We start from the raw sequence: 56,536 nt of genomic DNA, 5'->3' as shown, positions 1-56,536 counted from the left end.
AGCAGCATCTTCGACGTATCCGGCGGCACCTTCTCGATCATATGACCGAGATGTTCGGTCAGGCGCGCAGGAACCGCCATTCCGCGATATTGCCGCCCGCGCGTGATGAGATCCCACCAGGCGCCATCGCGCTGCAACTGAACCCCGTAGGTTTCGCCATCGGCGGTGGCGCTGGAGAGCCGCATGCCCGGCTGCCAGTCCCACGTCCCGGCGATCCATTGGCCATCGACGGTCCCGCCGCCATCGCCCAGCGTCACTGCGTATTGCTCGCCATCAAGCTTGACCGTCCAGTCCGAACCCGGCGCGGGCGCTCCGTTGAGGCGCTCGCTGATGCGGCCAGCCCGAGCACGTTCGGTGAACTCAGCGCCGGCAACAAAGGCCGCGACAGCGCGGCGCATGTCTCCCAATGCCTCGGCACCTTCGAATCCGTCGGGATATTCCTCGGCGATAAAGCCGGTGGTGAGTTCGCCTGCGCGGAAGCGCGGATGCTGCATCAGGGCGGAGAGGAAGTCGACATTGTGGCCGAGCCCTTCGAGCACCACGCGGTCGAGCGCGGCGACCTGCAGGTCCGCCGCCTCGTCGCGCGTGGGGGCCCATGTTACCAGCTTGGCGATCATCGGATCGTAGAAGATCGACACCTCGCCGCCTTCCTGCACACCGCTGTCGACGCGCACGCCATCGACGCCGCGCAGGTCGCCTGCCCAGGCGGGGACCGGTGTGGAGTAGCGCACCAGCCGCCCGGTGCTGGGCAGGAAGCCGCGATAGGGGTCTTCGGCGTAAATGCGGTTTTCGATGGCCCAGCCGTCGATTTTCACATCGTCCTGCGTCATCTCCAGCTTCTCGCCGGCGGCAACGCGGATCATCTGCTCGACGAGGTCGATCCCGGTGATTGCCTCGGTCACGGGGTGCTCCACCTGCAGGCGGGTGTTCATTTCGAGGAAGTAGAAGCTCTCCCCTGTAGGATCTGCGCCGCTCACAATCAGTTCAATCGTGCCTGCCGAGTGGTATCCGACGGCTTTCGCAAGGGCGATCGATTGCTCGCCCATCTTCTTGCGCATTTCCGGAGTCACGAATGGGCTGGGTGCTTCCTCGACCACCTTCTGGTGGCGGCGCTGGATGCTGCATTCGCGCTCATTGAGATAGAGCACAGTGCCGTGCTTGTCGCCGAGCACCTGGATTTCGATATGGCGCGGGTCCTCGATGAATTTCTCGATGAACACGCGGTCGTCGCCGAAGGAGTTGAGGCCTTCGCGCTTGGTCGCCTCGAACCCTTCGCGCACGTCCTTTTCGGAGTAGGCCAGCCGCATGCCCTTGCCACCGCCGCCCGCGCTGGCCTTCATCATCACGGGATAGCCGATGTCATTGCTGATCTCGACCGCGTGCTCGGTATCGCGGATTTCACCGACGAAGCCGGGTACGACGTTGACGCCCGCTTCCTTGGCCAGCTTCTTGGATTCGATCTTGTCACCCATCGCCGCAATGGCGTTCACCGGCGGACCGATGAAGGCGATACCTTCCTTCTCCAGCGCCTCAACGAAGCTGGCACGCTCGGACAGGAAGCCATAACCGGGATGCACCGCCTCGGCGCCAGTTTGCTTGCACGCGGCAATGATCTTGTCGGCGAGCAGATAGCTCTCATTGGCGGGCGGCGGGCCGATATGCACCGCCTCGTCCGCCATCTGCACAAAAGGCGCGCGCGCATCGGCATCGGAATAAACAGCAACAGTCGCAATACCCATGCGCTGCGCCGTCTTGATCACACGACACGCAATCTCGCCACGGTTCGCGATAAGGATTTTCGAGAACATCAGACGAGTTCCTTCAGCAGCGCATCGAGCGTGGTGCCAAGTTCGCTGGGGCTTGGGGAAACGCGGATGCCCGCATCTTCCATAGCCGCGATCTTGCTTTCGGCATCGCCCTTGCCGCCCGAGACGATAGCGCCCGCGTGGCCCATGCGGCGGCCGGGAGGCGCCGTGCGTCCGGCGATGAAGCCGACCATCGGCTTGCAACGACCCTTGGCCGCTTCCTGCTTGATGAACTCGGCCGCTTCTTCTTCGGCGCTGCCGCCGATTTCACCGATCATGATGATCGACATGGTCTCGTCATCCGACAGGAACAGGTCCAGCACGTCGATGAAGTTGGTGCCGTTTACCGGGTCGCCGCCGATGCCCACGGCCGTGGTCTGGCCAAGGCCGACAGCGGTGGTCTGGTGCACGGCTTCATAAGTGAGCGTGCCCGAGCGCGAAACCACGCCGACGCTGCCCTTCTGGAAGATCTTGCCCGGCATGATGCCGATCTTGCACTCGTCCGGCGTCAGCACGCCGGGGCAGTTGGGGCCGATCAGGCGGGACTTCGAACCGGTCAGCGCACGCTTGGCGCGGACCATGTCCATCACCGGAATGCCTTCGGTGATGGTGATGATCAGCTCGATCTCGGCCTCGATGGCTTCGCAGATCGCGTCAGCGGCGAAGGGCGGCGGCACGTAGATGCACGATGCGGTGGCGCCAGTGGCCTCCTTGGCTTCGCGCACAGTGTTGAACTGCGGCAAGCCGATATGCTCACTGCCGCCTTTGCCCGGCGTGACGCCCGCAACCATCTGCGTGCTGTAGTCCAGCGCCTGCTGGGTGTGGAACGTGCCGGTGTTGCCCGTCATCCCCTGGGTGATGACCTTGGTGTCTTTGTTTACGAGGATGCTCACGCTGCTTCCTTTACCTGTGCCACGATTTTCTTGGCGGCATCTCCGAGGTCGTCTGCCGGGATGATCGACAGGCCGGAATTGGCGAGGATATCCTTGCCCTGCTGCACATTGGTGCCTTCCAGGCGCACCACCAGCGGCACGTCCAGTTCGACTTCCTTGGCCGCGATCACGATGCCTTCAGCAATGGTGTCGCAGCGCATGATGCCGCCGAAGATGTTGACGAGGATGCCCTTCACTGCCGGGTCCGACAGGATGATCTTGAAGGCCGCCGTCACCTTCTCGGTGGTGGCGCCGCCGCCAACGTCAAGGAAGTTGGCCGGGAACGAGCCGTTCAGCTTGATGATGTCCATGGTGGTCATGGCCAGCCCCGCGCCGTTCACCATGCAGCCGATGTCGCCGTCGAGCTTGATATAGGCGAGGTCGTACTTGGAGGCTTCGACCTCCATCGGGTCCTCCTCGGTTTCGTCGCGCATGGCCTCGACATCGGGGTGGCGGTAAAGCGCATTGCTGTCGAAGCTCATCTTGGTGTCGAGCACCAGCAGTTCACCGCCAGCGGTTTCCACCAGCGGGTTGATCTCCAGCATGTCGCAATCGAGCGCAGTGAAGGCCTCGTACAGCTTCTTCGACAGCTTCTGCGCGGCCTTGGCGAGATCGCCCGAAAGCTTGAGCGCGAAAGCCACGCTGCGGCCATGGTGCGGCATGAAGCCGGTGGCCGGATCTATGGTGATGGTGGTGATCTTCTCGGGCGTCGAGTGCGCCACTTCCTCGATATCCATCCCGCCTTCGGTGGAGACGATCATGGCGATCCGGCTGCTGGCGCGATCGACCACCATCGAGAGGTAGTATTCCTTGGCGATGTCCACGCCGTCGGTCACGTAGAGGCGGTTCACCTGCTTGCCGGCTTCGCCGGTCTGCACGGTGACGAGCGTATTGCCGAGCATGTCCCGTGCATCGGCCTGAACGTCCTCGATCGACTTGGCGAGGCGAACGCCGCCCTTGGCATCAGCGGGCAGCTCGGCGAACTTGCCCTTGCCGCGGCCACCAGCGTGGATCTGCGCCTTCACCACGTATAGCGGTCCGGGCAGCTTCTTTGCTGCTTCCACGGCCTCTTCCACGGTCAATGCCGGATAGCCGGTCGGCACGCCGATGCCGTACTTTGCAAGCAATTCCTTGGCCTGGTATTCGTGGATGTTCATGGGGCTTCACTTTCCATTGTCATTTCCTCACCCGCAGGCGGCATGTTGTGACCAAGCAGGCGCAGCAAATCCGCTGCCGCTTCGACCACATTGGTGCCGGGGCCGTAGATGCCCTGCACACCTGCCTTCTTGAGGAAGTCGTAGTCCTTTGGCGGGATCACGCCGCCGGCGACCACCTTGATGTCTGCCCGGCCAGCGTCCTTCAGGTGGCCGATCAGTTCGGGGATCAGCGTCTTGTGGCCTGCTGCCAGTGATGATGCGCCGACGGCGTCGACATCGTGCTCCAGCGCCAGCTTCGCGGTTTCCTCGGGCGTCTGGAACAGCGGGCCGCTGATCACTTCGAAGCCCATGTCGGCAAAGGCGCTGGCGATCACGTTCGCGCCGCGATCGTGCCCGTCCTGGCCCATCTTGGCGACGAGGATACGCGGGGCGTGGTCCAACCGCCGCGCCACGGCCTGCACGCCTTCGACCACGGCGGCGTAGCGCGCATCGTCCTCGTAGGCGGCGGAATAGATTCCGCGCACCGGCTTGGGTACTGTATCGTAGCGCCCGAAGGCGTCTTCCATCGCCTGCGAGATTTCGCCCAGCGTCGCGTCGGCGCGCGCGGCCTCGACAGCCAGTGCCAAGAGGTTTGTCTCGCTGTCGGCGGCAAGCTTTTCCAGTTGCGAGGGCGGCAGCGGCACGCCCTTCTCGTCGCGGCCATCGCGCAGCAACGCCTCGTTCTCGGAACGGTCCACCTGCGCCCCGCGCCGCAGGTTGGCGAGCACTACCTTTACCTGCTCCTCGTCGCGGTTGCGGCGCACTTTCTCAATCCGCGCGATCTGGCTGGCGCGTACCGCGTGGTTGTCGATATCGAGCGTGTCGATCGGGTCTTCTTCGGCCTTGCGGTACTTGTTGACGCCGACGATCACCGTTTCGCCACGGTCGATCTTCGCCTGCTTGGCCGCTGCCGCCGCCTCGATCGCCGCCTTGGGCTTGCCGGTGGCGACGTAGGCAGTCATCCCGCCTGCCGCATCGACCTCGGCAATCAGCGCGCGCGCCTTTTCGGTAATCTCGGCGGTCAGCGCCTCGATGTAGTAGGAGCCACCCAGCGGGTCGGCGACATTGGTGACGCCGGACTCTTCCTGCAGGATCAGCTGGGTGTTGCGCGCGACGCGGGCCGAGAAGTCGGTCGGCAGCGCGATGGCTTCGTCCAGCGCGTTGGTGTGCAGCGACTGGGTGCCGCCGAGCACGGCCGACAATGCCTCCAGCGTGGTGCGGATGACGTTGTTGTAGGGGTCTTGCTCCTGCAAGCTCACGCCGCTCGTCTGGCAGTGGGTGCGCAGCATCTTCGACTTGGGGTTCTTCGCTCCCAGCCCTTCCATCACCTCGTGCCACAGCGTGCGCGCGGCGCGCATCTTGGCGATCTCCATGAAGAAGTTCATGCCGATGCCCCAGAAGAAGCTGAGGCGCGGCGCAAAGGCATCGATGTCGAGCCCGGTCGCCATCGCGCGCTTGGCGTATTCCTTGCCGTCGGCAATGGTGAAGGCCAGTTCCTGCACCGCAGTCGCCCCGGCCTCGTGCATATGGTAGCCGCTAATGGAAATGCTGTTGAACTTCGGCATGTGGGCCGAGGTAAAGGCGATAATGTCCGACACGATCCGCATCGATGGTTCGGGCGGATAGATGTAGGTGTTGCGGACCATGAACTCTTTCAGGATGTCGTTCTGGATGGTTCCGCTGAGCTTCTCCTGGCTCACCCCCTGCCGCTCTGCCGCAACGATATAGAACGCCATCACCGGGATCACCGCGCCGTTCATCGTCATCGAAACGCTCATGGTGTCGAGCGGGATCTGGTCGAACAGGATTTCCATGTCGCGCACGGTGTCGATCGCGACTCCTGCCTTGCCGACATCGCCGACAACGCGCGGATGATCCGAATCGTATCCGCGATGGGTGGCAAGGTCGAAAGCGACCGACAGGCCCTTCTGCCCCATGGCCAGGTTGCGGCGGTAGAAGGCGTTGCTCTCCTCCGCCGTGGAGAAGCCCGCATACTGGCGGATCGTCCACGGGCGACCAGTGTACATGGAGGCATAGGGGCCGCGCGTGAACGGCTCGAACCCCGGCAAGCCGGCATCGTCAGGCGCATCTTCGGCGGTGTAGAGCGGCTGCACGGCGATACCTTCGGGCGTGTGCCAAGTCAGGTCGCGGTCTTTCACTTCCTTGGCGGCCTTATCCTGCCAGTCTGATTTCGTCGGGCCAGAGCTATTGCGGTCGGTCATAACGTGTCCAGTGTGCGGCGCGGGTCAGTTCGACCAGTGCGCCCCTTCCTTGGGGGTTTCCATGATTTCAGTGAGCTGGCCCATCATGTCCTTGGGGTGAAGGAAAAAGATCGGCGTACCATGCGCTCCGATGCGCGTGGGGCCCAGGATGCGCTTGCCCTGCTCCTCGAACCACTTGCGCGCGTCCTCGATATCCTCGACCTCGAAGCAAATATGGTGCTGCCCGCCAAGCGGGTTCTTGGCGAGGAAACCGGCGATGGGAGAGGCGTCGGACAAAGGCTCGATAAGCTCGATCTGCGTGCCGTCATACCCGCTCTCGGTCGGCGTATCGACGAAACAGACTTTCACCCCCTGCTCCTCCAGGTCGAAAGGGGCGTGAATCTTGGAAGCGCCCATGGTCTCCGTGAAATGCGCAATCGATTCTGCGATGGAGGGCGTGGCGACACCGATATGGTTGAGACGACCGAGCTTCACGGTCACGCCTCGCAATTCTCGATGACCATGGCGATGCCCTGACCGCCGCCGATGCACATCGTAATGAGGCCGTATTTTCCGCCGGTGCGGCGCAGTTCGTACATGCACTTGATGGTCAGGATCGCGCCGGTCGCGCCAATCGGATGGCCTAGCGAAATGCCCGATCCGTTCGGATTGGTCTTTGCGGGATCGAACCCCAGCGTCTTGGCGACACCGCATGCCTGCGCGGCAAAGGCCTCGTTGCTTTCGATCACGTCCATCTGGTCAAGCGAGAGACCGGCGCGCTTCAGCGCCACCGGCACGGCTTCCACCGGCCCCAGCCCCATGACAGTGGGTTCTACACCGGCGTGGCCCCAGGCCAGGATCTTGGCCATCGGTTGCAGACCTTCTTCCTCAACGGCCTTTCCACTGGCCAGCACGACTGCCGCTGCGCCATCGTTCAAGCCGCTGGCATTGCCTGCCGTCACGGTGCCATCCTTCTGGAACACTGGCCGCAAGCCAGCCATGGCTTCCAGCGTAGCGTCCGCCCGAACGTGCTCGTCCGTGTCGAACACCTTGGTGCCCTTGCGCGTGGTGAATTCAACAGGAACGATCTGTTCCTTGAAATAGCCGTTGGCAATCGCATTGGCCGCGCGCTTGTGGCTGGAGACTGCCAGTTCATCCTGCTCTTCGCGGGTGATGGAACATTGCTTGGCGATGTTCTCTGCCGTAACGCCCATGTGGATGTTGTCGAACGGATCGTGCAGCGCGCCCAGCATGCTGTCCTGCAGTTCGATGGAGCCCATCTTGGTGCCAAAGCGCGCGCCGCTGGTCATATGCGGAGCGTTGGACATGCTTTCCGCACCCATGCCGATGGCGAAATCACATTCACCCAGCGTCACCGCCTGCGCGACCGAGACGATTGCCTGCAGGCCCGATCCGCACAGACGATTGACCCCCATGCCCACGCTGGAAACGGGCAAGCCGGAATTGATCGAGATGACCCGCGCAAGATAGGAATCGCTTGGCTGCGTCGGCACCACGCTGCCCACGGCCACTTGCTGGAATTTCTCGGCTGCCACGCCTGAGCGCGCAATGGCTTCCTTGGCCACATGTGTGCCCATGTCAGCAGGGCGCATAGATGCTAGCGAACCGCCGAAGGATCCGATGGCGGTGCGTGCGCCGGCGATGATATATACGTCTTCCATGAGATTACCTGTTTCTTCCTAAAGCGGCAGATTATCGTGTTTCTTCCACGGGTTCTCGAGGCTCTTGGTTGCAAGCTTGCGCAAGCCCAGCGCAATCCGCCGCCGCGTCGAGTGCGGGTAGATCACCTCGTCGATGTAGCCGCGCTGGGCGGCCACGAAGGGGTTGGCGAAGCGGTCTTCGTATTCCTTCGTCTTCTCGGCGATCTTGTCCGGATCGTCGCGATCCTGGCGGAAGATAATCTCCACCGCGCCCTTGGCGCCCATCACCGCGATCTCGGCAGTCGGCCAGGCGTAGTTCAAGTCTCCGCGCAGATGCTTGCTGGCCATCACGTCGTAGGCGCCGCCGTAGGCCTTGCGGGTGATTACGGTGATCTTGGGCACGGTCGCCTCGGCATAGGCGAACAGCAGCTTCGCACCGTGCTTGATGATGCCGTTGTGTTCCTGCGCGGTGCCAGGAAGGAAGCCGGGCACGTCCACGAACGTCACGATCGGGATGGAGAACGCATCGCAGAAGCGCACGAAGCGCGCTGCCTTGCGGCTGGCGTCGATATCCAGCACGCCTGCCAGCACCATCGGCTGGTTGGCAACAAAGCCCACGGGCTTGCCCTCGATCCGGCCAAAGCCGGTGATAATGTTCGCGCCGTGCTTGGGCTGGATCTCGAAGAAGTTGCCGTCATCGACAACCTTCCGGATCAGCTCGTGCATGTCGTAGGGCATGTTGGAACTAGCCGGGATCAGCGTATCGAGGCTGTCTTCCCGCCGGTCCCACGGGTCGTCGGTAGGCAGTTCGGGCAATTCAGCGCGGTTGTTGGCAGGCACGAAACCGATCATCTCGCGCGCGGCCAGCAGCGCTTCGATGTCGTTTTCCAGCGCGAGGTCGGCGACGGAAGTCTTGGTCGTATGCGTGACTGCGCCGCCCAGCTCTTCCTGCGTCACCTCTTCATTGGTGACGGTCTTCACCACTTCGGGACCGGTCACGAACATGTAAGAGCTGTCCTTCACCATGAAGATGAAGTCGGTCATGGCGGGAGAATAGACCGCCCCGCCAGCGCAGGGGCCCATGATGAGGCTGAGCTGCGGCACGACGCCGCTGGCCAACACGTTACGCTGGAATACCTCGGCATAGCCGCCCAGTGATGCCACACCTTCCTGGATGCGCGCACCGCCGCTGTCGTTCAGTCCGATCACCGGCGCGCCGACGCGCATGGCCATGTCCATCACCTTGCAGATCTTCTCCGCATGGCGCTTGGACAACGAGCCGCCGAAGACGGTGAAGTCCTGACTGAATACGTAAACGAGCCGCCCGTTGATCGTGCCACTGCCGGTGACCACGCCATCGCCCGGTATCTTCTGCTCCGCCATGCCGAAATCGACACAGTCGTGCTCGACATAGGTATCGAGTTCTTCGAACGAGCCTTCGTCCAGCAGCACGTCCAACCGCTCTCGAGCGGTAAGCTTGCCCTTCGCATGCTGCGCATCGATACGCTTCTGCCCGCCGCCCATACGGGCAGCTTCGCGGCGGCGTTCCATCTCGGCAATATTGGCGGACATTGGTAAAACCCTACTTCAATGAGGTGATGATCGCCGAGAAATCGCGAGCACCGTTTCCGGCGGCATCGAAAGCCTCGTAGAGCTCGCGCGCGCGCTGACCCATCTGCGGGTCGACCCCGGCGGTCTGTGCAGCTTCCATTGCCAGCTTCAGGTCTTTCAGCATCAACCCCGTGGCAAAGCCGCCCTGGTAGCCGTTGTCGGCAGGCGTCGTCGGACCAACACCGGGAACGGGGCAATAGCTCGTCATGGACCAGCACTGCCCGGAGCTGACGCTGGAAATGTCGTAGAAGGTCTGCGGATCGAGCCCCAGCTTCTGCGCCATGGCAAAAGCCTCGCAGGTGCCGATCATGTGGATACCCAGCAGCATGTTGTTGCAGATCTTTGCCGCCTGGCCGTTGCCAGCCTGTCCGGCGTGGATCACTGCCTTGCCCAAGGCACTCAGCACCGGTTCTGCCCGTTTGAAGGCCTCTTCGGAGCCGCCAACCATGAAGGTGAGCGTGCCAGCTTCGGCAGCAGCGATGCCGCCCGAAACCGGAGCATCGACCATGGCATAGCCCGCCGCTTCGGCATCTGCAGCCACTTCGCGCGCAGTCGCCACGTCGATAGTGGAGCAATCGAGGAATACCGCGCCTGCCGGTGCCTTGCCGATCACGTCATTGGCGTAGACCGCCTTAACGATGGCACCGTTGGGCAGCATGGAGACGACCGCGTCCACATCCTGACAAGCTTCAGCTGCTGAAGCGAAGGTCGCGCAGCCATTGTCCCTCGCTGCGTTCAAGGCGTCGTCCGAAAGGTCGAAGGCACGGACCTCGTGCCCGGCCTTCACCAGGTTGGCGGCCATTCCGCCACCCATATTGCCAAGGCCAATAAAGGCGATTTTCACAAGCATTCTCCCAGCTCAGAGCGAGGTGCGGCTTATTGGGCCGTCGGCACCGCTCGTTACCCACCATTGGATAGGGTCAGAAGTGCAGACGGGGCCTCAACGCCCCTTCCAGCGACCTTCTCTCTTTTCGATGAATGCGGCCATTCCTTCGGCCTTGTCTTCGCTCGCTGCGAGGATCTGGAATATGCGGCGCTCGTGCGCCAGGCCCAGCTCCAGCGTCGTTTCAAAGGCGGCATTGACCATTTCCTTGTTGGCAATAGCGGCCATCGGCGGCTTCGAAGCGATGGCCGCGGCGGTCTTCAGTGCGTCCTCAAGCAGATCATCATGCGGTACTACGCGCGCGACAAGTCCAGCGCTTTCGGCTTCGGCAGCATCCATCATGCGACCGGTCAGACACATTTCCATGGCCTTTGACTTGCCGACGGCGCGAGTCAGTCGCTGCGATCCGCCCATGCCGGGAGCTACGCCCAGATTAATCTCGGGTTGGCCGAACTTCGCCTTGTCGCTGGCGAGGATGAAATCCGCCATCATGGCGAGTTCGCACCCGCCGCCCAGCGCGAAGCCATTCACCGCTGCGACCCACGGCTTCCGGACCTTTTTCACAAGCTCACTCGTCCAGGCGGCGAAGAAATCCTCGAGATAGAAATCCGCCGCGGCCTTTTCGCTCATCTCCTTGATGTCGGCGCCGGCGGCAAAAGCCTTCTCTCCCGAACCAGTGATGACGGCGCATAGCTGTTCGGGATCGGCCTCGAAGGCAGCGAAAGCCTCGATCAGCTCACGCAGTACCTCGCTGTTGAGGGCGTTCAAGGCCTTGGGGCGATTGAGAGTGACAAGGGTAACACCCTTGTTTCCCTGGGCGTTGGCTTCAACGATCAGCGTGGCATAGCTCATAGCGGCGTCCATTCCTCGTTCTGTGGTAGCGGCGCGAAAATCGCGTCGAGCAGGTCGTCGGTCACGTCTTCCGGCCGGGCAGGCTGCCATGAAGGATCGCCTGTCTTGTCGACGATTACGGCACGCACGCCTTCGGCGAAATCAGGCCGGACCAGCACGCGAGACGCGATCCGGTATTCCATGCCCATGTTCTGGGCAAAGGTCTTGCACTCGGCGCCCTCAGCCAGTTGGCGCAGTGCGACCTTGCAGGTCTGGGGGCTCTTGCTGGCAAGCACCGCGAGCTCCTTCGTCGCCCACTCGCCGCCGTCAGCTTCAAGGTTGCCAAGAATGTCCTCGAACCGGTCCGGTGCAAAGGTTTGTGCAATACGGTTCGCATGAGCTGCGATCTTTGCGTCGGGCGGCGTCTCCGACAGCTCTGCAAGAATCCCAGCGATGCGATCAGGATGTTCGCTGATCCGCGCCTTGGCTTCGGCCAGCTTGCCAGAGGGGAGATAATGGGTAGCCAGCCCAGCCCAAAGGCACTCGGCCCCGTCGAGCCGCGCTCCTGTCAACGCCAGGTACTGGCCAAGTCGGCCACCAAGCCGCGGCAAATACCATCCCCCGCCGACATCAGGAAACAGGCCAATCCCTGTTTCGGGCATGGCAAAGCGGGTGTTCTCGGTCGCCACCCTGTAACGCGCTGGCTGCGAAATCCCGACCCCGCCGCCCATCGTGATGCCATCCATGAAGGCCACGATCGGCTTGGCATATTCGAACATCTGGTGGTTGAGTTGGTATTCGTCGTGAAAGAACCTGCGGCCAGACACACCACCGTCCGTAAGGGCGGATTCTCGTAGCAGGTTGATATCTCCGCCTGCACAAAAACCGCGTCCTTCGGCGTGGTCCAGCAGCACGGCGGCAATGCCATCGTCCGTTGCCCATTCGCTGAGCGCGGCACTCATCTCGTGACAAATGTCCAAGGTCAGCGCGTGGAGGGCCTTCGGACGGTTGAGCGAAATGTGGCCAATCTTGCCGTGGGTATGGATGTGGACTTCCGAGGTCATTGGCGCAGCAAATCCTTTCCGACGATCATGCGCATTACCTGGTTGGTGCCTTCGAGAATCGAGTGCACCCGCAAGTCGCGCCAGAAACGCTCGATCGGGTAGTCGCGCAGGTAGCCGTAACCGCCAAACAGCTGGAGCGCGTTATTGACCACATTCGAACCGCTGTCGGTCGCGAGGCGCTTGGCCATGGCCGAGAAACGCGTCTTGTCGGGCGCGTTGTCGGTCACCTTCACAGCGGCGAGATACAGCAGCGCACGCGCCGCTTCCAATTCGGTGGCCATGTCGGCCAGCATGAACTGGGTGTTCTGGAAATCGGCAATGGGCTGGCCGAACTGCTGGCGATCCTTGGAATAGGCAATCGCCTCGTCCAGGCAACGTTGCGCCCCGCCAAGAGAACATGCGCCGATATTCAGCCGTCCGCCATCCAGCCCGGCCATGGCGAAGCGGAAGCCCTCGCCTTCCGCGCCGACGCGGTTTTCCACGGGCACGCGTGCGTCTTCAAAGATGACCTGCGCGGTGGGACTGGCATTCCAGCCCAGCTTCTTCTCTGGCGCGCCGAAGCTGAGGCCAGGTGTATCCTTGTCCACTACCAGGCAGGTGACACCGCGGGACTTGTGCTCGTCCGTGCGGACCATCACTACATAGACATCGTTCACGCCGCCGCCGGAGATGAACTGCTTGGTGCCGTTCACTACGTAAAAATCACCATCGCGCTTCGCGCTGGTCTTCAGCGCCGCGGCATCGGAGCCAGATCCCGGCTCTGTCAGGCAATAACTGGCCAGCTTTTCCATGCCGATCAGGTCGGCAAGGTACTTCTCCTTGACCGTTTCGCCGCCAAAGCAATCGATCATCCATGCGGACATGTTGTGGATGGAGATAAACGCGCTCGTCGTGGGACAGCCGTAGGCCATGGCTTCCATGATCAGTGCCGATTCAAGGCGGCCAAGGCCGATGCCGCCACCTTCTTCCGAAACATAGATACCGCCAAAGCCAAGCTCAGCCGTGCTCTTGATCACGTCTACCGGGAAATGGTGTTTCTCGTCCCATTCCGCGGCGTAGGGCGTGATGTTATCGGCCGTGAAACGCTGCGCCATCTCCTGGATGGCAAGCTGTTCTTCGTTGAGCTGGAATTGACCTGTCATCTTGTCATGCCTCCAGTGCAGTCTCGATCGCTGCGATCAGCGCAGGATCTTCTGGCTCGGTGGTGGGAGAGAAGCGCGCAAGCACCCGTCCGTCTCGCCCGACTAGGAATTTCTCGAAGTTCCACAGCACTTCCGGGTCCTCGTTTGGAACCAGGCCGTGGCTGCGCAACCTGTCCTTGAAGCTGTCGACCTCGCCGCTCTTGGCAGGGGCCGCGGCGACGAGGGCGGCGTAGAGCGGCTGCTTGTCTTCCCCCACCACCGGCGCCTTGCGAAAAAGCGCAAAACTGGTCTGGAAATTCACAGCGCAGAACTGGGCGATGTCGGCATCGGAACCCGGTTCCTGCGCGCCGAAATCGTTGGCCGGAAACCCCAGCACTTCAAGACCGCGCTCTGCATAGGCCGATTGCAGCTTTTCAAGCCCTTCGTATTGCGGCGTCAAACCGCACTGTGATGCAGTGTTGACGATCAACAGCACCTTGCCCCGGTGAGCCGCCAGGCTGTCGGGCGAACCATCGTTGCGGATCAGCGCAATATCGGGGAGCGGCTGCGTGGTGGTCATGATCAGAGCGCCACTCGGTAAGCCGCAGTGGTTTTTGCGGCCACTTCCTCGGCCGTAACGCCCGGCACCAGCTCGACCAGCTTGAACGGGCTGTCGTGGTCGTCCCGCTTGAACACGGCGAGATCGGTGATGATCATGTCGACGACATTGGTGCCGGTCAGCGGCAGCGTGCATTCGGGAATGAACTTGGGATCGCCGTGCTTGCTGGTGTGCTCCATCACCACGATGATCTTCTTCACCCCGGCGACAAGGTCCATCGCCCCGCCCATGCCCTTCACCATCTTGCCGGGGATCATCCAGTTGGCGATGTCGCCGTTCTCGGCCACTTCCATTGCACCCAGCACGGTCAGATCGATGTGCCCGCCGCGAATCATCGAAAAGCTGGTGGCGCTGTCGAAATAGGCCGAGTGCGGCAGCTCGCTGATGGTCTGCTTGCCGGCATTGATGAGGTCGGCATCCTCTTCCCCCTCGTAGGGGAAGGGGCCGATGCCGAGCATCCCGTTCTCGCTTTGCAGAGTGACCTGCATGCCCTCGGGAATGTGGTTGGCCACCAGTGTCGGGATGCCGATGCCGAGATTGACGTAGTAGCCGTCTTCCAGCTCGTTCGCCGCGCGGGCGGCCATTTCATCGCGGGTCCAGGACATTATGCGTTCTCCCTTGCACGCGTGGTGACGAATTCGATCTTCTTGTCGTAGGGCGCGCCAACCACCATGCGGTTGATGAAGACGCCGGGCAGGTGAATGCAGTCGGGATCAAGCGATCCGGCCGGCACGATTTCTTCCACCTCGACCACGCACACCTTGCCGCAAGTGGCGGCAGGCTGGTTGAAATTGCGCGCGGTCTTGCGGAACATGAGGTTGCCCGTCTCATCGGCCTTCCAGGCCTTGATGATGGAAAGGTCGGCGAAGATCCCCTTTTCAAGGATGTAGTCTTCCGGACCGTCACCTGTGTCGAACTGCTTCATTTCCTTGCCTTCGGCAACTTGCGTGCCGACGCCCGTCTTGGTGTAGAAACCGGGAACGCCCGCACCGCCTGCGCGCATGCGCTCTGCCAGGGTGCCCTGGGGACAGAATTCCGCCTCCAGTTCGCCGGACAGATACTGCCGCTCGAACTCCTTGTTCTCGCCAACGTAGCTGGAGATCATCTTCTTCACCTGCTTCGAACGCAGCAGCATGCCGATGCCTTCGTTATCGATCCCGGCATTGTTGCTGGCGAAGGTGAGGTTCTTCACGCCCGAATCCTGGATCGCCTTCAGCAGCCGCTCCGGAATACCGCACAGGCCAAACCCCCCAGCCGCTATCAGCATCTCGTCGTGCAACAGACCATCGAGCGCGGCTTCGGCGGAGGGGAAAAGCTTTTTCATGGCTCCTCAGCCCATCGTTGGGATGAGGAAGGCGTTGCTGCCATCGCCGCCGCCATCGGGCCAGCGTTGGGTTACCTTCTTGGACTTGGTCCAGAACCGCAGGCCTTCCATGCCGTACTGATCAATATCGCCAAAGCCCGAGCGCTTCCAGCCGCCGAAGGAGTGATAGGATACCGGCACCGGGATCGGCACGTTGATACCCACCATGCCCACGTTCACGCGGTGCGCAAATTCACGCGCGGCGTGGCCGTTGCGGGTGAAGATGGCAACGCCGTTGCCGTACTGGTGCTCGCTGGGCAGGCGCAGCGCCTCTTCAAAGTCGTTCGCCCGCACGATCTGAAGGACGGGGCCAAAGATCTCTTCCTTGTAACTTTCCATGTCGGTGGTGACACGGTCCAGCAGCGTGGGGCCCACGAAGAAGCCCTTCTCGTGGCCTTGCAGGCTGAACCCCCGCCCGTCGATCACGACTTCGGCGCCTTCCTTTTCGGCGGTGTCGATCCAGCTTTCGATACGGGCCTTGTGTTCCGGCGTTACCACCGGGCCATAATGCGCTTCGGGATCGTTGGAGACACCCACGCGCAGGGCATTGATCGCAGGGATCAGCTTCGCCTTCAGGCGCTCTGCCGTGTCTTCGCCCACGGGCACAACCACCGGCAGTGCCATGCAACGCTCGCCAGCAGAACCGAAGGCGGCCCCGGCCAGATCGTTGACCACCTGGTCAAGGTCCGCGTCGGGCATCACCACGCCGTGGTTCTTTGCTCCGCCAAAGGCCTGCACGCGCTTGTGATTGGCAGCGCCGCGCTCGTAGATGTACTGCGCGATGTCGCTGGAGCCGACAAAGCTCACCGCGGCGATATCGGGATGATCGAGGATGGCATCGACCATTTCCTTATCCCCATGCACCACTTGCAACAGCCCTTCGGGCGCTCCGGCTTCAAGGAACAGCTCCGCCAGGCGCACGGGCACGCTGGGGTCGCGCTCGCTGGGTTTGAGAATGAAGGCATTGCCCGCCGCGATCGCCATGCCGAACATCCACATCGGGATCATCGCGGGGAAGTTGAACGGGGTAATCCCCGCGCCGATGCCGAGCGGCTGCCGCATCGAATAGACATCGATGCCCGGCCCTGCACCGTTGGTATATTCGCCCTTCAGGGCTTGAGGAATACCACAGGCGAACTCGATCACCTCAAGGCCGCGCTGCACGTCGCCCTTGGCATCGTCCACCACCTTGCCGTGCTCGCTGGCCAGCAGTTCGGCCAGTTCCTGCATGTTGTCTTCGATCAGCTGCTTGAATTTGAACATCACCCGCGCGCGGCGCTGGGGATTGGTGGCGGCCCAGGCCGGTTGCACCTGCTTGGCGGTTTCGACGGCCTTTTGCAGCAATGCGGCATCGCCAAGGGCAACCTCAGCCTGCACTTCGCCGGTCGAGGGGTTCCACACCTGATGTTTGCGGCCGGTGCCGGCCGAACCGGCGCCGCCTACGATGAAATGGTCAATCTGTCGCATGAGAAACGCATCCTCCAATTATTGGAGCCTGCGATGGAGCACTGAAAAGTTACAGACAAGGTTCAATTCTGCATCTAATAACTGCAAATATGCAGGATCTAAACTGGAATGATGTGCGCGTCTTTCTCGCGGTAGCGGATGCCGGGCAGATTGGCCGGGCAGCGCAGAGCCTGAAGCTTGATCCAACGACCCTGGGTCGACGATTGAAGCGACTGGAACAGAGGCTGGAGGTCACGCTCTTCGAACGTACCCGCGAAGGCCAGGTCCTGACAGAAGCGGGCGAAGCACTGTTGTCCAAAGCCGAAGGCATGGCAGAGCTTGCCCGTATGATCGACGAGGTCGCGGTATCGCATTCCGGCCTCAGCGGCACCTTGCGACTAAGCGTGTCCGAAGGATTTGGAAGCCAGTTCCTTACGCCTTACCTCAACGAATTCTCCGCGAGCCACCCCGCACTGACCATTGAACTGGTGGCTAACAGTGGTTTCCTCAGCCCGTCCCGGCGCGAAGCCGACATTGCCGTTATGCTCTCTCGCCCCAAGGCCGGCCCTGTCCTCTCCCGCAAGCTGTCAGATTACTGCCTCAAATTGTACGCAAGCAAGACCTACATTGATCAGCATGGGATGCCCGAAACGCCCGCGGAACTCGCCACGGGACACACGCTGGTGAGCTATGTCCCCGATCTGCTCTATGCGCCAGAGTTGAATTATCTGGACGACTTTCATGCCGGCCTTGAGGCGCAAATTCGATCTTCCTCAATCAATGCACAGCATCGCCTTGTTGTGGGCGGTGCCGGGGTCGGTGTCCTCCCTTGCTTCATTGCGGAAGGATCGAGCAATCTCGAGGTAGTATGCCCACAAAGGGCAATACAGCGCAGCTTCTGGATCGTAACCCACCGGGACACGCAAAATCTCGCCAGGGTCAAAGCTGGCAAGGAATGGCTGCTGCGGTGCGTATCGCTTGGCAGGGAGCGACTTCTGCCGCCGAACTAGCCTTTTCTGGGGTCTCTTCCTTTTGCTGGACCGGGAGCCGCCTCTCCCTATCCATTGAAAGGTGGCCAACCCACAAGCCGGCCTATCACTGCAATTGTGGAACGAGGAGGATTCTTCCTTCTTGGAAGACGCGGGGAATATTTGTGATCGACGCAAAGTCATTGAGGAACGCGCTGGGAAATTTCGCCACCGGAGTTACCATCGTCACGACATGTCATGACGGGCGAAAAATCGGGCTGACGGCAAACAGCTTCAACTCGGTGTCGCTTGACCCTCCGCTGGTGTTGTGGAGCCTGGCCAAGAAATCATCGAACATCGATGCCTTCATGAATGTCGATGCCTTTGCGGTACACATCCTTGGTGCCGACCAGGAAGCCCTTTCCAACCAATTCGCCACGCCCGGCATCGACAAGTTCGAAGGCGTGGATATCAAGACCGGCGATGCCGACGTGCCACTCTTGCGAGACTGCGCCGCGCGCTTCGAATGTCGCACCGCCTACCGTTATGACGGCGGGGACCATATCATCTTCGTGGGCGAAGTCCTCGATCTGGAGCAATCGGAAAAGGAACCGTTGCTGTTCCACCGCGGCAGATACGCCCGCAAGACGATGCCAAAGACAGGCGATGGCACGGAGAACGCTCGCGATCTCAATTATCTGGTTGCCCGTGCCTATTTCATGCTGACAGACGGCGTGCGCACGCAGGCTGCGGAGCATGGCCTGTCGCAAGTCGATCACTATGCGCTCTCGGTCTTGCTGAAAGGCGGGCCGGCCACAATGTCAGAAGTCAATGCGATGCTCGGCACATCAGGCTGGCAATGGACCGACGCAGACCTTCAACGGCAAGCAGAGGTCGGACTCGTCCAGGTGGCCGACGATGGCAACGTTTCACTCACCAAATCGGGGCGCGAGACGATGATCGGCCTGTTCGCGCAGGCAAAGGCGGTGGAGGCAGACGCGCAGAAGGCATTTTCGCCAGACGAACTGGACCAACTCCGCTCCCTGCTTTCGCAGTTACTCGAAACGCTGGGCCGGCAGGATACCAAGGGCACGGCGCAGCATCTGGAAGTGATGAATGCGCTGCAGGCGGACCAGCCTGCTCAAGACGCCAGCGATAGCTAGGCGGCGGAACCACCGCCTGGCCGCGCAGGGCTGGCGGCAAGCGTGATGCGCTTGCGGTCTGGTTCCGGTTGGGGGAGTGGTTCGGCCTCGCGCAAGCTGGAAAGCGTTTCGCGCGTCAGATGCTGATAATCTCCGTCACCATCGTTGCGCCAGGTCACCTCCTCGGCTGACAAGGCGCGCACGATCCGCACAGGAGTGCCGGTCAGCAGGCTTCGCTCGGGGACTTCCATCCCATGTGGCACCAGCGACAGCGCACCCACCAGACATTCCCGGCCAAGCACCGCCGCATCCAGCACCACCGAATTGATACCTACCAAGCAATTCTCACCGATCTCGCAGCCATGGATAACCGCGCCATGAGCGATCGTGGCACCGCGCCGGATTACGGTGTCGCGCTCCGTGGAAACGTGGATGGTGGCACAGTCCTGCACGCTGCAGTCGCTTTCAACAATGATCCTGCCGAAATCAGCCCGCAGGCTGGCGCCCGGGCCGATGTAGCAACCGGAACTGACGATAACGTCGCCAATCAGCGAAGCTTGCGGGTGAATGAAGCTGCCGGGATCGACCACTGGCCTGATACCTTGGAATTCGTAACAGGGCATAACCGGCGTTCCCTCTACAGCCGTGGCGGCGAGGCCAGACGAACCTTCAGCCCATCTCGATAGGGCGTTCACCCACGATCGACAAACCATAGCCTTCAAGCGCCACCAGCGAGCGGCTGTTGTTGGTCAGCAGCACCATGTCCCTGACGCCAAGTTCGGAAAGGATCTGGGCGCCGTTGCCATAGTCGCGCTGCTCCGGGCTTTCCCCCGATGCCGGGCGTTCGGCCTTCTCGGCCCCGGCAATGCGCATGGCGCGGCTGACGAAATCGGGCACCGGGCGGTTGATCAGCACCAGCACACCGCTGCCTTCCCTCGCGATGGTTTCCATGGACCGCTGCACCAGCGATTCACGCTCCCCGATCTCGGCAAACACATCGGGGAAGATCGACAGCAGCTGCATGCGCACCAGCGTCGGTTTGGCGGGATCGACCTCCCCCTTCACCAGCGCCAGCGTTTCTTCCCTGGTTGCCTTGTTGTAAAAGCAGATGGCACGCCAATCGTCGCCCCAGCGGCTGGAAAACTGCCGTTCGGATCGCCGTTCGATCAGGTGGTCGTGCTCGCGGCGATAGGCGATCAGGTCGCGTATCGTGCCGACCTTCAGATCATGCTTGCGGGCAAAGCTGATCAGGTCGTCCATCCGGCTCATCGTGCCGTCTTCGTTCATGATTTCGCAGATCACCGCAGAGGCGTTCAGACCGGCGAGCCGGGAAATGTCGACCGAAGCCTCCGTATGTCCGGCGCGTACCAGCACGCCCCCATCGCGAGCGACCAGCGGGAAGACGTGCCCGGGGGTAACAATATCGTCCGCGCCTTTGCCGCCATCAATCGCCACCGCAATTGTGCGGGCGCGATCGGCAGCCGAAATGCCGGTGGTAACGCCATCGCGCGCTTCGATGGAAATGGTGAAAGCCGTTTCGTGCCGCGTCCGGTTCTGGCTGCTCATCAGGTCGATGCCCAGTTGCTCGACCCGCTGCCTGGCCAGTGCGAGGCAGATCAAACCGCGACCGTGCGTTGCCATGAAGTTGATAGCTGCGGGAGTGGCCATCTGCGCGGGAATGATGAGATCGCCCTCATTCTCGCGATCTTCATCGTCCACGAGGATGAACATCCGCCCGTTCCGGGCTTCCTCCACAATTTCACCGACGCTAGAAATCATCGTGCCGCCTCCCGCTGCAGCGCCTTATTGGCCTGACCGCAGGGCGAGGAAACGGTTGGTTCCGCTCGCCCACACCCAAACTCTTTTCAGTTCATTTTCCGTTCGTCGAGGCCAAGCCCGCGACCGATGATTTCCAGCATGATTTCGCTGGTGCCGGCAAAGATTCGGCTGATGCGCGCATCGGTGAACATGCGGCTGATCCGGTATTCTTCCATGTAGCCGGCACCACCGTGCAACTGCACGCATTCATCCATGACGCGGCCTTCCAGCTCGCTGGTCAGCAACTTTGCAGCCGAAGCATCCTCTGCCGTCAGCGTCTTGTCGTTCAGCAGCAACACGCACTGATCGACATAGGTCTGCGCCATATCCAGTTCGGCGCGCATCTGCGCCATCTTGAACCGGGTGTTCTGGAACGCGCCGATGGGCTTTCCGAAAGCGCGGCGTTCCTTCACGTATTCCAGCGTGAGGTCGAAGGCCGTCTGGGCCGTGGCCATGAAACCGATGGCGGCAATCAGTCGCTCCTGCGCCAGCATCTGGGCCAGGTATTTGAAGCCCTGACCGGCTTCACCAATCAGGTTTTTCTGCGGCACCTTCACATCGTTGAAGAACAGTTCCGCCGTGTCTTGCGACTTGAGGCCCATCTTCTCCAGCTTGCGGCCGCGTTCGAAGCCTTCCATCCCGCGTTCCACAAGGAACAGGCTGATTCCGTGCGGGCGATCCGGATCGGTGCGCGCGGCAACCACGATCAGGTCGCCCAGGATACCATTGGAGATGTAGGTCTTGGCGCCGTTCAGCACCCAGTGATCGCCGTTTTCCACCGCGCGGGTTTTCATGCCCGCCAGATCGCTCCCGGTCGAAGGCTCGGTCATAGCCACGGCAAGGATGGTCTCGCCCGAGACAATGCCCGGCATGAACCGGTCCTTCTGCTCCTGGTTGCAGAGCTTGTGGATATAGGGCGCGACCAGATCGTTGTGCAGGTTGATGTAGAAGCCGATATCGCCGTAGCGCATGTTTTCTTCGACGATGATCTGGTCGAAGCGCAGATCATCGATACCCGCACCGCCGTATTTCTCGTCAGCGAACACGCACAGCAAGCCTTGTTCGCCCGCCTTCAGATAGACCTCGCGGTCAACCATCCCGGCTTCGCGCCAGCGTTCCGCATGAGGGCCAACCTCAGCCTGCATGAACTTGCGAACGCTGTCGCGAAACTGTTCGTGTTCGGGTTCAAAAATCGTGCGCTGCATAGCCACCTAGCCTGCCTTGATCGGGGGATAGAACGATGTGCCGGCAGCCGCGCGTTCCTGCAACCATGACGAAGGGGCAAAGCGCGCGCCATAGCATGCGGCCAACCTGCTCGCTTCGCTCACGAATTCCGCGATGCCCACTGTATCGATGTAGCTCAAGGTGCCACCGGTCCAGACGGGGAAACCCCAGCCCAGGATGGCACCAAGGTCGGCATCCTGCGCTGTTTCCAGAACCCCTTCTTCCAGACACTGGGCGGTTTCATTCGCCTGCGCAAAGAGGAAACGCTTCTTCAGCTCTTCCTGATCGGGTTGCTCTTCCGAGGGCGGGAATTCTTCCGTCAGGCCGGTCCACAGCCGTTTGCTGCCGTCTTCTGCGTAGTCGTAGAAGCCGCCGCCTGCCTTGCGGCTACCGCGGCCAAGCTCCAGCATGCGGTCCAGCACCTTGCCGCCGCGCTCGATGGTATAAAGGTTGCCTTCCTTGCCTTCGGAATCCTTTAGGATCTTCACCGGCAGATCGATGGTCACCTCGTCCAGCAGGGGCAGCGGACCGATAGGGAAGCCGGCGGCCTTGGCCGCGTTCTCGATGCGTGCCGGTTCCACGCCATCTTCCAGCATGGCCGCGCCTTCGAAGATGAACATGCGGAACACGCGGCTGGTGTAGAAGCCCTGGGCATCGTTCACCACAATCGGCGTCTTGCGGATCTGGGCGATGAAATCGAGCGACTTGGCCAGCGTCTCGTCAGAGGTTTGCGCGCCCATGATAACTTCCACCAGCCCCATGCGGTCCACCGGTGAGAAGAAATGCAGACCGATATATTGCTCGGGCCGTTTGGATGCCTTGGCCAGTTCCGAAATCGGCAGGGTGGAGGTGTTGGTGGCGAAAGTGGCGCTTTCGGGCAGCACCGCTTCGGCCTTTTCCGTGGTTTCGGCCTTGATGCCCATGTCCTCGAACACGGCTTCCACAACCAGGTCGCAACCGTCCAGCAGCGCGAAATCGTCGGTCGGGGTGATGCGGGCAAGCGTAACATCGGCCTTGTCCTGCGTCATCTTGCCGCGCTGCACCGTCTTGCCGAACACCTTTTCGCTGTAGCCCTTGCCTTTTTCGGCCGTGGCCGTGTCGCGGTCTATCAGCACCACGTCGATACCGGCCTTGGCAGCAACCAGCGCAATGCCTGCACCCATCATGCCTGCGCCCAGCACGCCCAGCTTCTTCACTTCGGACTTGGCGACACCGGCAGGACGGCGCGCGCCCTTTTCCGCAGCCTGCTTTGAAATGAATGTGGTGCGGATGATATTGCGCGCCACCGGATCGGTCAGCAGCTTGGCGAAGTACTTGCTCTCCACCGAAAGCGCCTTGTCCATCGGCAGTTGCAGGCCTTCGAACACGCAGGAAAGGATCGCCGCCGGGGCAGGATAATTGTATCCGTGCTTACCCGCCACCTTGGCCACGTGGATCGAATAATCCATCGCGATTTCTGGCACGATCATGCCGCGCATTTCGGGAATGGCATAGCCTTTCACGTCCCAGATACGCTCCGCCGCCGGATTGGTCGCCAGCCATTGGCGCGCCCGTTCCACCAGCTGATCGACTGCGGCGATCTCGTCTACAATGCCAAGTTCCAGCGCATCCTTCGGCGCAACGGAGCGGCCGGACAACAGCAGGTCGAGGCCTTTCTTGCGCCCGATCAGACGCGGCAGGCGCTGCGTTCCGCCGGATCCCGGCAGCAGGCCAAGATTGACTTCCGGCAAGCCCACGACTGCGCGCGGATCGTCTGCCAGAACGCGGTAATGGCAAGCCAGCGCCAGCTCGAAACCGCCGCCCAGCGCCAGCCCGTTCATTGCGCAAGCCACCGGCTTGCCCATGGTTTCCAGCGCACGGTGCATGGCCGTGGCCTTCTGGCTGAAACCATAGGCATCCTGGCGCGACATGCTCTCGTAACCTTCGACCATCAGCTTGAGATCGGCACCGGCCATGAAGGCCTTCTTGCCCGAAACGATGATCACGCCGCTTACGGATTCGTCATCCCGCAAATCGGCAATGGCTGCATTCATGTCGTCCAGCCATTCTGCGGAAACGACATTCATGCTCTCATCGGCATTGTCGAGGGTGAGAATGGCGACGCCATCGGCGTCCTTTTCCAGCTTGATGTGTCGCATTGTTTCGCTCTTTGCGCTTTCGCTCATCGGGTCAGACCCGTTCGATGATGGTGGCAGTGCCGAGGCCGTTACCGGCACACAGCAAGGTCATGGCGGTGTTGAGATCGCGGCGTTCCAGCTCGTCCAGCACGGTGCCCAGGATCATGGCGCCCGTTGCCCCCAGCGGATGCCCCAGCGCAATCGCGCCGCCGGCCACATTGGTCTTGTCATGGCTTACGTCCATGTGATCCATGAACCGCAGCACCACGCTGGCAAAGGCCTCGTTCAGTTCGTAAAGGTCGATATCGTCCTTCGACATGCCGACATTCTTGAGCGCCTTGCGCGCCACTGCGTCGGGGGCGGTCAGCATGATCGTGGGCTCCGATCCGATCGAAGCCCAGCCCTTGATGCGCGCGCGCGGCTTCAGCCCGGCTGCCTTGCCGAACTCGGCATCGCCGAGCATCACGATGCCCGATCCGTCGACAATCCCGCTGGAATTGCCGCCGGTGTGGACGTGGTTGATCTCTTCGATCTGCGGATAGCGTTCCTTCACCACGCGCGAGAAACCCATGTCGGCAAAGCCGGGAAAGGCCGCGCGCAGGCCGGAAAGCGATTCGAGCGTGGTCGCCGGACGACGATACTCGTCGTGATCCAGGATCACCTCGCCCATTACATCCTTCACGGGAACGATCGAGCGTTCGAAGGCCCCTGCATCCCATGATGCCGCCGCACGGCGCTGGCTTTCCACCGCATAGCGATCAACATCCTCGCGCGAATAGCCCTCCAGCGTGGCGATGATATCGGCACCGATGCCCTGCGGGGTGTAGTAATTTTCAAACGCCACGGCCGGGTCTGCCACCCAGGCACCGCTGTCGTAACCCATCAGCACCCGGCTCATGCTTTCCACGCCGCCGCCGATGCCGGCGCTGGCCATTCCGGTGCCGATCTGCGCGGCCACGTTGTTGACCGCTTCCAGGCCCGAAGCACAGAAGCGGTGCAATTGCTGGGCCGCAACGGATTGGTCGTACTTGGCGTTGATCACCGCGCCGCGCGCCAGCACGCCACCCTGTTCGCCAACAGGCTGCGCGCAACCGATTACCACGTCATCCAGCAACGCCGTGTCCAGGCCGTTGCGATCGCGAATTGATTCAAGCAACTGGGTGACAAGCTCAATCGCGGTAATTTCATGCAAGGAACCATCCGGCCGCCCGCGGCCACGCGGCGTCCGGACATGGTCGTAGATAAACACTTCACGCATTGGAGTGATTCTCCCAAGGTCGACGCTGAACGGACCGATGTCCGCCCTTTCGAATTTGCCATCCAGACGAGCGCTGCTCTCAACACCTACCCTGCGATAGGAGGCCCACCGTCAGGACACTGTCTTTTGGCAAGCCATGACACAGCCGAAGCCTGCACTGAACAAGAGGGTGATCCTTGTCACGCGGCCCGTGGGTATAGCGCAAGCGAGCGATTTCGCGATCGAGGAGACCGCCCTGCCCCCGTTGGAGGATGGCGAGGTGTGCGTGGCCAATCAGTTCCTGTCGGTCGATCCGGCCATGCGGGGCTGGATTGCCGATAGCGGAAATTATTCGGACCCGGTTCCCATCGGCGGCGTGATGCGCTCGCTCTCGGTTGGTAAGATCGTCGAAAGTCGCAGCCCGGACTGGCATGCGGGCCAGATCGTGCTTGGCTGGTTCGGCTGGCAGCAATTCGCAGCGGTCAAGCCGGAGGCAATTGTGCGCGCGGTAACGCAGACCGACCTGCCCGCCTCTTTGGCGCTGGGTGTCCTGGGAATCAACGGTGTGACCGCTTTGCTTGCCCTCACGCTGGTTGGAGAGCCGAAACCAGGCAATACGCTGGTCGTCTCAACGGCGGCTGGCTCTGTCGGCTCTGCCGTCGGGCAGATCGGACGTTTTCTTGGATGCCGCACGGTGGGCATTGCCGGAGGTGCCAACAAGGTGCAACAATGCCTGGAGGAATTCGGCTACGATGCGGCCATTGATTACAAGGCCGGAACACTGGATGTGGCGATTGCCGAGGCCTGTCCCGATGGCGTGGATATCTATTTCGACAATACGTCCGGTCCCGTCAGCGATGCGGTGCTGCCCCATCTGGCGCTGAGGGCAAGAGTTGTGAACTGCGGCACGGCGGCCATCGACCGCTGGTCCCCCTGGCCAACCGGCCCCCGGGTTGAACGCCACCTGCTGGTGAAGCGCGCCCGCATGCAGGGCTTTGTCGTCTTCGATCACATGGAAAAGTGGGAAGAATCGGTCGAAAAACTGGCGCAGTGGGTGCGCGAGGGCAAACTCCGCTATTCCGAAGAAGTCCTCGACGGGCTGGACGCCTGCCCGGATGCGCTCGCCGGACTCTATCGCGGCGAAAACACCGGCAAGCGGGTAATCAGGATTTAGCCCAGACCTTCAGCACATCGTCCACCGTAGCGGCCTTGCCCTCGCTCACCTCTCCCGGCGTGACCGAAAATCGCGGAGCCGGTGCGGCCTGCATCACGCCGTTATGCTGCAGGAACACACCGCGCTCGTCATTCACAGGGTGGCGCGTTGCCTCGGCCAACGACAGCACCGGCGATACGCAAGCGTCGGTCCCGGCGAATCGTTTCTCCCACTCATCACGTGATTGCGACGCGAAGATCTGCTCGAATTCCGCCTGCATGGCGGGCCACTGGGCGCGGTCGTGCTGGCGATAGCGATCCTGCGGCACTTCCAGCCCATCAAGCAGCAAGGCGAAGAATTGCGGCTCCAGCGCGCCAACCGCAACCGAGCCACCACAACTGCACAGATAACAGCGATAAAACGGTGCCGCACCGTCGAGCAGGTTCGATTCGGGCTGGTCCTCCCACATGCCATTGGCCACGAAGGCATGATAAAGGCCAAGCAGGTTCGCGACGCCATCGACCATGGCCGCATCGACCACCTGCCCCTTGCCGGTGCCCCGCGCTGAAAGAATGGCCGAGACCACGCCCAGCGCGAGGAACATGGTGCCACCAGCATAGTCTCCCACCAGATTGAGCGGAACGGTGGGCGGTTCGCCCCGCTTGCCGATGGCGTGCAAGGCGCCTGTCATGGCGATATAATTGATGTCGTGCCCGGCCGCCTTGCTGAGGCTGCCTTCCTGCCCCCATCCGGTCATCCGGCCAAAGACAAACGCGGGATTGCGGGCCAGGCATTGATCCGGTCCCAGCCCCAGCCTTTCCATTACCCCGGGACGCGCGCCTTCTATAAGGCCATCGGAAAGCGCCACAAGATCAAGCACCGATTGCTTGCCACTATCCGACTTGAGATCGATTTCCACCTGGGTCCGGCCGCGCAGAACGACGGCATCGCCGATATCGCCCCATGCCGAATGCCCGCCCGGACGTGTGATGCGAACAATCTCTGCCCCCAGACCTGACAGTATCATTCCGCACAAGGGCACTGGCCCGATCGCATCCATTTCGACTATTCGGATACCAGCAAGCGGTCCATTCGACATTTTTCGTTCTCTTTCTCGGAAAGCCATGGGTTGCAATGGCAACTGTTTGACCGCCCAAAATCATTCTGTGGCTAATTTGCTACAGATCGGGAACCTAAGTTGAATGCCTATCCTATCCCCTACCCTTCGATAGGAACAGTCATCTGACAAAGCGATCATTTACCCCTCACGGACCGGGATAATTCCGGCGGGACAGGATCGGGCCATACTACTGGCCTAAATCGGGAAGGGATGAGGATATGAACTTACTTCGGTTTAAAGCCGGGCTTTCTGCTTCGGCTGCGCTTTTGGCAATGACAGCCAGCCCCGCTTACGCCCAGCAAGAGGGCGCCGAATCGGATGTGCAGGCGCAATCACAGCAAAGTGACAATACTATTGTCGTCACCGCCCGTCGAACGATGAAGACCTGCAAGACGTCCCTTTGTCGGTAGCTGCCTTCTCGTCTGAGGCGCTCGATCGCAGCACAGTGCAGGAGCTGTCAGACGTTCGCGTTATTGCGCCCGGCCTGAACTTCAATTCCGAGGGCGGCAAGAACACGATCAACGTCAGCTTGCGCGGATTGGGTCAGCTGCCCGTTGGGTTGGCGACACCCGGCGTTGTAACCTATGTCAACAATGTCGCCATCCCCAGCCTGGGTTCCAGCATTCCCACTTTCGACCTCTCCGATATCCAGGTCCTCAAGGGGCCGCAGGGAACACTTTTTGGCAAGACGACGCTCGGCGGCGCCATCCTTATCAACACGGCGCCCGCAGTCGATTATTTCGAAGGATATGTACAGGCCACGTATGGCCGTTACGACTATTTCGCCCTCGAAGGCGCGCTGAACATCCCTCTGGTCGAGGATACCGTCGCGTTGCGAGTTGCAGGGCAGATTCGTCGGCAGGACCCGCGCACGCCGGCAATTGATAATCTGCTTGCCGACGCAAGCGCTTATCCAGGGTTCGCAAATGTTGATGGAGTCCGGGCTGAATATCCTGGCTTTGACGATATCGACCAGAACTCCGCCCGCGTCACGCTGTCACTCACCCCGGGCAGCCGCCTGACCAACACGACAGTCTTCGAATATTTCGAAGCAGATGAACTTGCATCTTCCCTTTATGCATTCGGCCAGGGACCCGGCTTTGCCATTCTCGGTTTCAGCCCTGCAGCTGTAGCGAATTTCACGCCGCTTTTCGGCGGTCCGGCTGGTTTCAACCAGTTCCTCGCCAACGGCGTGACGGCACAAGGCGTTTCCGAAGCAAACCCCCGCGGAGCCTTCGATGGAGGCATCAATGGCGGTCGCGCATATCGTGAGACAATCGGAGTGGTCAACAGGTTCGAATACGAGTTGACCGACAATCTCACCTTCCGGAATATCTTCGGTTACAGGGATACGACCAACGAACAGCTGATCAACACGTCGGGACTTCCGCTGTTGGACAACGGCGGTATCGATCTGGACCCCCGGCCTTCTCCGAATGACCTGATTACCCAGCCGCTGATCGTCTATTATGCCGCGCAGCAGTACCGGCGCGACTATCTCGACATCGAAACCCAGATGCTCTGGGAATCGGATGGCCTCAACGCCATTGTCGGGCTTTATTACAGCGAAGACGGCCCTTCAGGTGAGTCTGGCAGTGCGTTTACCCAGTTCTCGCCATTCGGCTTGAATAACTACACCACCGAGCACGTCAAAAACCGGAATGTTTCCGTATTCGGTCAGGCGAGTATCGATTTGACCGAGGCGCTTACCTTCACGCTGGGCGCACGTTACGGGTGGGACAAACAGGAATTCTGTTATCTACCAGCCAGCCCCGCCGGCCCTCTGGATTACGATGGATGTCTCGCCGACGTCGAAGCTTCCAACATGCTCCCAACGGCGAATGTCGATGCAAAGAGTATCGGCAGTACAAAGGACTCCGCGCTGGCCTGGACAATCGGCCTTGATTATCAGGTCAATCCCGATCTCCTAGTCTATGTGACCAGCCGGCGGGGTTATCGGCCGAGTATCCTGAACTATCCGACCTACGAATCTCCGCAGGCAACTGGCGATCCGACAGCTTGCGGTGGCTTCCAATGCGCCGACCTTCGCGGATTTCAGACGGTTGACCAGGAACGCGTGACCGATATCGAGATTGGCGAAAAGCTGGTGTTCGAGTCGGGGAATGTACGCGGTCGGTTCAACGTGGCGCTCTTCTATTCATGGTACGACAACGCCATCCAGTTCATTTCGAACAGCAGCATCCCCGCTCTGAACTTTGCGCCTGACAGATCACCTGCGGCGTTCATTGCAAATGCTGCAGATTTGAACATTTATGGCGTAGAAGCCGATTTCAGCATCTCGCCGACCCGGAATCTGACGCTTTCGCTGAATGGTGCCTACACCAAAACCGACGTTGCTCAGTTGTTGCCTATCGACACCAGCGTTCTGCCGGGCTTCGGATCATTCACCGAAGATAGCGTGAACCGCCTTACGCCGGAGTTTTCCGGAACGGCCAGTTTCTCCTGGACTCTGCCATTTCGCCCGCTGGACGGCGATGTGGTTCTGAATGGCGACTTGTACGTGACCGACGATTATGGTGGCCAACAGGGGTTCCAGCTCGAAGGATATGAACTCGCCAATGCGCGGATCGATTGGAACGAAATTGGTGGAACCGGTCTCGACCTCGGTTTCTACGTAAAGAACGTTTTTAATGCGACCTATCAGTCGGGTGTTTCCATCCTGCTTCCCAACCAGCCGTTCAATTCGCTTTACATCGGACCGCCGCGGACCTGGGGTGTCGAAGCCCGATATAGCTTCTAATTGCCGAGCGATTTGGCCAAATGAAACGAGGAAGGCCGGGCAGCAATGCCCGGCCTTTTCTTTGGCCGTCAATCGCCAAGGCAAGCCTCCAAGCCGGCCGGACCACCGCCTGCGATGACCGCCCGCTTTGGTTTTGTCACGGCAATCGAATGGCCAATAAATGAGAGTAGGCAGAAGGCGCCGCCGGGAAAAAGAGGACGTTTTATCCGGCTAAAGCGCTCACGCAGATACCGCCAAACAGTCGCTGACGTTTAGCTAGATTCGCAGGCAATGCTGCGAGGTGGCAGGCTAGATCGGGCGCGCTGGCTTGTCCCTATCGTGCGAAAGGGCAACCGCCTTGCGCTCCCGCCGAAGAGATCAGCCTTGCATCGCACACCAGAGGTATTGCCCATATCCACGCGCCATCTTATCGATCCGGAATTGCTCGCACTTGCCGACAATCTTCCTCCCATGACGCTTTCGGACGAGAGCCTGTCGGCGATACGTGGCATGTTCACCAGCATGCTGGCGGAACAGGTCTTGCCAGACCTGCCGGTAGAAACGCGCGAAGTGGCTGTTCCGTCGCGCGAACAGGGCCGCACGATCCGGTGCCTGATGATATGCCCGTCCACGATGAAACCTTGCGCACCGGCAATCCTGCAATTTCACGGCGGCGGCCATGTGATGGGAGCGCCGGAGATGAATCAGGCGCAGCTGATGCAATGGGCAGCCGAGCTAGATTGCCTGGTGCTGTCTGTCGACTATCGGCTGGCACCCGAAATCCCCTTCCCCGGCCCGATGGAGGATGCGCAAGATGCGCTGCGCTGGCTTCATGGAAAGGCGCATGCACTGGGGATCGACAATGATCGCATTGCTGTTGCCGGACAAAGCGCTGGCGGAGCGATGGCGGCCTGCCTCGCCCTGATGACGCGAGACGAAGGAGAAATTCAGCTCGCTTTCCAGCTGCTGGAGGCGCCGCGCCTTGATGACCGGATTCGTGAAGGCGCGCTGGCCAACCCGTTCACCGGAAAATTCGTCTGGACCCGGCAATCCAGCGCCTATTGCCGAAAAGCCTATCTCGGTGAGGGCAATTCGTCTCCCTACGCCTCTGCGCTGAGGGCAACCGAACTTACCGACCTGCCGCCAACCTTCATCGCTGTTGGCGCGCTCGATCTGTTTGTAGACGAGTGTGCGGAATACTGTGGAAGACTACTCCGCGCGGGCGTACCAACAGAGATGATCGTCTATCCCGGCTGCTTCCACGGCTTTCAGATGGCAGCCAAAGCGCAAGTTACCCTGCGCTCGCACCGTGACAGTCTGAACGCACTGAAAAAGGCCCTGATTGAATGACCGCCCCGCTCGATACCGAAAAGCTGCTTTCATATTCGATTCCGCAGACGCAGGACGATTACGATCCTCGCGACGTGATCATTTATGCACTGGGCGTGGGCGCCGGGCTTTCCGCCGAGATCGATGAGACCAGCCTGGTGTTCGAACGCGACCTGCAGGTCTTGCCGACCATGGCACTTGTACTGGGCACGCCGGGTTTCTGGGCGATGGACCCGGGCAACGGGCTGGACTGGCTATCCATTCTTCATGGCGAACAGCGGCTCAAGATTCACACCCCACTCGAACCTGCTGGAACCCTGATCGGCACCACCAGGGTAACAGACCTGGCTGACAAGGGGCCGGGAAAGCCTGCCTTGATCCGTGCAAGAAAGGAAGTGCGCACGCTGAGCGGCGTGCTGGTGGCTGAAACCTCGGAACTCTGGTTCGTCCAGGGTGCCGGGGGATTTGGCGGCGAACGCAGCCTGCCAGCGGAACCGCGATCGCAAATCCCCTATCGCGATCCCGATCTCGCCATTTCCCTGCCCACCAACTTGGCGCAGGCGGCGACTTATCGCCTGTCAGGCGACAGGAACCCCTTGCATATCGATCCGGAGACTGCGGCATCGGTGGGTTTTGATCGCCCTATCCTGCACGGGCTTGGCACGATGGGCATTGTCGGACGGGCACTTGTCCACGCGGCTTGCGGCGGCGTTGCATCAGCCTTGCGCGAAATGAACGTGCGTTTCACCGCGCCCGTCTATCCCGGCGACACGATCAATACGCATATCTGGCAGGATGGCGAGACCCTGCATTTCCGTGCTTATCGCAACGGTTTTGAGCACTGCGTCATCGATAACGGGTTTGCGAAGATTACTCTGTCGGGGGCTTGAAGCAATAGGCGCAGATCTTGTTGCCATCGGGATCCAGCAAGTATGCGCCGAAGGCGTGCGGGACCGCGCCGCGCGGTCCCGGGGCACCCGCATCGGTGCCGCCCGCCGCCAGTCCGGCGGTATGGAAGGCCGAGACATCCTGCCTGTCTGTCGCCTTGAACCCGATAGTCACACCATTTCCGGGCAAGGCACCTTCCCCGTCTATCGGCCGCAGGACAAGAAATTCAGCCGCGCGATTGCCATAGGCCAGCCCCTGGTCGAGGAAGTCTCCCAGCCGCCTGATGCCCAGTGGCGCAAGGCAAGCACCGTAGAACCGGCCAGACCTCTCGACATCATTCGTGCCGACGCAATTGTGGGTGTAAATGCCCATCAGGTAGCCTTTGCGCTGTTCGTCATTCGCACCAGCATAATGGCAACGATCGATATCGCAGAGCCGATAGAGATGATCAGCGAGACCGTGGCCACATCCAGACCACGCGCAAACAGGATCCCGGCCAGCGCAGGCCCCATTGCTGCCCCTGCCCGGCCAAAGCCGATGCCGAACCCCGTTCCGGTGGCACGCACATGCGGCGGGAATGCCATGGCCAGCAAGGCATAGAACCCGACCGCCGCAGCATTAGAGAAGAAGGCCGTAACCCCGGCGATCCAGCCGAGCATGGCCACATCCTGCGGAGCGCGCCCAAACACGTTGAGCATCACGAATGCACCGGCAAGGGCGATGACCGTGGCTTTCTTGATCCCGATCTTCAGCGCAACCACGCCCAGCAATCCGCCGCCTATCGCTCCGCCCAGCATCGCCTTGGTCAGAACATCCCCGCCTGCGGCCGGATCAAATCCCATGTCGACCACAAGCTTGGGTATCCATTTCACGAAGTAGTAATAGGCCGTCACATGCGTGAGGTAGGCGATCGTCAGTAGCACCGTGCGTGAAAGCAGCGGCGGCTTGAAGATATCGGACAGCGATCCTCTCTGCTCTTGGCTGATCGCTTCAGGCAGGGCTCCGGCCTGTGGCAGACCGAACCTGTGCAAAGTCCTGTTGATCCGCTGCAAGGCACCGGGTGGGCGTCGGTCGGCCAGCCAGTCGGGCGTTTCCGGGATAAGCCAGTAGGACAGCGGGATGGCCGCAATGGTCAAGCCTGCGCCCAGGTAGAAAACCCCGCGCCAATCGCCCGCATCCAGCACGTTTGCCGCTATCATTCCGCCGAAGAATGCACCCAAAGGATAACCTGTCACCATCAGCGGCAACACAAGACTGCGATAGCGCGCGTTCGAGAATTCCGCGACGGTGGCATTCAGCGCGGCCAGCATTCCGCCAATGCCCAGCCCGGTCAGCAGTCGCCATGCGGAAAGCTGTTCAACCCCCGTGGCGGTTGGCACCATCAGCATGCCGATGCCCATCACCGACAGGCAGCCAAGGATGGTGGGACGCCGGCCAAACCTGTCGGCCATGCCACCCAACAGGATCGAGCCCACGGCCATGCCGATCAGTTCCATCGACAATACCCAGCCCAGCACATCCTGCGGAACTTGCCATTCCTCGGCAATGCCCGGCGCAGCGAAGCTGATCGACATAACGTCGAAACCATCCAGCGCATTGAGCAGGATTGTCATGCCGAGCGCAGCCTTCTGCCAGCCGCCCAGCTTGCCTTCATCGATGATTTCGCGCGGCGTGCTCGCCATTGTTCTGTCTCTCCGCCGATCCCGGCCACCCAGCCCATGCACGCGGCCAGGGCAGCTGCGGTCTCCAACCCGGAACCCCTGCAATGCGGTTATCGCATTGCTGGATTCAGAGCCAGACCGTTCTGGCAGGATCACGGCGGGAGAAGCCTGTCTTTGGTCAGGCCGTGGCGAAGCGTTCAAAGTGAACAGGCTGGTCGCCCATGTTCTCGATCGGGTGGCGCCCGCGACCGCATGCCGGATGGCGACTTCGCTACAGCCAAGCTCCTCGTAGGTCGGAACCGCCGCCGCTAACTTTCCTCTTTCTCGTCAACGGGCGTTAGTTTGCTCATGAACGCATAGAAGTCCGGCCCCAGTTCGGGCAGGTCCATGCCCAGCCGTTCCGCCAGGTATAGCGTCATGAAATTGGCGTTCAGGGAGAGGTTTTCAGGCGGGATATTGCCAACCGCCACCTGCCGGTCAAACGCGCCGACAGCCACCAGCGCCATGCGCAGGGCTACCACGATATCGTAGTAGCCGAGATGCTGCGCCTTGCGACCGACGGCCGCTTCCCAGATCGCCACCGTCTCGTCACGCGTGGGCAGGCCGTCGAGCCGCTCGACGCCGAAGCGGCGGCTGAACAGGTCATCGAAATAGAGCCACCACGCCAGGTCAAGCTCTGCCGGGCCAAGCGCCGCGAGTTCCCAGTCGATTAGCGCGTTCACGCTGCCATCGGGATCGAACATTACATTGGAAGGCGTGCTGTCGCCCCACAGCACATTGACCGAAGCATCTTGCGGCTGATGCGTACGGATATAGTCGATGGCGGCATCGACATAAGGCATTTCGCGGTCCTTGCGGCAACTGTGATACCACGCCTCGATATAGCCGAGGTACTGGTCCAGCCCCGGCTCACCCCAGTCAGGACGGGCCATAAAGTCGAACCCGTCGTCCTGCCAGTGTATGCTGGCCATTCCGGCAAAGGCCTCCACGGCATTGCGCCAGGTGGATGCACGCTGGGTCGCCGTCATCTCTGCCAGCCAACCCGCCTTGTTGTAATTGGGGTTCTGTGTTGCCGCGTGGCCACCGACCTGGCCCATCACGATGAAGGGCATTTTCAGCACTGAGGGGTCGAGTTCCATCCCGATCCACTCCGGCACAGGGATCGAACCCAGCGCATCGAGCGCCGCAATCATCTGCCCTTGCAGCTTCAGGCTGGAGGCGAACACGACTTCGTGATCCTGCGGCTGGCGGCGTACCACCAGGGTCTTGGCCTGCGCGCCATTAGCATCGGTGTATTGCACATCGACGAAAAATATCTCCGCCGAAAAGCCCGACCCGGTGGTGACTTCCAGCGGCTGGATCTGCACATCGCTCCAACCTTCGACATTGGCTTCAAGCCAGTCGCGCAGGCGCTGCCGAATTTGCGACGGAGTCATCAGCCTGCCTTCTGCGCCAGCGCGCGCTTCAGTTCCTGCGCCAGTGGCCCCATGTCCTTGGGCGCGGCACCGTGCAGGAGGATTTCATCCGCCCCTGCATCCAGATAGGCCATCAGTTGATCGGCGCAGCGCGCGGCAGTGCCCACGGCTGCCCCTTCGTCAATCCACTGCTGCGGCAACAGCTGCCCCACGTCGACCAGTTCCTGGCGCGTATAGGCCTGGTCTGCGGGTTTTCCGCCAAGAGAAGCGATCTTGGGATGGGCGCGGACCTTCTCGAGCACGGACTTGTCCCACTCGTTGATCTCCACGATCAGGTCGCCGAAGCCGGGGAGCTCGAAATAGGTGATGGCGCGGCCGCGCACCACGGCGTCTTCCTCATCCTTCGGCAGGTCAGGCGCAACGATGATATTGTGGTAGATCCGCACCGACATGGGATCACGGCCCGCCTTCTCGGCCGCATCGCGCACGATCTTGGCGCTGTTCGCCACGCCTGTGGGCGATACGAACGGATGCAGCAGCACGCCGTCGCAATGCTCGCCGGCGAAGGCCAGGCTTTTCGGGCCGATGGCGGTGAAGATCACTGGCGGGCGTGGCCCATCGTGGAAATCCGTCAGCTTGAGCGTAGGGAACTTGCCCAGCACCCCTTCATAGGAAACCGTCTCGCCATTCCACAGGCGGCGATAGATCGAAATGTAGTCGGCCAGCCGTTCCATGGTGATTGCCGGCGCGCCCATCATCTTCATGTAGGCCGGCACGGCCCGCGCGAACATGATGCCGAAGCGATTGCCGCTCATCGCCTGCATCATGTTGGCAATGCTGGCGGTGACGAGAGGATGGCGCATGGTGGCATAAAACGTGCCGTTGATACGGATCTTGCTGGTCGCCTCGGCAACCGCGCCCGCCAGCACGGCGGGCTCTTTCAGGGCGAAACGTTCCGAAATCCACACCGCGCCTAGACCGATCCTCTCCGCCTCCTGCGCCTCTTCAATGCCGCGACGCGGATCATCGACCCGGCCGGGAAGAATATAGGTGCCGAACTTGTCGAACAGGGCTTGTGCACCGGGCTGCGTCATTTTGAACTCTCCATTGATCTTGTGGCCATAGGTCAACCCGGGGAACCGGTCCGCAACCTTCCCAAAGGCAGGAAAGCCGCTTCTTCTGCAATGCCAGCTTCGATCTTCTGGGAGGTAATCATGAATTCCACAACACATGGGCTTGCCGATCTGCTGACAAAGGAAGCGATCAAGGTCGTAAAAGCGCGCTATTGCCGGTTCCTGGATACAAAGGACTGGAGTGGGTTTGGCAGTCTTTTCACCGCTGACGCCACGATGGATGTGCGCGAAGATACCGGCATGGATCCCGTTACGGGCGTAGAGGCAATCGTCGCACAGGTTCGCTTTGCCGTGGATCGCGCTTCCAGCAGCCACCAGGTCCACACCCCCGAAGTCGAACTCACCGGGCCGGACAGTGCCCGGGCGGTATGGGCCATGCAGGATCGGGTCATATGGGAATCAGGCAAATCGCCTGTAGAAGGCGTCGGCTCGATCACCGGATATGGGCAGTATCACGAGACTTATCGGCGCGTGGATGGCGAATGGAAGATTGCTTCGCTTCGCCTGTCGCGTTTCCACGTCGATATGCATCCGGCCTGACCTGCCGCCGAACAGGCAGCAAGGCAATTAGCCACGCCCCGCCCGGCTGCGCCTGCTAGACGTCCCAGGCCAGTTCAAGCTTGGGCACATGGGTGATGTTGCCCACGTGATACTGGATCTCGAAGCCATCGGCGACGCGGAAGGGCGGCACCAGCTTCAGCCAGTGTTCCAGCGCAGTTTGCAGTTCCATGCGCGCCAAGTGCATGCCCAGGCACTTGTGGATGCCAAAGCCCAGCGAGATATGCGGCGCCTTGCGATCGAAGCGCACTTCCTGCGGGTCTTCGTAGTAATCGGGATCATAGCCGGCGATTGGCGTGGAAATGCCCACATAGTCGCCGGGCAGGATCTTCTGGCCGTGGATTTCGATTTCCTTGGCGGCGATGCGGAACACGCTGACCGGCGCAAAGGCGCGCAGGAATTCTTCCACCGCCAGCACGATCTTCTTGGGATCGTCGCGCAGTTCCTGTTGTTTCTCAGGATTTTTCGCGAGGTAAGTAAAGATATTGCCCAGCAGCGATGTGACCGTATCAAGGCCGCCGATGAACAGGTTGAAACAGTGGCCGAACACTTCCTTGTCGTTCCACTTGCGACCGTCGATCTCGTAATCGAAGATGCCGCTGATGTAGTCGTCGCCAGGATTGGCGCGGCGCTCTGCGATCACCTCGTTCAGGTAATCCACCACCTTGCGAACCGACTGTGTACGAAGTTCGAAATCGTTGGTGTGGAAGATGTTCTTCTCCCATTCCAGGAACTCCGGCATCCGTTCCTGCGGCAGACCCAGCAGGTCCAGCACGATGAAAATCGGGAACTTCGCGGAGAATGCATCCACGAATTCGCAGTGGCCATCGTCTTTGAAGGTATCAATCAGGCGGATGGCGCGTTCATGCAGTTCATCGCGCATCCGGGCGATCTTTTGCGGCGCGAAAAAGGGGTTCAGCGCCTTGCGATATTCGCCATGTTCGGGCGGATCGGTTTCCGTGGGGATCACCAGCCAGTCTTCACCGATTGACTGGGCGAACTTGCCCATCCCGTTCTTGGTGTAGTTGTCCGGATCGCGCAGCACCGTGTGCATATCCTCAACCTTGGTCAGCAGCCAGCCACCCTGGTCGCCAGGGAAAATGTTGGTGCACCAGGTCAGAGGCGGAAGCGTGCGGTGAATTTCGGGCAGCATCACTTCCTGCGGGCACACATCGGTGTTCTCGCGCTTGAAGAAATCAAGCGTCACCACCTTGTCGGCAGGAACATGGGCCGGGATGTCTTTTACCGTGGCGGAAGCCATTATCACTCTCCGTTATAAATTCTGGCGCTTACCAGATGATCCGCATTTGCGCGGCAAGCCGACGGTCGCGCAACGCCTCGCTGCGCTGTTCGGGGCTTACCCGCCGTGTCGTTTCCGGCAGATGCGACAGAATATCGGCGGTCTTGACCTTTCTTAAGGTAGGCATCGGCTTTTCGCTGGCCTCGAACCAGCGGCCCTGGATCGCGCCACTGCGATAGCCCGATGTGTCGAGCCAGTTGTGCACACCGGGGTCTCGCGCACAGATGACCGTGCGGAACACCCCGTCAGGATCGACCACGCCCTGCCTGTCGTTCAGGCTCGCCTGGTTGTTGTACCAGTCGGTTGTTTCGTAGATATCGTTCGTCAGGATGATCGACCAGTAGCGATAGCTTTCGGGTACGCGCACTTCGCTTATCAGGGCCTCGTCATCATCCAGTTCGTATGCCCCTTCATAGTAGAACTGCCCCTGCAGGCCGGACATCTGTGAGACGTCGAATATCTTCAATTCGTTGAGATAACCTTCGTTGCGCAGCTCTTCCACGTGGGTCAGGAAGGCCAAGGCACATACGCCGGAAATAAATGGCATTTCATCGAAGGCGGCGTGCAGTTCTGCGACCGACAACCGCCCTTTCGCCTCGTCCACATCCAGCCGGGTGATGCCAAAGCGCGGCTCTCGCTCCACCCCCCAGTCGCAGGAAACGATGCGCACCATCAGCTTCTCGCACTGCGGATCCAGCGCGTACCAGTCGCCTTCATATCCAGCAGGCCGCTGGGGCGAGATTACCAGCTCGAAAGCCCCATCCTCGCCAAGCTTGAGATCATCGAAGTCGATCTGCCCCAGCAATGGGCTATGCTGTCCTGTACGCAACGTGTCCGGCCCCATCTGGGCCAGCACGATCATGCGCACCGTGCCACGATCACCGCGCAGCAGGTAACTGCCCCCCTTCTCTATGATGGCGGACTTGTAGATCGTGTCGGCATTGGGCTGAAAAATATTCTGGGCGATATTCAGTTCAGGCACGAACATGGGGTGCTGCCGATTGCCAACCAGTGCATCCGAACTTGCACGCGCCAGGCCTGCCAGCAGCAAGCGCATCGATTCCGCCATGATCTGCGGATCGCCCCGCAGCCTTTCCGGCATACGTTCGCGCATGGCGTCGCCTAGCGGGCGCAGACCATCGATCAGCTTTTCCCAGGCCAGGCCGTCTTCGCTCATTCCCAGCAGCTCCTCTTGCAGTCCCGGCCTGCTTTCACCAGGCGCCTGATGCATCAACCTTTCTCCCGGCAGGTGAATGCCACAAGTGCTTGCCCAAGCCATGAGCTTCAGCAAGGAGCGACGGACGATGAGATCAGCTGACATGATGGTGGACGTTACCGCTGCGGCAGGGATTGACGAGACGGTGGAGATTGCCGCCACACTTCACACGCCGGACAATTGGGAAGAGCGTGGCGAGCATCTTGTCTTCGCCATTCACGGCGGAGGTTACTCGCGGCAATACTGGAACCCGTCCTTTGCCGATGAAAGCTACAGCTTTGCCCGCTGGTTCTGCGATCGCGGCAAGGCCGTGCTGGCCATCGACATGCTTGGCATGGGTGAAAGCACCCGGCCCGAACCGGAAAGCAAACTGAGCCGCGCGATTATCGCCCGCGCACACGCCTCGGCGCTGGCGCAGGTCCTGAAAGGACTTGAGCGCAAGGTCAGCGTGACCGGCATTGGCCACTCGATGGGAGGGATGATGATCATCTCGCAGGCTGCGACCCATCCGATATTTGATCGGGTAGCCGTGCTTGGCTGGGCGAATGAACCGATGGTGCTGGGCGATACCGACGTTGATACACTTCAGGCTGACCTCATTCCCAGCGGCTATCTTGCCACGCCAAGAGAACCGATGCGCAAGCTGTTCTACTGGCCCGATGTGCCGCCACCGCTGATCGAGGCGGATGAAGCCCACGCTTCCACAACACCTGCCACCCTGGGCATCGCAGCGCTTACTCCCGGCATTGTTCACGAGGATTCGGCGAACATCGCGGTGCCGGTTCTGATCGTGCAAAGCACGGTGGACACCAGCCCCAAACCCGAACTTGAGCCGGGCTATTTCAAGGCGGCGGCCTCCACCGAGTTGCAGATCGTGAACGACGCGGCGCATTGCCAGAATTTCGCCGGAACGCGCATTAGCCACTGGCAGGCGCTCGACAGCTGGATAGATCGCACCTGAGAATAGCCGCAGCCCACCCATTGGCGCTATTTCAGGTGCCGCAGAACCCTGTCTGCCGCAATCCGGCCCGCAATGCCGGATACGCCGCCGCCCGGATGGCTGCCCGCGCCGCCAAGATATAGGCCGGGCACTGCCGGTTTGGGTACGCCAAACCCTGTAGCCGGGCGATGCTGACCTGCCCGCAAGGCACCGAAGTCCACATGAGTTACGCAGCCATTGGTCACGTTCAGTCGTGTCTCGCGCTCTCGCGGAGTCTCCACGAAGCGGCCAACCTCATGCTGGAAACCGTCATAATATTCAGAAACCTGGGCGATGATCGATGCCATGGTCCGGTCTTTCAGTTCCTGAGACCAGCCCTCGCGCGCATCCACCGCCATGGCAGGAAGGTAGAGGTAGGCCAGTGAACACCCCTCCGGTGCCTGCGAAGGATCGCTGTTGGAGAGCGGGGTAAGAGAGACTGCATGACGATCTGGAATATCGCCACGCCGCGCGGCGGCAAAGCTGTTGCGCACATCATCGGCGAGACCAATCAAGCCCACCGCCTTGTTCAGATCGGCATCATCGTGCCGCAGGTCCTGATGTCGTTTCAACCGCAAGGGTGCCTTCATCGCAACATTGGCAAGGAAGGGCGCTGCATTGGATCGGTTGGAGGGGACATGCTCGATCCGTTTCATCCGCTGCCGGTCAACCGCGCCCGGCGTCGTCATGGCAAAGGTGGTGCGGGGATCGCTGGTGGCTATCACCACCTTCGATCGCAGTACCCGGCCATCGGCCAGGCGCACGCCTCGCGCGGCGCCATCATCGATCAGGATTTCCGCGACAGGCGCATTGAGCATGATCTCTGCACCGGATTCGGTAATGCTGCTGGCCATGGCATCGGCAAAGGCCTGCAGGCTGCCGATAGGCTTGCCCGTGCCAAGACGGTGCGTGACGGCAAAGATCATGTAGGCAGCGGCATTGCCATCATCGTCGACCGGCCCCGCGCCTGCGGCAATGCCGTTCAGCAGCGCGATGGTGGCCGGGTGTTCGAACCACTCGCAGGCCACCTGGTCTGCCGTCGCCCTGGAGATCGCCAGCAGCTGATCCTTCAACCGCACATTGCGCACCCCGCTCTTGATCATCTTGCCAAGGTTGCGCAGGTCGGGCCGACCAGGTTCCGCCATCATGATCGGGAAACCGATATCCATCATGGCGTCCATGACTTGCATGAACTTCAGATACTGCTTGCCATCGCCGGGATGGATACGGGCGATATCATCCGCCGTGCGCCGGTAATCGCGAAACAGCGCAATCGAGCTGCCATCGGGATGGAGATAGACATAGCTGGGATCGGGATCGACGGTGCGCAGGCCGTGGCGAGCAAGCTCCAGATCCTCGATGATGCCCGATCCGCGCGCGAACAGCAGCTCCACCGCGCAGGGGGTCACCAGATAGTCAGGCGCTTCGGGGATCATGTATCCCGCACTCGTCATCCCGCCCACCTTGGCCATCCGTTCGACGACGACGACTTTCTTTCCGGCCCGGCTCAGATACCCGGCTGCCGCCATCCCGTTGTGGCCGGCACCGATAATGACGGCATCATGGATTTCGTTCATTTCGCTTCACCTTCGATCACGGTTATTTCTGCGGAAATCGAGCGAGCCGCCAGCCAGTAGCAGATGATCGCCAGCAGCAGGAACAGGCCCAGCATCAGCAGCGCTTGCTGCAAGCCGGTGCCTGCGGCCTCGGCACAGCTGGCCGATGCACTTGCGCCGCCGCCAAGACATTGGCTTGCATATTGCTGGCCATAGCGCGCCGTCGCCAGCACATCGCTCATATAGCCCAGAAAGGCTGATCCCAGGCCAAGGCCAAATGCGGTCTGGCCGAAGGCGTGGATGGCCGCCGCGGTGGCGCGCATCCGGGGTTCCACCAGCCGCTGCGTCACGGTCATAATGGTGGGTAGAAAGGCATAGAGGCAGAAGGTGGAGGCAAACAGCAGCACCGCCATGATCTGCCATTCGTCCTGGTAAATCGCCGCCAGGAAAAGCGGCAGCGCCAGCGCGGTCGAAAGCATCGGCAGGATGCCATAACGCCGGTATTGTCTGGCAGCGAACCGATCGGCAGCCAGCCCGCCCACAACGCCTCCCAACGCGGTGGCCGCGCTGAAGGTGAAGGCAAACGTCAGCGCCGCTTCGGCAAGGTCGAAACCGAACCGCCGCACCAACAACGGAATCAGGAACAGGTTCAGGCCAAAGCCGACCAGCGCCACCATGCCGCTGCCAAGGGTAAACGCCACGAATGCGCGAGACTTTCTAACCCGGCAAAGCACCGCGCCGAATGGCGGTGCCGATTGTCCGGCGTTGAGGCGCACAGGTTCGCTGATGGTCAGCCACAGCAACAGCGCCAGCCCGATACCGGGTGCCCCTGCCGCCACGAAGGCCCAGCGCCAGCCATAGGTTTGCGCGATCCAGCCCCCGGCCAGCACACCGATGGCACCGCCCACGGAAACGCCTACCGCGATCATGGAGAACACGGTGGCGCGCCGTTCGGGCGGGAAACGATCCGCAATCAGGGAGACGACCGGCGGCGTAAATCCGGCCTCACCGACACCCACGCCCATGCGCGCCAGCAGCAACTGGATATAACCGGTCGCGGCACCGGAAAGAATGGTCATCACGGACCATAAAGCGGTGGCGGTTGCCACGATGCCGATCCGGTTGACCCGCTCTGCCAGCCGCGCAAGCGGTATGCCGATGCCGCCGTAGAACAGCGCAAAGGCCGCCCCGCCCATGATGCCGAGCTGGAAATCGCTCAGGCCGAATTCCTGCCTGATCGGCTCCCCGACCACGGCGATGATCATGCGGTCGATGAAATTGAACGCGTAAATCGTGCCTAGCAGGCCGATGAACCACCAGTCGCGGCCTGAAAATCGGCTCACAACGGGCTTTCCTGCCGCAACTGCGCCATCTGGGCGATCACATGGATGGCAATCATGCACATCGCCATCGTGGCAGCGCCAGCCAGCCAGGTCATGACTGGCGACCAGGCCGAATTCAGTGCGAGAGATACAGGTGCGGTGGTCGATCCCAGCGTTGCCGCGTAGGTGAAACTCGGCAGGATCAGCAGCCAAACCCGCTTGCTACCCGAGAGGTAGGGCATGAGCTTGGCAAGCGCCGCGCCCAACACGAAGCCGCCGGTGGCATCGCAGAAGGAAAACCACACGGGTGAACCGAACAGATGGAAAGGCTGGTTGCCGTAGAAGGCGCTGAGGTCCAGCCACTCGCAGATGGATACCGCCAGCCAGTCAACTGCTGCGGTAGCAAAAAACAATTGCCAGATGCGCGCAGCCGACGCGCCGCTTTCGATCACGCGCCAGACCAGATAGGCCGAACCGCCGAAGAACCAGGCATAGCCAAGCGGCACATACCAGGGGATTGTCCGCTCATATCCGTGGAAGAAGGCAAGCGGGTTTTCGGCCGGATACCAATAGAGCAGCGTGTTGTCGTAAATCGGCTCGATCATGACAGCGGACAGGGCAGTGCCAGCGAAAACCAGCGGCAAGACCCAGCCGCGCAAACGCCTTTCGCGCCCCAGCGCCCACCACGCCAGTATGCCCGCCATGGTGATGCAGGTTCCGACCAGAAAAACAGTTCCGGCGGGCTCCGGCGCCGGCATCACCGGCATCGGCACGATCGTTGATTCCAACACACCCTCCCCAACATTTATGAATGTCAGTTGGAGGCCTGCGAAATGCACGCAACCTGCCCTGCGACAGGTTGTGAGCCCGGCCCATTGCAATCTATTGCTTCACATGAGGAGACCCCAATGACCGGACGGCTGGAAGGCAGAGTTGCAATTGTCACAGGCGCTGCAGGCGGTATCGGCGCGGCATCCGCGCAGCGACTGGCTGCGGAAGGCGCCCGTGTGGTGCTGGGCGATATCGATGCCGATGCAGCTGCTGCCGCTGCACAGGATATCGAGGGCGCACTGGCGCTGCCGCTTGACCTGACAGACGAGAATTCCGTGCGCGAACTCGCCCGGCAGGTGGTCGCAGATCTTGGCCGGATCGACATCCTGCACAACAATGCCGCCATCCAGAACGACGCGCAGCGTCAGGCAGACCTTGATGTCATGAACCTTGATGTCGCCGCGTGGGACAGGGCGATGGCGGTCAACGTGCGCGGGGCCATGCTGATGAGCAAATATGCCCTGCCCCACATGATCGAAGGCGGGCGCGGATCGATCATCCACAGCGCATCCGGCTTCGGCGTGCAGGGCGAATCCACGCTCACTGCCTATGGCTCTTCCAAGGCGGCGCTAATCCAGCTCAACCGCATGATCGCCACCCAGTATGGCAAGCTGGGCGTGCGTTCGAACTGCATGGTCATCGGTTTCGTGCTGACCCCGCTGGCAACGCAGTCGACCCCGCCGGTGGTGAAAGATATTCTCCTGTCGCACCATTTGACGCCGCGGCTTGGCGAGCCGGAAGATATCGCCAACCTGGTCGCATTCCTGGCCAGCGACGAGAGCGCATTCATTACCGGTGCGGCAATCCCGATCGATGGCGGTGTGACCGCGCACCAGCCCAGCTATGCCGATTTCCAGAAGATGTTCGCCGAGATGGGCAGCGGCAAGCTTTAGGCCAGCTGCCTGTCAGGCAAGCTCGGCCAGCCGGTCCATGCCGCGAACGGGATCGGTCTTGCCGTCCCAGCTAGCATGAGCCTTTTCCATCAGTGACAGGCTGCCCTGCATGGCTTCGGAAAGCTCCATCAGCTCTGTGTAATAGCCGTGCGCGGCGAAGGTATCGAACAGGCAGAACCGCTCGCCCGAAGGCATCATGCCGCTGTAGGCGATCTTGAAACCTGCGTCTGAAAGGCGTGCGTGTGCCGCATCGAAATCGGCGCGCGGCATGATGTGGTGCAGCCCTTCGCCCCTTGCCTGCAGGAAATCCGCAAATGGCGATGCACCGTCGTTGGTCTGCTGCAACAGTTCGATCAGAACGCCGCCAGAAAAGCCGAACCCTACCCGCATCGAAACTGCGGTCGGCTCTCCGTAATATAGCTGGCCGGGCAACACAGGAACGTCGAACACGAAGAACGGGCCTGCACCCAGATCACGCGTCCAGTGTGACAGCGCCGCATCGAGGTCTTCCACCACGTGACACAGTTCGACGATTGATCCTTCAGGCTGCATCGGTCCATCCTCCCTCGCTGGTGCGCCGGGCAAAAGCCTGCGCGCGTGTGGCAATCTGGCGGCGGCGACCGGCCAGGTCGATGGTCGGTATGCCTTCCGGCAATTCATTGATCGTCGTCAGGCGCACTTCGCGGATCATGCTGGCAAGGTCCGCATCGGCGGGCACCCCTTGCCACCGGGTCAGCATCCAGCCTTCGTGCAGGCCGCAGGTATCGATCCAGTTGGCGACGCCCGGATCGGCCAGCGCCAGCACATATGTCACCGTGCCATCGGCATTGGGCGTCACCTGCGCCTTGTTCAGGCTGGCAAGACGCAGCATGGGATCGGGCGCGATGGTCCACGGATCGGTGATCTGGAAACCGGTGTAATAACTGTCTGCCGGATCAAGCGTGATCAGCAGCGCCTCATCATCGCCAAGCGCGAAGCGGCCACCTGCCAGATACCCCCAGTTCCCGTCGCGACCGTTTGGCCCGACAAGCCGATTGGGTTCGGGAAAACCAAGGAAATCGTCCTTGAAGCCGCGCCAGAAGCGGACCCAGGCGGGCATGTCGGCGATAATGGTCGCGGCGATCTCGTCTTCGCTGCGGGCTTGCCAGTCCGCCGGCGGATCAAGGCGCTCCACGCTAACCTCGGCTGGTAACTGGTTCCAGTCGCACTGACTATCGCGGGTGTAGATCTGGATGCGGCCGGGGCGCGATTGCAAGTGCAGCGGCCCGCCCCTTTTCGGCCCCACAGTTACCGAAACGCGGCCTTCGCTATCGCAATGCGGGCGCAAGTCCTGCAATGTCAGCGCACCGATGTTGTGGCCCAGACCGGCGTGATGGTCCGGCTCCATCTCGATCACCACGCTGAACTGCGGCGGATCGGCGGAAAAGCGCAAATCGATGCGATAGTGACCTTCCCCGTCAATCGGGATTTCGCGGTTGAAATTGTCGGGATTGTCCACCGCCACGGCGGCGCCGTGATAGACGTGGCCAAACCACCGGCGCGGCGGATTCGACACATTCCAGACCACGCGCGGATCGGCGGTATCGCCATTCGCCTCGCGCATGGCCAGCCCGAGCACCCATTGATTGAGCGCGCGATCTAGCGCCAGGTTGCCATCCACCGTCGCGGCGGTGGGATCGGCCAGCATTCCGTGGCGCGCCTGCTCGCGCGCAGCCCGCACATCTGCCCGCTCGATCAGGCGCAGCGCCAGTTTCTCTACCGCTTCCTGATCTGGCGTATAGAGCGGGTTGGTCATGCCACCGTTCCCACCCTTCCGCCTTCCACGAACACGGTGCTACCGGTGGTATAGCTGGAAGCATCGCTGGCCAGCAGGATGGCTGCGCCCACGGCTTCGTCGGCAGCGCCGAACCGCTTGATCGCATTGCGCTCTGCCAGGCCCAGTCCCTTGTGAATTTCGGCCTCCTGCCCGTCGGGACTCATCGAGCCGACGCAAAGGGCGTTCACCCGCGTGTGCGGCGCCAGCGCCTTGGCGAGCGAGCGGGTGAGGAAAGCCAGCGCTGCCTTGCTGACGCCGTAGGCAACAGCAGGCGGGATCGGGGTAAAGCCACCGCAGCTTTGCACGGAAATGATCACGCCCTTGCCATGCGCTTCCATCTCCTGTGCGGTCAGCTCGGCCAGACGCCAGGTGGCAAGGACATTCACATCCATCGCCGTCTTCCACACCTCGTCGGTGTTGGCCCACAACCCGCCATCATGCGCGTAGACCACGCCGGCGGCGGCATTGTTGAAAATGATATGAATCGGCCCGAAAGCCTCGTGCGCCTTGGTTACAAGGTTTTCCAGATCGGCGCGCTCTCCCGCGTCGACGGCCACGGCCAGCGCGCGTCCGCCATCCAGCGCGTTGATCTCCTGTGCGATCCGGTCCAGCCGGTCCTGCGAACGGGCCGAGATGACGACGTTCGCGCCCAGTTCGGCAAAGGCCTTGGCCACGTGCTCTCCCACGCCAGGGCCAACGCCGGTGAGAATGGCGGTGCGCCCGTCGAGACGGAAGCGATCCAGAACGCTCATTGTGGTTTCCCCAGAAGATTGCCGAAGCGGTCGTAATAATCCGCCATCCGCTCGCGCACCTCGGCCACGTCGATGCCGTATTGCTCCGGCGAGTGCTTGTGCTTGCCCATCCGTTTGGCTGCCGGATTGTCGGCCAGAAAATGGTCGATGCGGCGCGCGTGATCTTCGGAGAAGGTCAGACCGAACTTGTCGTAGATGCGCCTGATTGCCGCCTTCGGGTCTGCCACCACGTCCTTGTGCGCAAGGTCTATGATCCGCTCGTCGATTGCCGGATCTGCGCGCGCGGCCAGCGCGCGGTTCATCGCGGCAATCCAGGTCTCCACCACGTCGCGCCCGATTGCCGCTTTGTCCTTGTCGCCGCCAAAGGCAGCCAGGAAGCCTGCGATGAAGCTGGAGAGGGAAGAGAAAGTCAGCGCCGGATCGCGGTGCGTCCAAACCAGCATTGCGCCGGGATAGGCCTCCAGCAGAGCCGGAAGATCGAACAGGTGCTGCGGCGATTTCAGCGTCCAGCGCCCGCGCGGCCCCTTCCACTGGAAATTCTGCAGCAGCCGCTTGTGCGAGACATATTGCCCCGGTGCATCGCTGGCGCGCAGCCAGTCGGCATAGTCCGGAACGCCAAGTTCGGCGGGGAAATTGGTGCTGGCAAAGTGATATTGCATGCCGTGGTTGCATTCACCCGGTTGGGTGCAATCGAACCGCTGGATATCAAGCAGTTGCGGCGCATGCTTGAGCCAGTTGTCATACATGGCAGTGACCTGCGCAATACGCGGATCGCTGTCGAAAGTGGCGGCATCGGTTGGTGGCCAGGGAATGTACCATTCCCATTCGCGCGGAGCGCGCGCCTCGGGATCGAGGCACAGCAGATCGTAAGTAATGGTGGTGCCGGTGCGCGGCAGGCCTATCACGATCAGCGGATCGCCCACGTCTTGCTGCGCTATCTCTGGATGATTGCGATCATCCTCGACAAAGTGCAGGCGCGTGGCGAGCTGACCGACGATATTCTGCGTCGCCAGGTGCCGCAGCTGGTCGTTCGGTCCCATCGCCTCGACCGCCGCAACCAGTCTTTCAAATCCCTCTCGCCAACCGGTATCCGGGCCGAAATCCGAAAGGCCCGTGGCAGCGCGCGCTGCTGCCTCCATCCCTGCAACGGTCAGCGGTTCGCTCATCACAGATGCTGTTCCATCATCGCCAGCAGATCGGCATAATGCGGCTGGTGCGACAGGCCCCCGCCAGAGATCGATATGTTCTCACCCGTGATGTAACGGCTCTCTTCCGAAGCGAGGAAGGCGACCAGCGCCGCGATATCATCTGGCGTGCCGAATTCAGGCGTCAGGATATGCCGCTGGATCACTTCCTTGAGGCCCGGCACCGTCGCTTCGAGTGCCGCGGTCAATACAACGCCGGGAGACACGGAATTGCAGCGAATGTTCTGCTTGCCGTATTGTGTGGCGACATACTTCGACAAGGTGATGATGCCGCCTTTGGATGCGCCATAGGCAACCCTGGCAAGGTCTCCGGCAACGCCACTGTTCGATGCCGTGTTGATGATGGAGCCACCACCGCGCGCGATCATGTGCGGGATCGCATATTTGCAGCCCAGCAGGTATCCGCGCAGGTTGATATCGATGATCTCGTCCCAGATCTCGATGGGGATATCGACCGGTGTGGTGTCGAGCGGATGCTTGGCCGGATCGGTCATCGCGGCATTGTTGTGCAGGATGTCCAGACCGCCAAAATGGTCGACGGTGGCCTGCACCATCGCCTCTATCGAAGCAGGGTCGGCAGCATCGAACTGAACCGCCAGCGCAGCATCGCCCAGCGGATCGGCAGCGGCCTTCGCGCTGTCCTCGAACACATCGGCAATGGCGACCTTGCCGCCTTCTGAGACGATGCGGCGCGCGACGGCTGATCCGATCCCTCCGCCCCCGCCGGTGACGATGGCAATCTTTCCTTCCAGCCTGCGCATGCGCTTATCCTCCGGTAAATGTCTTGTTGAATTCCACGAAGCCGATCAGGCGGGCCTTGCGATCTGCCTCTACCTGCGGCTGCTTTTCCGCGCCCGGTCCGTCGGGAATGATCTGGATCGGCTCCCCCGCCAGCAACCCGGCCAGCGCATTGTGCGTAACGTCAGCCGGATCGAAGGTGTCGGACGTGTCGAAGCCTTCGGGAACCATCCGCAGCAATGTCGGGGTGCGCATGATCGGGGCCGCCACGCCCAGCACGTCGATGCCGCGCTCGTGATATTCGGCCCAGAGAGACTCCGCGAAATTTATCTCGAACGCCTTGGTCGCTGAATACATGGCCAGGTTGGGTTGACCGCCAAGCCCAGCGCCTGACGCCATCACGATGATGCCACCGCGCCCCTTTCCATCCTTGCCACGCGCGAGCAACCGCTTGCCAAAGCCGTTGGCGGCATCGATCAGGGTGGTGATATTCATCATCACCAGCCGGTGCGCATTCTCGGTGCTGTCTTCAAAGAAAGCGGCAAATCCGTCTGCCCCGGCGTTGGAGATGTAAAGCCCGACATCGAGGCCCGCAGCGGCGGCGACGATTTTCAAACCCGCATCAGGCTCTGTCAGGTCCTGTGCATAGGCCCGGAATTCAATTCCATGTTCTTCCGCCAGTTCCTTGCCCAAAGCCTCCAGCGCCTCCTCCCGGCGCGAAACCAGCATCAGGTTGATGCCCATTTCCGCCAGTTGGCGGGCATAACACTCGCCGGTGCCTTCGGAAGCGCCAGCGATCACGGCCCAGGGCCCATAACGCTCGCGGAAGGCATTGGCATCCAGCGGCAGGCGGGGCAGATCGCGCATGTCGGCTCAGTCCTTCTTCATTTCCGCAAGGCGCGCCTTAGCCGCTTCGATCCCTCGCACCAGCGAGGTGCAGTTACCGGCCCCGGCATAGAACAGCATGAAGTGCGGAATCAGTGCCAGTTCCTCTTCGGTGAACTCGTTGTTGCCAAGCGCGCCCATCATCTGGATCTCGATCAGATCCTGCCTCCCCAGCATGGTTGTGGCACCCAGTACCAGCAGCCGCTTTTCACGGATGGTTAGCGCTTCGTCCGCCCACAGGTTGCCGAACTGGTTCTCGATAATCTCGCGTGAGAAGCGGCTGTTTTCCTGCCCCTTCATCATCGCGGAAAAGCCGTCTCCATAGACAGCATCGAAAACCTCTAGTCCCTTGTCCCAAGCATTTTCACTCATGTTCATTCCCTCGACTTGTATGTACCCACGCTCAATCGAGCGGCTGGCCCTTGCGATATTCCAGGCCAGAGGTGGAATCGGCGTTGTCGCGGATCAGTTCGATCATCGGCAGTCGCACACCGAACTTGGCGGCCTCTTCGATGGCAACTTCCAGATCCTTGATCATCAGCCCCTTGAAATAGTTGCGGATGCCCGTTTCCTGCTCATTACCTTCGGGATCGGGGCGGATTTCCATGGACAGGGCGCCTTCCAGGCCGCCACCCGCGTTGGGATCGCCCGAAAGGGCCATGCGCAGCTGGTTCAGGTCTACACCGTAATTGCGGGCGATCACCGCGCCTTCGTACCCTGCCCGGATACAGCCGAAGAACGTGGTGTTGCGCGCGATCTTGGCCGCCATGCCTGTGCCCGGTCCACCCATGTGAATGACCTGTCCGGCAAAGCCATCGAAAATGGGCTTGGCCTTGGCCATGTCCTCTTCGCTGCCGCCTGCAAGACAGATCAGGCCGTTCTCGCCCGACTTGGGCCCGTTGGTTACGCCGCAATCGATCAGCGTCACACCGGCATCCGCGCACAGCTTCTGCGATGTTTCCAGATCAGACATGGAGATTGTCGACAGCAGGATCACGGTTTGCCCGGGCTTGCCCGCAGCCAGAACGCCATCGGGGCCGGAAAGCACATCGATCGTCTGGGCGCCGTTCAGCACGGCGATCAGCACGCAATCGGATGCCGCTGCCAGATCGCGCGGCGTTGCCGACATTGGCGGCGCACCGGGCACCCGCTCTGCGGCTTCTGCGCGCACATCGAAGATTGCCGAAAGTTGGCCAGACCGCTGAAGGCATTGGGCCACGCCTCCGCCAATGCCGCCAAGGCCGATTACACCGCCAGTTTTCATGATAGTTCTCCTTGATATGAAGGCGAGACGCCTTGCGTTACCAGCAAGCGTCGCAGCTCAATTTGCATGTCCTCGGCAAGACCGGCATCGGCGAGATAGCGCCCTACGGTCTTGTGTTTGGTTTCGATCTGTTCCCAGGCGCAAGCCAGGTATTCGCGGCGAACCCCGATCAGCGCATCGACCTGTTCCGGGCTGGGCATGAATCCGAAACTGGAACGAAAGCCTTGCTCCAGCGAACCGCTGCGGCGAAGGTTCTCGCCAAAGATGTCCGATTGGGCATAGTCGTTCAGGATCGCCTCGCGTGGGGCGCCCAGCATCTCCAGCAGCACGGCAACGGCAACGCCGGTGCGATCCTTGCCGGCCGTGCAGTTGACCATCGCAGGCCTGCCTTCCAGCAGGCAGGTGCCCACCGTTTCCCAGTGCGGCGCAAGCGCATCGGGAATCTCGCGATAGGTTTCGCACATGATGTCGATCGCCAGTTGCACATCTTCGCCAAGGCTCAGGCGTTCGCGGCCGTCATGGCCGAACACCCGAAGGTCTGCGTTCACATCGAGGCCCAGCCAGCGGCAATCCGCATCCTGCCAATCGTGCGGATGGGCTTCGCGTTCTTTCGCGGAACGCAGATCGAAAATGTAACCGATCTCCAGCGATTTCAGCTCCGCCTCATGATCCGGCGTAAAGTTGGCCGGGCCTTCCGCCCGGAACAGCGCGCCGCTGCGCACCAGGCCACCCTGAGCCTGCATGCCGCCAAGGTCGCGAAAGTTGAGGAGTGCCAGAGCCATGCTCAACGCGCCGGATATACGGGTATGGCAGAGGCCATCTGTTCGTACATTCCGGCATCGAACCAGACGTGCTCCAGATAATGGCCCAGGGTCGCCCGCTCATCAGTGTAGGTGTAACGCATCAGGTCTCCTAGCCCACCGCTCCACACAACCGGATGCACAGCGGGATCGAGCGAGGCCATGTATTCCTCGAAATCGGCAAGCTCGCCGTCGACCCGCAGGGCGGCGTGATGGAAGCACATTGCAAAGCTGCCGTCCTGCGGCAGAACTTCGGCGTGCATGGGGGCAAGTCCGGGCAGAGGCTCGATCAGTTCGATTTCCAGCCCGCCCACATTGGCAAGAGCGATCTTCATCCGGTATTCCGGTGACGAGACCAGGCCCGGCGTATCATTCTCGAACACGTAGAATTCGGGAACCCCGTAATCATTCCGCCAGATGGACAGCGCGCGATCGAGATCGTTGGTCACATAGGCGTTCTGGCTATGCCTTGCCTTCGGGCGGGAAAACACGATGGAGGCTCCTAGTTGTTGAACATTTTCCCGCCATCGATCACCAGCGTGTCGCCGGTGTGATAGCGCGAAAGGTCGCTGGCGAGATAAACCACCGCGCCCCACAGATCGTCAGGCATGCCAGCGCGCCCGATGGGTGCCTTGGCGGCAACGGCATCGGCCAGCATCTGGCCGTACTCCGGATCGGCCATGGTCATTTCGGTAATGATAAAGCCGGGCGCGATGACGTTGCAGCGAATACCATACGGCCCAAGTTCGGCGGCGAGTCCTTTTGACAAGGCCGCCAGCGCCCCCTTGGCCGCGCCATAATGCGTCAGCGTGGGCACGCCCTGGAATATGGAACCGCTGCCGCATAGGATCATCGAACCGCCCGGATCGCCTGCCTCGGCGCGGGCAACCATGTGTTTGGCCACTTCTCGCAAGGTAAACACCACCCCGTGCTGGTTCACGGCCATCAGCGAGTTGTAAGTGTCGGCATCCATTTCGATGAAAGGCTTGGCGCTGGCGATCCCTGCATTGGCGACCGCGGTATCTATGCGCCCCATTGCGGCCAGTGCATCGGCCACGCCGGCTACGATCTGCGCCTCGTCGGTCACATCCACTTCGGAGGAATGAACCTTGACGCCCAGTGCGCGCAGCTTTTCGGCTGCCTGCTCATTCGCTTCCTTGCGCCGGCCCCAGATGACCAGGTCGCTGCCAGCCCGTGCCAGCCCTTCGGCAAAACCGAAGCCCAGACCGGAGTTCGCGCCGGTTACCAGCGCCACCTTACCTGTCAGATCGAACAGCTTGTCTGTCATCTCGGCGTTATCCTCTCCCCATTCGATCTAACGGCATTTGCCTGTCGCGCAGCATATCTTTCGGTAGGGCAAAGATTACCCGCCTCCGCATCTACGAGTAATCGGAGACAGGATGCAGTGAGGGAGCAGGAGCAAGTGACACAAGCCGCCAAGGGCCAGGTGTTCGAGATCAAAGACATGCGCGCGCCCGTGCTGGACGAAGCGCAAAAGGCCGCCCTTGCCGCCGCTTCGCAAGCCAGTTTCGACTTCTCTTCTGCGGCCATCATGGGTGCCGCCAAGGCCCAGACCGGCCTCAATGATTTCGGCGCGATGGACTTTGTCGAGCGGCTGGACCTGTGGTGCGAATGTGTGGAAGAGGATGAATTCCTCTCACCCGTTGGCCGCGCAGGCCTGTGGACCATGTTCGTACGCTATGCGGCTGACCGCCTGCGCGTGGAAGACATCTGCAAGCGCCACCCGGAAATTCTCGACATCGAAATTGATCGTCCGATCATCGTGGCTGGTCCGCCGCGTTCGGGGACCACCCATTTGCTGGGCCTGCTTTCCGCCGACAAGCGGCTGCGCTCGCTACCCTGGTGGGAAGCCATCGCCCCGGTCCCCACGGCAGAGGACGAGCCGACGCCGGACGATCCCAACCCGCGCTGGACCAAGGCGGAGGCAGGGTGGCAGCAGCAGGAAGCGGTGCTGCCGATGATGAGCTACATGCACGAATTCTCGCCCGACCATATCAGCGAGGATATCGAGCTGCAGGCGCTCGATTTTTCATCCTACCTGCTCGAATGGATGGCACTGGTGCCAAGGTGGCGCGATTACTACCTCTCGCACGACCAGAGCGGCACCTATGCCTACCTGAAGAAGGGCCTGCAGGTGCTAACCTTCCTCAAAGGACCGAACCGCTGGGTGATCAAGTGCCCGCAGCACATGGAACAGCTGCCGGTTCTCTATAAGACCTTTCCCGATGCGACATTCGTGATCACGCACCGCGACCCGGTTGGCTCGATCCGGTCGACCTTGTCGATGTGGCTCTATGCCTCGCGCGTGCTGCGCACGAAGAGCGATCCTGAGGAGCCGAAGGGCTACTGGATCGATCGCTACAAGACCTTGCTTTCACGCTGCGTGAAGGATCGCGACTGCCTGCCGGAAGACCAGACGATCGACGTCTATTTTCACCAGTGGATCAAGGACCCCGACCCGATCCTGCAACGGATCTACGACATGGCGGAAATCCCGCTGGACGAGGCCACACTCAAGACCCTGCACCAGTACCACAAGGATCATGATCCGGCGGTCAAGGGCAAGGTGCGTTTCAACCTGGAGGGCGACTTCGGCATTACCGCCGAGGACATCCGCCAGCATTTCCAGTTTTACTTCGATCGATTCCCGGTCGAAGTCGAAGTCAGATAGTTTCTACGGAGAAAGACATGCCTAAAATCAAAGTGATCGACCGTTCTGGCAACAGCAAGGAAGTGGAGGCCGAAGCCGGTCTGACGCTGATGGAGATCATTCGCGACGACGGTTTCGACGAACTGCTGGCCTTGTGCGGCGGGTGCTGTTCATGCGCCACCTGCCATGTACATGTAGACCCTTCATTTGCCGACAAGCTGCCCGAAATGACCGAGGATGAAAGCGACCTTCTCGACAGTTCGGACCATCGCAACGAGACCTCGCGCCTTTCCTGCCAGATCGCAATGACCGATGCGCTTGACGGAGTGACCGTCACGATTGCCCAGGAAGACTGAGCATGGCTGACGCGCAAGCCGAAGTCCTCGCCTTCTTCGAGGAGTGGAAGCCTACTCTGGCGAACATGATGGCATCGATGGAGAAGCGTTTTACCGACCAGACGGTTTGGGAAAACGTCGGCATTTCCAAGACCACCGGCTTTGCCGAGGCCAAGGCCTTCATGGATGGTTTTGCGCATATGTACCCGATCGAAAGCGGCGAGGTGATCGTTCACCACGTCGCTTCGAACGGCAACGTGGTGCTGACCGAGCGGACCGACAATTTCCACGACAAGGATGGCAAGCTCATTATTTCGCTCAAGCTGATGGGCGTGTTCGAGATGGACGGCGACAAGATCATTTCGTGGCGTGACTATTTCGATACCGCGAAGGGCTTTGGCTGATGTTCGCCGGCAAGAAGGTCTGGACCCAGTTGCCCGTTCTTCCTGCCGGGCAGCTTGTGCCGCTGGTGCAGGAATGGGAAGCAGCCGGGATTGAAGGGGTCTGGGTGCCGCAGATATTCGGTCTTCCCCAGGTCACGCTTGCAGCTGCGGCGGCAGTCACCAGCCGCATCAAGCTGGGCAGCGGGATCACCCTCGCCTTCACCCGCAGCCCGCTGGAAACAGCATGCAGCGTGATCGATCTGGATCACATCAGCGATGGCCGCGCGGTGCTGGGTCTTGGCTCCAGCGCGCAAAGCCAGATCGAAGGCAGCTTTGGCATGCCTTATGGCAAGC

The 56,536-nt window shown here is 61.1% G+C and carries 54 protein-coding genes (2 of these 54 cut by a window edge); 13 read left to right on the top strand and 41 right to left on the bottom strand.

The features are described 5' to 3' along the window. The 15 genes from K4G67_RS12770 to K4G67_RS12700 all read right to left on the bottom strand — a co-directional run. Window positions 1–1,808: the 5' portion of an acetyl-CoA carboxylase biotin carboxylase subunit gene (locus K4G67_RS12770; RefSeq protein WP_239806740.1), read on the bottom strand. Its footprint begins 199 nt before the window's first position; only the first 1,808 of its 2,007 coding nucleotides appear in the window; its start codon is at window positions 1,806–1,808; its stop codon lies off the left edge, out of view. Next, on the bottom strand, window positions 1,808–2,698 hold the full coding sequence (gene sucD / locus K4G67_RS12765; protein WP_239806739.1) for a succinate--CoA ligase subunit alpha: 891 nt from the start codon (window positions 2,696–2,698) through the stop codon (window positions 1,808–1,810). The genes K4G67_RS12770 and sucD overlap by 1 nt, the downstream gene beginning before the upstream one ends. After that, window positions 2,695–3,894, bottom strand: coding sequence for an ADP-forming succinate--CoA ligase subunit beta (gene sucC / locus K4G67_RS12760; protein ID WP_239806738.1), 1,200 nt, complete (start codon window positions 3,892–3,894; stop codon window positions 2,695–2,697). The genes sucD and sucC overlap by 4 nt, the downstream gene beginning before the upstream one ends. Next, on the bottom strand, window positions 3,891–6,155 hold the full coding sequence (gene scpA / locus K4G67_RS12755; RefSeq protein ID WP_239806737.1) for a methylmalonyl-CoA mutase: 2,265 nt from the start codon (window positions 6,153–6,155) through the stop codon (window positions 3,891–3,893). Before scpA ends, sucC begins: the two co-directional genes overlap by 4 nt. Window positions 6,156–6,179: 24 nt before the next feature. Continuing rightward, window positions 6,180–6,629, bottom strand: a complete 450-nt coding sequence (mce, locus tag K4G67_RS12750) for a methylmalonyl-CoA epimerase (protein WP_239806758.1) — start codon at window positions 6,627–6,629, stop codon at window positions 6,180–6,182. Between the two features lie 2 nt (window positions 6,630–6,631). Beyond that, window positions 6,632–7,816: an acetyl-CoA C-acyltransferase family protein gene (locus K4G67_RS12745; RefSeq protein WP_239806736.1), complete on the bottom strand. Its 1,185-nt coding sequence runs from the start codon at window positions 7,814–7,816 to the stop codon at window positions 6,632–6,634. Window positions 7,817–7,834: 18 nt separating this feature from the next. Beyond that, window positions 7,835–9,367 carry an acyl-CoA carboxylase subunit beta gene (locus K4G67_RS12740; protein WP_239806735.1) on the bottom strand — a complete coding sequence of 511 codons (1,533 nt, stop codon included), beginning with the start codon at window positions 9,365–9,367 and terminating at the stop codon, window positions 7,835–7,837. Window positions 9,368–9,377: 10 nt separating this feature from the next. Continuing rightward, window positions 9,378–10,250 carry a 3-hydroxyisobutyrate dehydrogenase gene (mmsB, locus tag K4G67_RS12735; RefSeq protein WP_420830035.1) on the bottom strand — a complete coding sequence of 291 codons (873 nt, stop codon included), beginning with the start codon at window positions 10,248–10,250 and terminating at the stop codon, window positions 9,378–9,380. A 96-nt stretch (window positions 10,251–10,346) separates the two neighbouring features. Beyond that, window positions 10,347–11,141: an enoyl-CoA hydratase-related protein gene (locus K4G67_RS12730; protein ID WP_239806757.1), complete on the bottom strand. Its 795-nt coding sequence runs from the start codon at window positions 11,139–11,141 to the stop codon at window positions 10,347–10,349. Continuing rightward, window positions 11,138–12,184, bottom strand: coding sequence for an enoyl-CoA hydratase/isomerase family protein (locus K4G67_RS12725; protein WP_239806733.1), 1,047 nt, complete (start codon window positions 12,182–12,184; stop codon window positions 11,138–11,140). Before K4G67_RS12725 ends, K4G67_RS12730 begins: the two co-directional genes overlap by 4 nt. After that, window positions 12,181–13,326 carry an acyl-CoA dehydrogenase family protein gene (locus tag K4G67_RS12720; protein WP_239806732.1) on the bottom strand — a complete coding sequence of 382 codons (1,146 nt, stop codon included), beginning with the start codon at window positions 13,324–13,326 and terminating at the stop codon, window positions 12,181–12,183. Before K4G67_RS12720 ends, K4G67_RS12725 begins: the two co-directional genes overlap by 4 nt. Before the next feature lie 4 nt (window positions 13,327–13,330). Then, entirely contained in the window at window positions 13,331–13,885 is a 555-nt protein-coding gene (locus K4G67_RS12715; RefSeq protein WP_239806731.1) for a glutathione peroxidase, read from the bottom strand. A gap of 2 nt (window positions 13,886–13,887) precedes the next feature. Continuing rightward, a complete protein-coding gene (locus K4G67_RS12710) occupies window positions 13,888–14,529 on the bottom strand; it encodes a CoA transferase subunit B (protein ID WP_239806730.1) in 642 nt (213 codons plus the stop codon). Beyond that, window positions 14,529–15,248 carry a CoA transferase subunit A gene (locus tag K4G67_RS12705; protein ID WP_239806729.1) on the bottom strand — a complete coding sequence of 240 codons (720 nt, stop codon included), beginning with the start codon at window positions 15,246–15,248 and terminating at the stop codon, window positions 14,529–14,531. The genes K4G67_RS12710 and K4G67_RS12705 overlap by 1 nt, the downstream gene beginning before the upstream one ends. Before the next feature lie 6 nt (window positions 15,249–15,254). Then, window positions 15,255–16,754, bottom strand: a complete 1,500-nt coding sequence (locus K4G67_RS12700) for a CoA-acylating methylmalonate-semialdehyde dehydrogenase (protein ID WP_239806728.1) — start codon at window positions 16,752–16,754, stop codon at window positions 15,255–15,257. An 89-nt stretch (window positions 16,755–16,843) separates the two neighbouring features. Here K4G67_RS12700 and K4G67_RS12695 point away from each other — a divergent pair, with 89 nt between their 5' ends. Both K4G67_RS12695 and K4G67_RS12690 read left to right on the top strand, forming a co-directional pair. After that, window positions 16,844–17,743: a LysR family transcriptional regulator gene (locus K4G67_RS12695; protein ID WP_239806727.1), complete on the top strand. Its 900-nt coding sequence runs from the start codon at window positions 16,844–16,846 to the stop codon at window positions 17,741–17,743. Further along, window positions 17,689–18,864: a flavin reductase gene (locus K4G67_RS12690; RefSeq protein ID WP_239806726.1), complete on the top strand. Its 1,176-nt coding sequence runs from the start codon at window positions 17,689–17,691 to the stop codon at window positions 18,862–18,864. Before K4G67_RS12695 ends, K4G67_RS12690 begins: the two co-directional genes overlap by 55 nt. Here the strand turns inward: K4G67_RS12690 and K4G67_RS12685 are convergent. The 5 genes from K4G67_RS12685 to K4G67_RS12665 all read right to left on the bottom strand — a co-directional run bounded on the left by K4G67_RS12685 (window position 18,861) and on the right by K4G67_RS12665 (window position 25,260). Continuing rightward, entirely contained in the window at window positions 18,861–19,433 is a 573-nt protein-coding gene (locus K4G67_RS12685) for an LbetaH domain-containing protein (RefSeq protein ID WP_239806725.1), read from the bottom strand. The genes K4G67_RS12690 and K4G67_RS12685 overlap by 4 nt on opposite strands. Window positions 19,434–19,512: 79 nt before the next feature. After that, the gene (ribB, locus tag K4G67_RS12680; RefSeq protein WP_239806724.1) at window positions 19,513–20,622 is read right to left on the bottom strand and encodes a 3,4-dihydroxy-2-butanone-4-phosphate synthase; all 1,110 of its coding nucleotides are present in this window, start codon (window positions 20,620–20,622) and stop codon (window positions 19,513–19,515) included. 86 nt (window positions 20,623–20,708) lie between these two features. Continuing rightward, entirely contained in the window at window positions 20,709–21,806 is a 1,098-nt protein-coding gene (locus K4G67_RS12675; protein ID WP_239806756.1) for an acyl-CoA dehydrogenase family protein, read from the bottom strand. Between the two features lie 66 nt (window positions 21,807–21,872). Then, on the bottom strand, window positions 21,873–24,023 hold the full coding sequence (locus K4G67_RS12670; protein ID WP_239806723.1) for a 3-hydroxyacyl-CoA dehydrogenase NAD-binding domain-containing protein: 2,151 nt from the start codon (window positions 24,021–24,023) through the stop codon (window positions 21,873–21,875). A gap of 31 nt (window positions 24,024–24,054) precedes the next feature. Next, entirely contained in the window at window positions 24,055–25,260 is a 1,206-nt protein-coding gene (locus K4G67_RS12665; RefSeq protein WP_239806722.1) for an acetyl-CoA C-acetyltransferase, read from the bottom strand. 136 nt (window positions 25,261–25,396) lie between these two features. On the opposite strand from K4G67_RS12665, the gene K4G67_RS12660 reads away from it, so the two are divergent. Then, on the top strand, window positions 25,397–26,413 hold the full coding sequence (locus K4G67_RS12660; protein WP_239806721.1) for an NADP-dependent oxidoreductase: 1,017 nt from the start codon (window positions 25,397–25,399) through the stop codon (window positions 26,411–26,413). On the opposite strand, the gene K4G67_RS12655 is transcribed toward K4G67_RS12660, so the two are convergent. Then, a complete protein-coding gene (locus K4G67_RS12655; RefSeq protein WP_239806720.1) occupies window positions 26,403–27,491 on the bottom strand; it encodes a CaiB/BaiF CoA transferase family protein in 1,089 nt (362 codons plus the stop codon). The genes K4G67_RS12660 and K4G67_RS12655 overlap by 11 nt on opposite strands. A gap of 466 nt (window positions 27,492–27,957) precedes the next feature. Between K4G67_RS12655 and K4G67_RS12650 the strand changes: the two genes are divergently transcribed. From K4G67_RS12650 to K4G67_RS12640, 3 genes are all read left to right on the top strand, one after another. Continuing rightward, complete coding sequence (locus tag K4G67_RS12650) at window positions 27,958–30,273, top strand: TonB-dependent receptor (protein ID WP_239806719.1); 2,316 nt, start codon at window positions 27,958–27,960, stop codon at window positions 30,271–30,273. 450 nt (window positions 30,274–30,723) lie between these two features. Beyond that, on the top strand, window positions 30,724–31,602 hold the full coding sequence (locus K4G67_RS12645) for an alpha/beta hydrolase (RefSeq protein ID WP_239806718.1): 879 nt from the start codon (window positions 30,724–30,726) through the stop codon (window positions 31,600–31,602). Continuing rightward, entirely contained in the window at window positions 31,599–32,471 is an 873-nt protein-coding gene (locus K4G67_RS12640; protein ID WP_239806717.1) for a MaoC/PaaZ C-terminal domain-containing protein, read from the top strand. The genes K4G67_RS12645 and K4G67_RS12640 overlap by 4 nt, the downstream gene beginning before the upstream one ends. Here K4G67_RS12640 and K4G67_RS12635 read toward each other — a convergent pair. The 4 genes from K4G67_RS12635 to K4G67_RS12620 form a co-directional block, all read right to left on the bottom strand. Continuing rightward, complete coding sequence (locus tag K4G67_RS12635) at window positions 32,452–32,841, bottom strand: VOC family protein (RefSeq protein ID WP_239806716.1); 390 nt, start codon at window positions 32,839–32,841, stop codon at window positions 32,452–32,454. The genes K4G67_RS12640 and K4G67_RS12635 overlap by 20 nt on opposite strands. Next, the gene (locus K4G67_RS12630; RefSeq protein WP_239806715.1) at window positions 32,841–34,151 is read right to left on the bottom strand and encodes an MFS transporter; all 1,311 of its coding nucleotides are present in this window, start codon (window positions 34,149–34,151) and stop codon (window positions 32,841–32,843) included. The genes K4G67_RS12635 and K4G67_RS12630 overlap by 1 nt, the downstream gene beginning before the upstream one ends. A gap of 287 nt (window positions 34,152–34,438) precedes the next feature. Beyond that, a complete protein-coding gene (locus tag K4G67_RS12625; protein WP_239806714.1) occupies window positions 34,439–35,566 on the bottom strand; it encodes a phosphotransferase family protein in 1,128 nt (375 codons plus the stop codon). Further along, window positions 35,566–36,639, bottom strand: a complete 1,074-nt coding sequence (locus K4G67_RS12620; RefSeq protein ID WP_239806713.1) for a TIGR03857 family LLM class F420-dependent oxidoreductase — start codon at window positions 36,637–36,639, stop codon at window positions 35,566–35,568. The genes K4G67_RS12625 and K4G67_RS12620 overlap by 1 nt, the downstream gene beginning before the upstream one ends. Window positions 36,640–36,729: 90 nt before the next feature. On the opposite strand from K4G67_RS12620, the gene K4G67_RS12615 reads away from it, so the two are divergent. Continuing rightward, window positions 36,730–37,218: a nuclear transport factor 2 family protein gene (locus K4G67_RS12615; RefSeq protein ID WP_239806712.1), complete on the top strand. Its 489-nt coding sequence runs from the start codon at window positions 36,730–36,732 to the stop codon at window positions 37,216–37,218. 55 nt (window positions 37,219–37,273) lie between these two features. On the opposite strand, the gene K4G67_RS12610 is transcribed toward K4G67_RS12615, so the two are convergent. Continuing rightward, complete coding sequence (locus K4G67_RS12610; protein WP_239806711.1) at window positions 37,274–38,497, bottom strand: cytochrome P450; 1,224 nt, start codon at window positions 38,495–38,497, stop codon at window positions 37,274–37,276. 28 nt (window positions 38,498–38,525) lie between these two features. Further along, the gene (locus K4G67_RS12605) at window positions 38,526–39,914 is read right to left on the bottom strand and encodes a DUF1214 domain-containing protein (RefSeq protein WP_239806710.1); all 1,389 of its coding nucleotides are present in this window, start codon (window positions 39,912–39,914) and stop codon (window positions 38,526–38,528) included. Here K4G67_RS12605 and K4G67_RS12600 point away from each other — a divergent pair. Continuing rightward, the gene (locus K4G67_RS12600; RefSeq protein ID WP_239806709.1) at window positions 39,841–40,713 is read left to right on the top strand and encodes an alpha/beta hydrolase; all 873 of its coding nucleotides are present in this window, start codon (window positions 39,841–39,843) and stop codon (window positions 40,711–40,713) included. The genes K4G67_RS12605 and K4G67_RS12600 overlap by 74 nt on opposite strands. Window positions 40,714–40,739: 26 nt before the next feature. Here K4G67_RS12600 and K4G67_RS12595 read toward each other — a convergent pair whose 3' ends face one another. The 3 genes from K4G67_RS12595 to K4G67_RS12585 are packed head-to-tail and all read right to left on the bottom strand — an operon-like array spanning window position 40,740 to window position 44,397. After that, on the bottom strand, window positions 40,740–42,308 hold the full coding sequence (locus K4G67_RS12595; RefSeq protein WP_239806708.1) for a phytoene desaturase family protein: 1,569 nt from the start codon (window positions 42,306–42,308) through the stop codon (window positions 40,740–40,742). Next, a complete protein-coding gene (locus K4G67_RS12590; protein WP_239806707.1) occupies window positions 42,305–43,630 on the bottom strand; it encodes a spinster family MFS transporter in 1,326 nt (441 codons plus the stop codon). Before K4G67_RS12590 ends, K4G67_RS12595 begins: the two co-directional genes overlap by 4 nt. Beyond that, entirely contained in the window at window positions 43,627–44,397 is a 771-nt protein-coding gene (locus K4G67_RS12585) for a hypothetical protein (RefSeq protein WP_239806706.1), read from the bottom strand. Before K4G67_RS12585 ends, K4G67_RS12590 begins: the two co-directional genes overlap by 4 nt. A gap of 120 nt (window positions 44,398–44,517) precedes the next feature. On the opposite strand from K4G67_RS12585, the gene K4G67_RS12580 reads away from it, so the two are divergent. Continuing rightward, complete coding sequence (locus K4G67_RS12580) at window positions 44,518–45,333, top strand: SDR family NAD(P)-dependent oxidoreductase (RefSeq protein ID WP_239806705.1); 816 nt, start codon at window positions 44,518–44,520, stop codon at window positions 45,331–45,333. 12 nt (window positions 45,334–45,345) lie between these two features. On the opposite strand, the gene K4G67_RS12575 is transcribed toward K4G67_RS12580, so the two are convergent. From K4G67_RS12575 to K4G67_RS12525, 11 genes are read right to left on the bottom strand one after another with little or no spacing between them, the layout of a single operon-like run. Beyond that, window positions 45,346–45,885: a VOC family protein gene (locus K4G67_RS12575; RefSeq protein WP_239806704.1), complete on the bottom strand. Its 540-nt coding sequence runs from the start codon at window positions 45,883–45,885 to the stop codon at window positions 45,346–45,348. Continuing rightward, window positions 45,875–47,128: a hypothetical protein gene (locus K4G67_RS12570; RefSeq protein WP_239806703.1), complete on the bottom strand. Its 1,254-nt coding sequence runs from the start codon at window positions 47,126–47,128 to the stop codon at window positions 45,875–45,877. The genes K4G67_RS12575 and K4G67_RS12570 overlap by 11 nt, the downstream gene beginning before the upstream one ends. Beyond that, entirely contained in the window at window positions 47,125–47,901 is a 777-nt protein-coding gene (locus K4G67_RS12565; protein ID WP_239806702.1) for an SDR family NAD(P)-dependent oxidoreductase, read from the bottom strand. Before K4G67_RS12565 ends, K4G67_RS12570 begins: the two co-directional genes overlap by 4 nt. Further along, window positions 47,898–49,067, bottom strand: coding sequence for a sulfotransferase family protein (locus K4G67_RS12560; RefSeq protein ID WP_239806701.1), 1,170 nt, complete (start codon window positions 49,065–49,067; stop codon window positions 47,898–47,900). Before K4G67_RS12560 ends, K4G67_RS12565 begins: the two co-directional genes overlap by 4 nt. After that, window positions 49,067–49,867, bottom strand: a complete 801-nt coding sequence (locus K4G67_RS12555; RefSeq protein WP_239806700.1) for an SDR family NAD(P)-dependent oxidoreductase — start codon at window positions 49,865–49,867, stop codon at window positions 49,067–49,069. The genes K4G67_RS12560 and K4G67_RS12555 overlap by 1 nt, the downstream gene beginning before the upstream one ends. A gap of 4 nt (window positions 49,868–49,871) precedes the next feature. Further along, window positions 49,872–50,711: an SDR family NAD(P)-dependent oxidoreductase gene (locus K4G67_RS12550; RefSeq protein ID WP_239806699.1), complete on the bottom strand. Its 840-nt coding sequence runs from the start codon at window positions 50,709–50,711 to the stop codon at window positions 49,872–49,874. A 6-nt stretch (window positions 50,712–50,717) separates the two neighbouring features. Continuing rightward, entirely contained in the window at window positions 50,718–51,101 is a 384-nt protein-coding gene (locus K4G67_RS12545; RefSeq protein ID WP_239806698.1) for a carboxymuconolactone decarboxylase family protein, read from the bottom strand. A gap of 31 nt (window positions 51,102–51,132) precedes the next feature. Continuing rightward, complete coding sequence (locus K4G67_RS12540; RefSeq protein ID WP_239806697.1) at window positions 51,133–51,993, bottom strand: NAD(P)-dependent oxidoreductase; 861 nt, start codon at window positions 51,991–51,993, stop codon at window positions 51,133–51,135. Continuing rightward, window positions 51,990–52,775 carry a tyrosine-protein phosphatase gene (locus tag K4G67_RS12535; protein WP_275588856.1) on the bottom strand — a complete coding sequence of 262 codons (786 nt, stop codon included), beginning with the start codon at window positions 52,773–52,775 and terminating at the stop codon, window positions 51,990–51,992. The genes K4G67_RS12540 and K4G67_RS12535 overlap by 4 nt, the downstream gene beginning before the upstream one ends. 2 nt (window positions 52,776–52,777) lie before the next feature. Continuing rightward, a complete protein-coding gene (locus K4G67_RS12530; protein ID WP_239806695.1) occupies window positions 52,778–53,284 on the bottom strand; it encodes a VOC family protein in 507 nt (168 codons plus the stop codon). Between the two features lie 11 nt (window positions 53,285–53,295). Continuing rightward, window positions 53,296–54,081 (bottom strand): SDR family NAD(P)-dependent oxidoreductase, encoded by a 786-nt coding sequence (locus K4G67_RS12525; protein WP_239806694.1) that lies wholly within the window; start codon window positions 54,079–54,081, stop codon window positions 53,296–53,298. A gap of 135 nt (window positions 54,082–54,216) precedes the next feature. Between K4G67_RS12525 and K4G67_RS12520 the strand changes: the two genes are divergently transcribed. The 4 genes in view from K4G67_RS12520 to K4G67_RS12505 are tightly spaced (at most 17 nt apart) and all read left to right on the top strand, a layout consistent with a single transcriptional unit that may run on beyond the window. Continuing rightward, complete coding sequence (locus K4G67_RS12520) at window positions 54,217–55,485, top strand: sulfotransferase family protein (protein WP_239806693.1); 1,269 nt, start codon at window positions 54,217–54,219, stop codon at window positions 55,483–55,485. A gap of 17 nt (window positions 55,486–55,502) precedes the next feature. Further along, window positions 55,503–55,820, top strand: coding sequence for a 2Fe-2S iron-sulfur cluster-binding protein (locus K4G67_RS12515; protein ID WP_239806692.1), 318 nt, complete (start codon window positions 55,503–55,505; stop codon window positions 55,818–55,820). Between the two features lie 2 nt (window positions 55,821–55,822). Further along, complete coding sequence (locus tag K4G67_RS12510; RefSeq protein ID WP_239806691.1) at window positions 55,823–56,203, top strand: limonene-1,2-epoxide hydrolase family protein; 381 nt, start codon at window positions 55,823–55,825, stop codon at window positions 56,201–56,203. Beyond that, a protein-coding gene (locus K4G67_RS12505; protein WP_239806690.1) for an LLM class flavin-dependent oxidoreductase crosses the window boundary here: on the top strand, window positions 56,203–56,536 show its start. Its footprint extends 686 nt past the window's final position; only the first 334 of its 1,020 coding nucleotides appear in the window; its start codon is at window positions 56,203–56,205; its stop codon lies beyond the right edge, outside the window. The genes K4G67_RS12510 and K4G67_RS12505 overlap by 1 nt, the downstream gene beginning before the upstream one ends.

This window comes from Croceicoccus hydrothermalis (assembly GCF_022378335.1).
Lineage (GTDB): Bacteria > Pseudomonadota > Alphaproteobacteria > Sphingomonadales > Sphingomonadaceae > Croceicoccus > Croceicoccus hydrothermalis.
This window is presented reverse-complemented; position numbering and strand designations above follow the sequence as displayed.

Excerpts from the sequence above, each read along its gene's own strand:
- sucC (WP_239806738.1), bottom strand. The coding sequence starts at position 3,894 with ATGAACATCCACGAATACCAGGCCAAGGAATTGCTTGCAAAGTACGGC.
- scpA (WP_239806737.1), bottom strand. The coding sequence starts at position 6,155 with ATGACCGACCGCAATAGCTCTGGCCCGACGAAATCAGACTGGCAGGAT.
- K4G67_RS12745 (WP_239806736.1), bottom strand. The coding sequence starts at position 7,816 with ATGGAAGACGTATATATCATCGCCGGCGCACGCACCGCCATCGGATCC.
- K4G67_RS12740 (WP_239806735.1), bottom strand. The coding sequence starts at position 9,367 with ATGTCCGCCAATATTGCCGAGATGGAACGCCGCCGCGAAGCTGCCCGT.
- K4G67_RS12730 (WP_239806757.1), bottom strand. The coding sequence starts at position 11,141 with ATGAGCTATGCCACGCTGATCGTTGAAGCCAACGCCCAGGGAAACAAG.
- K4G67_RS12725 (WP_239806733.1), bottom strand. The coding sequence starts at position 12,184 with ATGACCTCGGAAGTCCACATCCATACCCACGGCAAGATTGGCCACATT.
- K4G67_RS12720 (WP_239806732.1), bottom strand. The coding sequence starts at position 13,326 with ATGACAGGTCAATTCCAGCTCAACGAAGAACAGCTTGCCATCCAGGAG.
- K4G67_RS12715 (WP_239806731.1), bottom strand. The coding sequence starts at position 13,885 with ATGACCACCACGCAGCCGCTCCCCGATATTGCGCTGATCCGCAACGAT.
- K4G67_RS12710 (WP_239806730.1), bottom strand. The coding sequence starts at position 14,529 with ATGTCCTGGACCCGCGATGAAATGGCCGCCCGCGCGGCGAACGAGCTG.
- K4G67_RS12705 (WP_239806729.1), bottom strand. The coding sequence starts at position 15,248 with ATGAAAAAGCTTTTCCCCTCCGCCGAAGCCGCGCTCGATGGTCTGTTG.
- K4G67_RS12700 (WP_239806728.1), bottom strand. The coding sequence starts at position 16,754 with ATGCGACAGATTGACCATTTCATCGTAGGCGGCGCCGGTTCGGCCGGC.
- K4G67_RS12695 (WP_239806727.1), top strand. The coding sequence starts at position 16,844 with ATGCAGGATCTAAACTGGAATGATGTGCGCGTCTTTCTCGCGGTAGCG.
- K4G67_RS12690 (WP_239806726.1), top strand. The coding sequence starts at position 17,689 with ATGGCTGCTGCGGTGCGTATCGCTTGGCAGGGAGCGACTTCTGCCGCC.
- ribB (WP_239806724.1), bottom strand. The coding sequence starts at position 20,622 with ATGATTTCTAGCGTCGGTGAAATTGTGGAGGAAGCCCGGAACGGGCGG.
- K4G67_RS12675 (WP_239806756.1), bottom strand. The coding sequence starts at position 21,806 with ATGCAGGCTGAGGTTGGCCCTCATGCGGAACGCTGGCGCGAAGCCGGG.
- K4G67_RS12670 (WP_239806723.1), bottom strand. The coding sequence starts at position 24,023 with ATGCGACACATCAAGCTGGAAAAGGACGCCGATGGCGTCGCCATTCTC.
- K4G67_RS12665 (WP_239806722.1), bottom strand. The coding sequence starts at position 25,260 with ATGCGTGAAGTGTTTATCTACGACCATGTCCGGACGCCGCGTGGCCGC.
- K4G67_RS12660 (WP_239806721.1), top strand. The coding sequence starts at position 25,397 with ATGACACAGCCGAAGCCTGCACTGAACAAGAGGGTGATCCTTGTCACG.
- K4G67_RS12655 (WP_239806720.1), bottom strand. The coding sequence starts at position 27,491 with ATGTCGAATGGACCGCTTGCTGGTATCCGAATAGTCGAAATGGATGCG.
- K4G67_RS12645 (WP_239806718.1), top strand. The coding sequence starts at position 30,724 with ATGACGCTTTCGGACGAGAGCCTGTCGGCGATACGTGGCATGTTCACC.
- K4G67_RS12640 (WP_239806717.1), top strand. The coding sequence starts at position 31,599 with ATGACCGCCCCGCTCGATACCGAAAAGCTGCTTTCATATTCGATTCCG.
- K4G67_RS12635 (WP_239806716.1), bottom strand. The coding sequence starts at position 32,841 with ATGGGCATTTACACCCACAATTGCGTCGGCACGAATGATGTCGAGAGG.
- K4G67_RS12630 (WP_239806715.1), bottom strand. The coding sequence starts at position 34,151 with ATGGCGAGCACGCCGCGCGAAATCATCGATGAAGGCAAGCTGGGCGGC.
- K4G67_RS12625 (WP_239806714.1), bottom strand. The coding sequence starts at position 35,566 with ATGACTCCGTCGCAAATTCGGCAGCGCCTGCGCGACTGGCTTGAAGCC.
- K4G67_RS12620 (WP_239806713.1), bottom strand. The coding sequence starts at position 36,639 with ATGACGCAGCCCGGTGCACAAGCCCTGTTCGACAAGTTCGGCACCTAT.
- K4G67_RS12615 (WP_239806712.1), top strand. The coding sequence starts at position 36,730 with ATGCCAGCTTCGATCTTCTGGGAGGTAATCATGAATTCCACAACACAT.
- K4G67_RS12610 (WP_239806711.1), bottom strand. The coding sequence starts at position 38,497 with ATGGCTTCCGCCACGGTAAAAGACATCCCGGCCCATGTTCCTGCCGAC.
- K4G67_RS12600 (WP_239806709.1), top strand. The coding sequence starts at position 39,841 with ATGAGATCAGCTGACATGATGGTGGACGTTACCGCTGCGGCAGGGATT.
- K4G67_RS12595 (WP_239806708.1), bottom strand. The coding sequence starts at position 42,308 with ATGAACGAAATCCATGATGCCGTCATTATCGGTGCCGGCCACAACGGG.
- K4G67_RS12580 (WP_239806705.1), top strand. The coding sequence starts at position 44,518 with ATGACCGGACGGCTGGAAGGCAGAGTTGCAATTGTCACAGGCGCTGCA.
- K4G67_RS12575 (WP_239806704.1), bottom strand. The coding sequence starts at position 45,885 with ATGCAGCCTGAAGGATCAATCGTCGAACTGTGTCACGTGGTGGAAGAC.
- K4G67_RS12570 (WP_239806703.1), bottom strand. The coding sequence starts at position 47,128 with ATGACCAACCCGCTCTATACGCCAGATCAGGAAGCGGTAGAGAAACTG.
- K4G67_RS12565 (WP_239806702.1), bottom strand. The coding sequence starts at position 47,901 with ATGAGCGTTCTGGATCGCTTCCGTCTCGACGGGCGCACCGCCATTCTC.
- K4G67_RS12560 (WP_239806701.1), bottom strand. The coding sequence starts at position 49,067 with ATGAGCGAACCGCTGACCGTTGCAGGGATGGAGGCAGCAGCGCGCGCT.
- K4G67_RS12555 (WP_239806700.1), bottom strand. The coding sequence starts at position 49,867 with ATGCGCAGGCTGGAAGGAAAGATTGCCATCGTCACCGGCGGGGGCGGA.
- K4G67_RS12550 (WP_239806699.1), bottom strand. The coding sequence starts at position 50,711 with ATGCGCGATCTGCCCCGCCTGCCGCTGGATGCCAATGCCTTCCGCGAG.
- K4G67_RS12545 (WP_239806698.1), bottom strand. The coding sequence starts at position 51,101 with ATGAGTGAAAATGCTTGGGACAAGGGACTAGAGGTTTTCGATGCTGTC.
- K4G67_RS12540 (WP_239806697.1), bottom strand. The coding sequence starts at position 51,993 with ATGAAAACTGGCGGTGTAATCGGCCTTGGCGGCATTGGCGGAGGCGTG.
- K4G67_RS12535 (WP_275588856.1), bottom strand. The coding sequence starts at position 52,775 with ATGGCTCTGGCACTCCTCAACTTTCGCGACCTTGGCGGCATGCAGGCT.
- K4G67_RS12525 (WP_239806694.1), bottom strand. The coding sequence starts at position 54,081 with ATGACAGACAAGCTGTTCGATCTGACAGGTAAGGTGGCGCTGGTAACC.
- K4G67_RS12515 (WP_239806692.1), top strand. The coding sequence starts at position 55,503 with ATGCCTAAAATCAAAGTGATCGACCGTTCTGGCAACAGCAAGGAAGTG.
- K4G67_RS12510 (WP_239806691.1), top strand. The coding sequence starts at position 55,823 with ATGGCTGACGCGCAAGCCGAAGTCCTCGCCTTCTTCGAGGAGTGGAAG.